The 51,140-nt window shown below is 71.0% G+C and carries 70 protein-coding genes; 3 read left to right on the top strand and 67 right to left on the bottom strand.

What is annotated here, in order from left to right:
• Positions 1-421: 421 nt before the first annotated feature.
• From PV734_RS45295 to PV734_RS45105, 39 genes are all read right to left on the bottom strand, one after another.
• Positions 422-1,054, bottom strand: coding sequence for a hypothetical protein (locus tag PV734_RS45295; protein WP_319295152.1), 633 nt, complete (start codon positions 1,052-1,054; stop codon positions 422-424).
• Positions 1,051-1,539, bottom strand: coding sequence for a hypothetical protein (locus PV734_RS45290; RefSeq protein WP_319295150.1), 489 nt, complete (start codon positions 1,537-1,539; stop codon positions 1,051-1,053). Before PV734_RS45290 ends, PV734_RS45295 begins: the two co-directional genes overlap by 4 nt.
• Complete coding sequence (locus PV734_RS45285; RefSeq protein WP_319295148.1) at positions 1,536-2,072, bottom strand: hypothetical protein; 537 nt, start codon at positions 2,070-2,072, stop codon at positions 1,536-1,538. The genes PV734_RS45290 and PV734_RS45285 overlap by 4 nt, the downstream gene beginning before the upstream one ends.
• Positions 2,069-2,302 carry a hypothetical protein gene (locus PV734_RS45280; protein ID WP_319295146.1) on the bottom strand — a complete coding sequence of 78 codons (234 nt, stop codon included), beginning with the start codon at positions 2,300-2,302 and terminating at the stop codon, positions 2,069-2,071. The genes PV734_RS45285 and PV734_RS45280 overlap by 4 nt, the downstream gene beginning before the upstream one ends.
• Positions 2,303-2,443: 141 nt before the next feature.
• Positions 2,444-3,676: a helix-turn-helix transcriptional regulator gene (locus tag PV734_RS45275; RefSeq protein WP_319295144.1), complete on the bottom strand. Its 1,233-nt coding sequence runs from the start codon at positions 3,674-3,676 to the stop codon at positions 2,444-2,446.
• Between the two features lie 190 nt (positions 3,677-3,866).
• Entirely contained in the window at positions 3,867-4,556 is a 690-nt protein-coding gene (locus PV734_RS45270) for a collagen-like protein (protein ID WP_319295142.1), read from the bottom strand.
• Positions 4,553-4,885, bottom strand: a complete 333-nt coding sequence (locus tag PV734_RS45265; RefSeq protein ID WP_319295140.1) for a hypothetical protein — start codon at positions 4,883-4,885, stop codon at positions 4,553-4,555. Before PV734_RS45265 ends, PV734_RS45270 begins: the two co-directional genes overlap by 4 nt.
• A 51-nt stretch (positions 4,886-4,936) precedes the next feature.
• On the bottom strand, positions 4,937-5,254 hold the full coding sequence (locus PV734_RS45260; protein ID WP_319295138.1) for a hypothetical protein: 318 nt from the start codon (positions 5,252-5,254) through the stop codon (positions 4,937-4,939).
• 59 nt (positions 5,255-5,313) lie between these two features.
• Positions 5,314-6,129 carry a CHAP domain-containing protein gene (locus PV734_RS45255; RefSeq protein WP_319295136.1) on the bottom strand — a complete coding sequence of 272 codons (816 nt, stop codon included), beginning with the start codon at positions 6,127-6,129 and terminating at the stop codon, positions 5,314-5,316.
• The gene (locus PV734_RS45250) at positions 6,126-6,395 is read right to left on the bottom strand and encodes a hypothetical protein (RefSeq protein ID WP_319295134.1); all 270 of its coding nucleotides are present in this window, start codon (positions 6,393-6,395) and stop codon (positions 6,126-6,128) included. The genes PV734_RS45255 and PV734_RS45250 overlap by 4 nt, the downstream gene beginning before the upstream one ends.
• 85 nt (positions 6,396-6,480) lie before the next feature.
• Entirely contained in the window at positions 6,481-7,278 is a 798-nt protein-coding gene (locus PV734_RS45245) for a hypothetical protein (RefSeq protein WP_319295132.1), read from the bottom strand.
• Positions 7,279-7,287: 9 nt separating this feature from the next.
• Complete coding sequence (locus tag PV734_RS45240) at positions 7,288-8,805, bottom strand: glycosyl hydrolase family 28-related protein (RefSeq protein ID WP_319295130.1); 1,518 nt, start codon at positions 8,803-8,805, stop codon at positions 7,288-7,290.
• A 2-nt stretch (positions 8,806-8,807) separates the two neighbouring features.
• A complete protein-coding gene (locus PV734_RS45235; protein ID WP_319295127.1) occupies positions 8,808-9,749 on the bottom strand; it encodes a hypothetical protein in 942 nt (313 codons plus the stop codon).
• Between the two features lie 16 nt (positions 9,750-9,765).
• Positions 9,766-10,923, bottom strand: a complete 1,158-nt coding sequence (locus tag PV734_RS45230; protein WP_319295125.1) for a siphovirus ReqiPepy6 Gp37-like family protein — start codon at positions 10,921-10,923, stop codon at positions 9,766-9,768.
• Between the two features lie 21 nt (positions 10,924-10,944).
• Positions 10,945-11,907, bottom strand: a complete 963-nt coding sequence (locus PV734_RS45225) for a phage tail protein (RefSeq protein WP_319295123.1) — start codon at positions 11,905-11,907, stop codon at positions 10,945-10,947.
• Complete coding sequence (locus PV734_RS45220) at positions 11,908-16,239, bottom strand: phage tail tape measure protein (RefSeq protein ID WP_319295121.1); 4,332 nt, start codon at positions 16,237-16,239, stop codon at positions 11,908-11,910.
• Positions 16,240-16,715: 476 nt separating this feature from the next.
• Complete coding sequence (locus PV734_RS45215; RefSeq protein ID WP_319295119.1) at positions 16,716-17,048, bottom strand: hypothetical protein; 333 nt, start codon at positions 17,046-17,048, stop codon at positions 16,716-16,718.
• Positions 17,049-17,150: 102 nt separating this feature from the next.
• Entirely contained in the window at positions 17,151-17,804 is a 654-nt protein-coding gene (locus tag PV734_RS45210; RefSeq protein ID WP_319295118.1) for a phage tail protein, read from the bottom strand.
• Between the two features lie 75 nt (positions 17,805-17,879).
• The gene (locus PV734_RS45205) at positions 17,880-18,287 is read right to left on the bottom strand and encodes a hypothetical protein (RefSeq protein WP_319295116.1); all 408 of its coding nucleotides are present in this window, start codon (positions 18,285-18,287) and stop codon (positions 17,880-17,882) included.
• On the bottom strand, positions 18,287-18,565 hold the full coding sequence (locus PV734_RS45200; protein WP_319295114.1) for a hypothetical protein: 279 nt from the start codon (positions 18,563-18,565) through the stop codon (positions 18,287-18,289). Before PV734_RS45200 ends, PV734_RS45205 begins: the two co-directional genes overlap by 1 nt.
• Before the next feature lie 4 nt (positions 18,566-18,569).
• Entirely contained in the window at positions 18,570-18,929 is a 360-nt protein-coding gene (locus tag PV734_RS45195; protein ID WP_319295112.1) for a hypothetical protein, read from the bottom strand.
• Positions 18,926-19,372, bottom strand: a complete 447-nt coding sequence (locus PV734_RS45190; protein WP_319295110.1) for a hypothetical protein — start codon at positions 19,370-19,372, stop codon at positions 18,926-18,928. The genes PV734_RS45195 and PV734_RS45190 overlap by 4 nt, the downstream gene beginning before the upstream one ends.
• 5 nt (positions 19,373-19,377) lie before the next feature.
• Positions 19,378-19,704, bottom strand: coding sequence for a hypothetical protein (locus tag PV734_RS45185; RefSeq protein ID WP_319295108.1), 327 nt, complete (start codon positions 19,702-19,704; stop codon positions 19,378-19,380).
• Positions 19,704-20,753 (bottom strand): major capsid protein, encoded by a 1,050-nt coding sequence (locus PV734_RS45180; protein ID WP_319295106.1) that lies wholly within the window; start codon positions 20,751-20,753, stop codon positions 19,704-19,706. Before PV734_RS45180 ends, PV734_RS45185 begins: the two co-directional genes overlap by 1 nt.
• A gap of 16 nt (positions 20,754-20,769) precedes the next feature.
• Complete coding sequence (locus PV734_RS45175) at positions 20,770-21,165, bottom strand: head decoration protein (protein WP_319295104.1); 396 nt, start codon at positions 21,163-21,165, stop codon at positions 20,770-20,772.
• Positions 21,166-21,184: 19 nt separating this feature from the next.
• Positions 21,185-21,928: a hypothetical protein gene (locus PV734_RS45170; RefSeq protein ID WP_319295102.1), complete on the bottom strand. Its 744-nt coding sequence runs from the start codon at positions 21,926-21,928 to the stop codon at positions 21,185-21,187.
• A 58-nt stretch (positions 21,929-21,986) separates the two neighbouring features.
• The gene (locus PV734_RS45165) at positions 21,987-22,787 is read right to left on the bottom strand and encodes a hypothetical protein (RefSeq protein WP_319295100.1); all 801 of its coding nucleotides are present in this window, start codon (positions 22,785-22,787) and stop codon (positions 21,987-21,989) included.
• Entirely contained in the window at positions 22,780-24,207 is a 1,428-nt protein-coding gene (locus tag PV734_RS45160) for a phage portal protein (RefSeq protein WP_319295098.1), read from the bottom strand. The genes PV734_RS45165 and PV734_RS45160 overlap by 8 nt, the downstream gene beginning before the upstream one ends.
• Positions 24,208-24,223: 16 nt before the next feature.
• Positions 24,224-25,882, bottom strand: coding sequence for a terminase (locus tag PV734_RS45155; protein ID WP_319295096.1), 1,659 nt, complete (start codon positions 25,880-25,882; stop codon positions 24,224-24,226).
• 13 nt (positions 25,883-25,895) lie between these two features.
• A complete protein-coding gene (locus PV734_RS45150) occupies positions 25,896-26,384 on the bottom strand; it encodes a hypothetical protein (RefSeq protein WP_319295094.1) in 489 nt (162 codons plus the stop codon).
• Between the two features lie 49 nt (positions 26,385-26,433).
• On the bottom strand, positions 26,434-27,027 hold the full coding sequence (locus PV734_RS45145; protein WP_319295092.1) for a DNA primase: 594 nt from the start codon (positions 27,025-27,027) through the stop codon (positions 26,434-26,436).
• A 921-nt stretch (positions 27,028-27,948) separates the two neighbouring features.
• Positions 27,949-28,251: an HNH endonuclease gene (locus PV734_RS45140; RefSeq protein WP_319295091.1), complete on the bottom strand. Its 303-nt coding sequence runs from the start codon at positions 28,249-28,251 to the stop codon at positions 27,949-27,951.
• On the bottom strand, positions 28,248-28,493 hold the full coding sequence (locus PV734_RS45135) for a hypothetical protein (RefSeq protein ID WP_319295089.1): 246 nt from the start codon (positions 28,491-28,493) through the stop codon (positions 28,248-28,250). Before PV734_RS45135 ends, PV734_RS45140 begins: the two co-directional genes overlap by 4 nt.
• A gap of 535 nt (positions 28,494-29,028) precedes the next feature.
• A complete protein-coding gene (locus PV734_RS45130) occupies positions 29,029-29,205 on the bottom strand; it encodes a hypothetical protein (RefSeq protein ID WP_319295087.1) in 177 nt (58 codons plus the stop codon).
• Positions 29,206-29,217: 12 nt separating this feature from the next.
• Positions 29,218-29,685: a hypothetical protein gene (locus PV734_RS45125; RefSeq protein WP_319295085.1), complete on the bottom strand. Its 468-nt coding sequence runs from the start codon at positions 29,683-29,685 to the stop codon at positions 29,218-29,220.
• A gap of 9 nt (positions 29,686-29,694) precedes the next feature.
• Positions 29,695-29,955, bottom strand: coding sequence for a hypothetical protein (locus tag PV734_RS45120; RefSeq protein ID WP_319295082.1), 261 nt, complete (start codon positions 29,953-29,955; stop codon positions 29,695-29,697).
• Positions 29,952-32,060, bottom strand: a complete 2,109-nt coding sequence (locus tag PV734_RS45115; RefSeq protein WP_319295080.1) for a hypothetical protein — start codon at positions 32,058-32,060, stop codon at positions 29,952-29,954. Before PV734_RS45115 ends, PV734_RS45120 begins: the two co-directional genes overlap by 4 nt.
• Positions 32,061-32,069: 9 nt before the next feature.
• Positions 32,070-33,551, bottom strand: coding sequence for a hypothetical protein (locus tag PV734_RS45110; protein WP_319295078.1), 1,482 nt, complete (start codon positions 33,549-33,551; stop codon positions 32,070-32,072).
• A gap of 124 nt (positions 33,552-33,675) precedes the next feature.
• On the bottom strand, positions 33,676-34,977 hold the full coding sequence (locus tag PV734_RS45105; RefSeq protein WP_415924382.1) for a DUF2637 domain-containing protein: 1,302 nt from the start codon (positions 34,975-34,977) through the stop codon (positions 33,676-33,678).
• A 211-nt stretch (positions 34,978-35,188) separates the two neighbouring features.
• On the opposite strand from PV734_RS45105, the gene PV734_RS45100 reads away from it, so the two are divergent.
• Positions 35,189-35,389, top strand: coding sequence for a helix-turn-helix transcriptional regulator (locus PV734_RS45100; protein WP_319295076.1), 201 nt, complete (start codon positions 35,189-35,191; stop codon positions 35,387-35,389).
• 78 nt (positions 35,390-35,467) lie between these two features.
• On the opposite strand, the gene PV734_RS45095 is transcribed toward PV734_RS45100, so the two are convergent.
• The 27 genes from PV734_RS45095 to PV734_RS44965 all read right to left on the bottom strand — a co-directional run bounded on the left by PV734_RS45095 (position 35,468) and on the right by PV734_RS44965 (position 48,930).
• Entirely contained in the window at positions 35,468-36,460 is a 993-nt protein-coding gene (locus PV734_RS45095; protein WP_319295074.1) for a hypothetical protein, read from the bottom strand.
• Between the two features lie 100 nt (positions 36,461-36,560).
• Complete coding sequence (locus PV734_RS45090) at positions 36,561-36,884, bottom strand: hypothetical protein (protein WP_319295072.1); 324 nt, start codon at positions 36,882-36,884, stop codon at positions 36,561-36,563.
• Entirely contained in the window at positions 36,881-37,243 is a 363-nt protein-coding gene (locus PV734_RS45085; protein WP_319295070.1) for a hypothetical protein, read from the bottom strand. Before PV734_RS45085 ends, PV734_RS45090 begins: the two co-directional genes overlap by 4 nt.
• A gap of 33 nt (positions 37,244-37,276) precedes the next feature.
• Positions 37,277-37,492 (bottom strand): hypothetical protein, encoded by a 216-nt coding sequence (locus PV734_RS45080; RefSeq protein ID WP_319295068.1) that lies wholly within the window; start codon positions 37,490-37,492, stop codon positions 37,277-37,279.
• Positions 37,489-38,079, bottom strand: a complete 591-nt coding sequence (locus PV734_RS45075) for a hypothetical protein (protein WP_319295066.1) — start codon at positions 38,077-38,079, stop codon at positions 37,489-37,491. Before PV734_RS45075 ends, PV734_RS45080 begins: the two co-directional genes overlap by 4 nt.
• Positions 38,076-38,219 carry a hypothetical protein gene (locus tag PV734_RS45070; protein WP_319295064.1) on the bottom strand — a complete coding sequence of 48 codons (144 nt, stop codon included), beginning with the start codon at positions 38,217-38,219 and terminating at the stop codon, positions 38,076-38,078. The genes PV734_RS45075 and PV734_RS45070 overlap by 4 nt, the downstream gene beginning before the upstream one ends.
• Positions 38,216-38,419 carry a hypothetical protein gene (locus PV734_RS45065; RefSeq protein ID WP_319295062.1) on the bottom strand — a complete coding sequence of 68 codons (204 nt, stop codon included), beginning with the start codon at positions 38,417-38,419 and terminating at the stop codon, positions 38,216-38,218. Before PV734_RS45065 ends, PV734_RS45070 begins: the two co-directional genes overlap by 4 nt.
• Complete coding sequence (locus PV734_RS45060; RefSeq protein WP_319295060.1) at positions 38,416-38,919, bottom strand: hypothetical protein; 504 nt, start codon at positions 38,917-38,919, stop codon at positions 38,416-38,418. Before PV734_RS45060 ends, PV734_RS45065 begins: the two co-directional genes overlap by 4 nt.
• Positions 38,916-39,845, bottom strand: a complete 930-nt coding sequence (locus PV734_RS45055; RefSeq protein WP_319295058.1) for a hypothetical protein — start codon at positions 39,843-39,845, stop codon at positions 38,916-38,918. Before PV734_RS45055 ends, PV734_RS45060 begins: the two co-directional genes overlap by 4 nt.
• 10 nt (positions 39,846-39,855) lie before the next feature.
• Positions 39,856-40,230 (bottom strand): hypothetical protein, encoded by a 375-nt coding sequence (locus tag PV734_RS45050; RefSeq protein WP_319295056.1) that lies wholly within the window; start codon positions 40,228-40,230, stop codon positions 39,856-39,858.
• The gene (locus PV734_RS45045) at positions 40,227-40,679 is read right to left on the bottom strand and encodes a hypothetical protein (protein WP_319295055.1); all 453 of its coding nucleotides are present in this window, start codon (positions 40,677-40,679) and stop codon (positions 40,227-40,229) included. Before PV734_RS45045 ends, PV734_RS45050 begins: the two co-directional genes overlap by 4 nt.
• A 6-nt stretch (positions 40,680-40,685) precedes the next feature.
• On the bottom strand, positions 40,686-40,958 hold the full coding sequence (locus tag PV734_RS45040; protein ID WP_319295053.1) for a hypothetical protein: 273 nt from the start codon (positions 40,956-40,958) through the stop codon (positions 40,686-40,688).
• Positions 40,955-41,161: a hypothetical protein gene (locus tag PV734_RS45035; RefSeq protein ID WP_319295051.1), complete on the bottom strand. Its 207-nt coding sequence runs from the start codon at positions 41,159-41,161 to the stop codon at positions 40,955-40,957. The genes PV734_RS45040 and PV734_RS45035 overlap by 4 nt, the downstream gene beginning before the upstream one ends.
• Entirely contained in the window at positions 41,158-41,790 is a 633-nt protein-coding gene (locus PV734_RS45030) for a hypothetical protein (protein ID WP_319295049.1), read from the bottom strand. The genes PV734_RS45035 and PV734_RS45030 overlap by 4 nt, the downstream gene beginning before the upstream one ends.
• Positions 41,787-42,260 (bottom strand): phiSA1p31-related protein, encoded by a 474-nt coding sequence (locus PV734_RS45025; RefSeq protein ID WP_319295047.1) that lies wholly within the window; start codon positions 42,258-42,260, stop codon positions 41,787-41,789. Before PV734_RS45025 ends, PV734_RS45030 begins: the two co-directional genes overlap by 4 nt.
• Positions 42,257-43,072 (bottom strand): exonuclease domain-containing protein, encoded by an 816-nt coding sequence (locus tag PV734_RS45020; protein WP_319295045.1) that lies wholly within the window; start codon positions 43,070-43,072, stop codon positions 42,257-42,259. Before PV734_RS45020 ends, PV734_RS45025 begins: the two co-directional genes overlap by 4 nt.
• On the bottom strand, positions 43,069-44,175 hold the full coding sequence (locus PV734_RS45015; RefSeq protein WP_319295043.1) for a hypothetical protein: 1,107 nt from the start codon (positions 44,173-44,175) through the stop codon (positions 43,069-43,071). Before PV734_RS45015 ends, PV734_RS45020 begins: the two co-directional genes overlap by 4 nt.
• 3 nt (positions 44,176-44,178) lie before the next feature.
• Entirely contained in the window at positions 44,179-45,006 is an 828-nt protein-coding gene (locus PV734_RS45010; protein ID WP_319295041.1) for a hypothetical protein, read from the bottom strand.
• Positions 45,003-45,254 (bottom strand): hypothetical protein, encoded by a 252-nt coding sequence (locus PV734_RS45005; RefSeq protein ID WP_319295040.1) that lies wholly within the window; start codon positions 45,252-45,254, stop codon positions 45,003-45,005. Before PV734_RS45005 ends, PV734_RS45010 begins: the two co-directional genes overlap by 4 nt.
• The gene (locus PV734_RS45000) at positions 45,251-46,141 is read right to left on the bottom strand and encodes a hypothetical protein (RefSeq protein WP_319295038.1); all 891 of its coding nucleotides are present in this window, start codon (positions 46,139-46,141) and stop codon (positions 45,251-45,253) included. The genes PV734_RS45005 and PV734_RS45000 overlap by 4 nt, the downstream gene beginning before the upstream one ends.
• Entirely contained in the window at positions 46,138-46,413 is a 276-nt protein-coding gene (locus PV734_RS44995; protein ID WP_319295036.1) for a hypothetical protein, read from the bottom strand. The genes PV734_RS45000 and PV734_RS44995 overlap by 4 nt, the downstream gene beginning before the upstream one ends.
• On the bottom strand, positions 46,410-46,889 hold the full coding sequence (locus tag PV734_RS44990) for a hypothetical protein (protein WP_319295034.1): 480 nt from the start codon (positions 46,887-46,889) through the stop codon (positions 46,410-46,412). The genes PV734_RS44995 and PV734_RS44990 overlap by 4 nt, the downstream gene beginning before the upstream one ends.
• Positions 46,886-47,284 carry a hypothetical protein gene (locus PV734_RS44985; RefSeq protein WP_319295032.1) on the bottom strand — a complete coding sequence of 133 codons (399 nt, stop codon included), beginning with the start codon at positions 47,282-47,284 and terminating at the stop codon, positions 46,886-46,888. The genes PV734_RS44990 and PV734_RS44985 overlap by 4 nt, the downstream gene beginning before the upstream one ends.
• A 79-nt stretch (positions 47,285-47,363) precedes the next feature.
• Entirely contained in the window at positions 47,364-47,864 is a 501-nt protein-coding gene (locus PV734_RS44980) for a hypothetical protein (RefSeq protein ID WP_319295030.1), read from the bottom strand.
• Positions 47,861-48,223, bottom strand: a complete 363-nt coding sequence (locus PV734_RS44975) for a hypothetical protein (RefSeq protein WP_319295028.1) — start codon at positions 48,221-48,223, stop codon at positions 47,861-47,863. The genes PV734_RS44980 and PV734_RS44975 overlap by 4 nt, the downstream gene beginning before the upstream one ends.
• A 97-nt stretch (positions 48,224-48,320) precedes the next feature.
• On the bottom strand, positions 48,321-48,521 hold the full coding sequence (locus PV734_RS44970; RefSeq protein WP_319295026.1) for a hypothetical protein: 201 nt from the start codon (positions 48,519-48,521) through the stop codon (positions 48,321-48,323).
• A 28-nt stretch (positions 48,522-48,549) separates the two neighbouring features.
• On the bottom strand, positions 48,550-48,930 hold the full coding sequence (locus tag PV734_RS44965) for a helix-turn-helix transcriptional regulator (protein ID WP_319295024.1): 381 nt from the start codon (positions 48,928-48,930) through the stop codon (positions 48,550-48,552).
• Positions 48,931-49,181: 251 nt separating this feature from the next.
• Between PV734_RS44965 and PV734_RS44960 the strand changes: the two genes are divergently transcribed.
• Together PV734_RS44960 and PV734_RS44955 are read left to right on the top strand one after the other, a co-directional pair.
• The gene (locus tag PV734_RS44960; RefSeq protein ID WP_319295022.1) at positions 49,182-49,556 is read left to right on the top strand and encodes a hypothetical protein; all 375 of its coding nucleotides are present in this window, start codon (positions 49,182-49,184) and stop codon (positions 49,554-49,556) included.
• Positions 49,557-49,752: 196 nt separating this feature from the next.
• Entirely contained in the window at positions 49,753-49,938 is a 186-nt protein-coding gene (locus PV734_RS44955; RefSeq protein WP_319295020.1) for a hypothetical protein, read from the top strand.
• A gap of 75 nt (positions 49,939-50,013) precedes the next feature.
• Here PV734_RS44955 and PV734_RS44950 read toward each other — a convergent pair whose 3' ends face one another.
• Positions 50,014-50,985 carry a tyrosine-type recombinase/integrase gene (locus tag PV734_RS44950; RefSeq protein WP_319295018.1) on the bottom strand — a complete coding sequence of 324 codons (972 nt, stop codon included), beginning with the start codon at positions 50,983-50,985 and terminating at the stop codon, positions 50,014-50,016.
• Positions 50,986-51,140: the final 155 nt, after the last annotated feature.

The raw sequence follows: 51,140 nt of genomic DNA, 5'->3' as shown, positions 1-51,140 counted from the left end.
TTGCGCCCCCGGCAGGACTCGAACCTGCGGCCAAGCGCTTAGAAGGTGTGCGAGGTTTAGCGATGTGCTTACCTGCGTCTTTGCAGGTCGCCCCGAACCAATCTAAAGCAAGGCGCTTGGCCCGAGATTCTTGGAACTTTGACGCGATCCGAGCGGCGCCGATAACGAGCCCGCCCCGGCCGCCACTGTACGGGCAGCCGGGGCGGGTCGGGCGCGACTCCGTGCTCTGGACGGAACGGTTCTCGCGCGTGAGGGTACCCATCGCGCCCGCTTGCGGGGGGCAGTCGGTTAACCATCGCTAACTGACCCTGGAGTAACTTGCCCCCGTAGGTGCATATGCCAAACACATAGACTGTAATCGAACGCGTGCGCGGGCCGCTCGCCGGGAGGGATCGGCGACACTACCGCCGAGCGGCCCTGTCTAGGGGAGACGCGCGAGTTCGCGCTGCAGGTCGACGAGCGTGCACCCGTCCAGCGAGCGCACGAGCTGCCCGGCGAGCACCCACCGCGCGGCCGGCGAGCCGAACGTGACGACGTCCTTCACCGCGGTACGCACCGGGCGCCCGAACGCCGAGGACGACCAGATACGCCCGTACACCGCGCACGCCTCGCTGTCTCGGACGCGTACCGCGATGCTGCTGTCGACCAGGTGCGGGCACATCTCGACCGCCTTGCCCGCGCAGGGCAGACACAGCGGCGGGTGCGTCGTCATGAGCCGCTCGGGCCACCCGTCCCAGTCGCCCCGGTTGTCCTCGACCACCCACAGCACGCCGCGGTCGTCGCGGTCGGCCGACCGCCCGCACACCTGGCACAAGAGGTACTGCATCGCGATGCGCTGCCGCTCCGGGTGCACGTCGCCGTACGCCGGGCGACCGGTGCCCTGCGCGAGGGCGCGGCCGTTCCACAACACGCCGTGTTGGTCGCGGTCCTCGGGCCCCTCGTCGGCGTACGCGATCCCGCCCCGCCCCGAGTAGATGACCGTTCGCCGGTGCGGCTGCTCGCCACTCCATGCCGCGATGAACGGGACGACGTCCGGCCGGGCAAGCGCCTTCACGAGGCACCCCCGACCGCGCGGCCCACACGGGCGAGGGCGAACTGCAGGCGGCCGGCCTCGCGAGAGTGATTGCGGTACTCGTCGACCTCGGCGACCGAGGCGACTTGCGACAGCTCGTCGAGCCCGACCGCGAGCAGCGCGCCGCCGCACTGTTCGAGCCCGCGCACCCATCGGGGGTGTTGGACCTTAAGCGCGTAGCCGGTCTCAAGGAACCACAGCAGCGCCACGCCCCCACCGAGGGTCAGCCGCGTGCCGACGTCGGGTACCGGCTCGCCGGCCGGTACGGCGCCGAGCGACTGCGCCACCTGTCGCATGGTCGCCTCGACGACGGCGGGGTCGGCGTCGTCGAACTGCGGCGCCGGGTAGGTGATCATCAGACAGGGGATCGGCTCGCCGTTGGGCGCCTGTTCGAGCCACGTGCGCACGTTGACCGACATCAGCGTCGCGAGGGGCACGGCCTCGGCGACCGGCGCCTCGGCGGTCATCGGCCGCCGTCCATGGCCATGCTTGCGCCCGCGGCCGCGAACGCCTCGTACAGCGCCATGCCGTCCGTGAGCGAGGCACCGGGCGGCACGATCCACGAGTGGGCGAGCAGGGTGTGCGGTGCGACCACCGCGGGCGGGGGCGCGAGCAGCAGCTCGCCCTCGGCGAGGACGGTCGCGCCCTCTTGGTCCCACGCCTCGACCGAGCCGGCGGGCACGAGAACCTCGACGTGCGAGTCAGTGTGCAGCACGGGCCCGATGACGGCGCCCGCGTTCCGCAGCGCCTGCACCGTGCGCCACCCGCGCGGGCGGTCCATGCGGACGACGTCCCATCCCTTGCCCGCGGGCAGCTCGGCGAGCTGCCCCTGATCCCACAGCGCGAGAGTGCTCGACAGGCTCGCCCCGGTGTCTCTCACCCAGTCGACGGGCGCGAACCCGTCGAACCCGGCGGCGGCGTCGGCGATGTGCGCCCGGCGGATCCTGTCCGGTGTGCTTCGTCCTGGTGCGCGCGGTGGCAGCGCCTCGTTTGTCGTCATGTCGTCTCGCTCCGCTCGTCCGGAGTAATCGGGGGGAACGACTCGGCGAGCAGCCGGCCGAGTTCGGCGTGCAGCAGCTCGGCGGCGGCGTTGGTCAGTACGAGGTCGCCCTCGCCGATCGGTTCGCCGTTCTTGCCCACGGTGAGCGGGAGCGCAACACGGCCGGCGGCCGTGCGCCGTAAGGGTCCGATGCGGTCGATGCGTACGCCCTGCGAGGGATTCGCGGTCACGCCGACACTCCCTCGCCGCACTCGCTGAGTCATCGTCATGCAACGGACCGTAGAAGGGAAACGGAGAGGCGACCCGGAAGAGAATTCCGGGTCGCCTCGTGTTCCGGGTGTCAACTGCGCCTATACGCGCAGCCGTTCGAGCTAAGCGAGCACCCCGACGTGCTCGGCGATGCGGTGCAGATCCTGCCGCATCTGCGGGCGCGACCGCTTCAAGAGGGACTGCACCGCCTCGCGCACGAGGGGGAAGTACCTGATCTCTTCCGGTGACGCTTCCATGATCTGTTTGAGCATGTACAGCGTGCCGAAGTCGTCGCCGGTCAGCCGGTGCGCGTGCATGACCTCGACGAGGTACCGCGTCGTGCGTTCGAGCGGCAGCACGCCGCCGGGCTCGGGCACGTCGACGTCGTCGGCGAGGCGCAACGCCTCGGCGGCGTCACCCTCTTCGGCCGCGAGGTGCACGCCGTGCATGTTCACGTTGGTCGGCCCGAACGAGGTGTGGAAGTCGTTCCGGTCGACGCCGAGGCGCTGCGCGACGCTGTTCGCCTGCGTCAACAGGTCCCATGCCGTCGGCGCCTTGCTGTCGCGTACGGCAGCGATGACCGCGGCGAGATGCAGCGCGCCGTACGCCGACAGGTGCTCGGGGGTCGCGTCGTCGCCCGGCCGGCAGTGGCCGATCGTGCTGCGCGCGAGATCGAGCGAGTCGGCGACCTCGCCACTCGACGTGAGGATGCCGCACACGTTCCATGCCGAGGCGGCGATCAGGGCGGGGTCGCCCGTGTCGTCGGCGATCTGCATCGCTCGGTCGGCAGCGCGCAACGACAGCTTGCGCTCGCCCACGCGCCGCAAGAACACCTGATGCAGGTGCAGCAGCGAGACGAGGGCGCGCGTCGCTTCGAGTTCTTCCTCGCCGCTCGCGCTGCGCAGCGTCGCGTACGCCTCGGCGAGCAGTCCGGGCAGCATGCCGCCGACGGGGGCGTACCGCTCGGTGTCGTTCTCGTAGATGCCCCACGTCTCGACGACGCGCTCGCCGAGCTGCTGCGCGGTGTACGGGTCGCCGGGCAGCCCGAGCCCGAGGTGCGACGGCGGAGCGTTCAGGGCCCGGCGGATCGCCGGCACCGAGGGGTGTTCGGGGCCCCCGACGAGGCTCAAGTCGATCGACGAGCCGACGAGGTCGGCGACGTTGTCGAGGTTGAGTTCGCGGGCGAGTCGGATGAGCATGGACAGGGAGTCGATACCGATCACGTTCCGCTCGACCTTGCTGAGCCAGTCCTCGGAACGGCCGACGAGACCGGCGAGGGCGGCCTGCGACTTACCGGCCTTGACGCGGTAATACTTGATCTTCTCCCCGGTCGTCAGTGCTGACGGATTGATCATGAATTCCCCTTGATGGGTGAGAGCACTCGTCAACCAGCGTACGACCGTGACGGGTTGAACCGCTTGGGTCATACTGGGAATCGCCCCTTCGGGGAGCACTCACCCGGCCCTCGCCGCTCCCCGCGGCGGGGGCCGAACGCACGAAAGCGCCCCTGCCCGGCCGCTAGGCCAGACAGGGGCGCAGTGCTGTTCACGCGATGCGGCGGCGCTCGGCAGGCAGCCCGAGCAGCAACTGTGACGAGGTCGGGCTCGGCGACGGGTCACTCGGCTGTGGTGCGCCGTCGCGCCTGCAGACGAGCGCGTCGGGATCCCATGACGGCGCCTGCAGGCTGTACCCGTCCGGGCATGTCTGCCCGTCGCGCCCGTCCGTGCCGTCCGCGCCGTCCTTTCCGTCCGCGCCCGGCGGCCCGGCGGGTCCTGCAGGGCCGACCGGTCCGGTCGGTCCGGGCGGGCCGGTCACCGTGGCGCCGGGGTCGCCCTGCGTCCCGGACGGTCCCGACGGTCCGGGCGCGGGTGTGATCGTGGGCGCCGCCTTGCCGGGCTCGCCCTGCGGTCCGCGGGGTCCTGCAGGACCGGGGATCGGTACGGGCACCTCGGCCCGCGAGGGCAGATCGTCGACGGCCCGTGCCGGATCCGGTGCGGCCGGCGTCTTTCCGTCGGCCGTGATCTGCGCCCGCAGCACCCGCACGTCGCCCGCGAGCGTCGACACGGCGTCGCCCCGCAGGTTCGCCTCGTCGGCGAGTGAATCGGCGCGGCTCGCCTCGGCATCGATCCGCAGCCACACGAGGACAACGGCCCCCGACAGCACGAGCAGTACGGCAGCGATCGCGAGCGAGCGCCACCGCTGCGCGAGGATCGGCTGAGCATGACGGCGCTTCACGTGGGTTGTCCTCCTAGCTCGACGATCCGGTCGCGCAGCCGCTCGTTCTCTGCTGTGAGCGTCGTGATCTGCCCCTGCAGCGCTGCCTTGTCGGCTCGCTCGGCCGCGAGTTCGGCGTACGCCGCGGCGAGCCGCACCTCGTTCTCGGCGAGCTGCGCCCGCACCTTGTCGCGCTCTTCCTGCAGGTTGTCGACGAGCGTCGAGTACCCGCCGAGCACCGCGCCGGACTGCGACGCGCGGTTCGCGCCTCGCTGCCCGATGATGGCGGCCGCGGCCGCTGCGAGCCCGACGACGATGGTTCCGACGGCGCCGAGCGTCGCAGCGTCCACGCGCTTCCTCCGGGTGTGCATGGGGGTGTGTCCGCGGCCGTAAGGCCGGTGTCACCCGCTGGTCGAGTCGCCGCCGAGGTATCGCGCGCCGTCGACCGGTTCGAGCGCCTGGAACTTCGGGTATGCCGGCGGCCGCGCCCACCCGAGGAACAGGCCGGCGAGGTTCTGCAGGGCCGTGCCCCGCGCCCGCTCGCCGGCCACTTCGAGCAGCCTGAACACGAGGTAGTACACGAGCGCGCACGCGACGGTCACGGCGCCCGTGACGGTCGCCGAGTCGATGGTGACGCCGGCGCGCACGGCGAGGGTGAGCAGCCACCCCGCGACGAGCGGCACACCCGTGCGCATGAAACTGACGAACAGACCGGTCATGGGCCGGCCCCCTTTCGATGGTTGGTGAGCCCGGCCGCGCGGCGGCGGCCGGGCGTCGGTCATGCGACGACGTCGAACCCGTGCTTCTGGCCGAGCCGCTTGAGCGTCGTCATGCCGGGCGTGCCGTCGGCGTCGCCGCCCGGCTCGGTCCCGTGGAACCCGCACCGTTCCTGCCACAGGCTGTATGCGGAGCGAGTGGCGGTGCCGGCGTGCCCGTCGGCGTACGCCTTGGCGAGCAGCCGCTCGGCGACGAGCGCGTTCTCGACGTAGATCGCCGGCTTGTACGAGACCGGCGTGCCCTTCTTCGGCGGGTCGACCTTGAACGCCTTCGCGAGCGCCTTGAGCGACACCTGCGGTCGCTTCGAGGTCGAGCTGCCGCTCGTGGTGGTCGTCTTCGGCGGCGTCTTGTACTTGGGGCGGCCGAACCCGGCGATGTCGTGCACGACCCTCGCGCGCCTTGCGCACACGTTGGCGGAGTTGCCCTCGATCGTGAACACGTACCGGAAGTCGGCCGAGACGCCCGTGACGATCCCGACGTGATCGATCTTGCCGATCTCGCTCGACCCGTCCCAGTCGAAAAAGATGATGTCGCCGCGGCGTATGCCGCTCGCCTTGATGCCGTTCGTCATGGCGTGCCACTGTCCGGCCGCCTTGAACCTCGCGGCGTGCGCCACGGTGTACGCGAAGTCGGTGCCGAACAGCACCGCGTCGCGCTCGTCGGCCTGCGTCGCCCAGTAGCTCACGGACGCGTCGCACCATGCGAAGTTGCCCGCGTAGTCGGGCCCGTTGCGCTCGCGGTACCACTGCTGAATCGCGTTCGGCTCGCCGGTCCCGATCCACTTCTCGGCGGCCGCGATCATCGCGTCGACGCTCATGCGGACTCGCCCCCCTTCGTGGTGTCGTCGGCCGGGGCGGCGTCGTCCTGGTCGACGACCTCGGCGTCGGCGACGGGCTCGGCGTCCTGGTCGACGAGCTGCTCGGGCGCGGAGTAAAACCCGGCCATGTCCGCCCGGCCGTACTGCGCGGCGAGCAGCGCCGACTCGTCCTCGACGGTCGGGCCGTTGCCGGTCCGCACGAGGTGCTGCGCCTGTTCGTGCTGATCGCCGAGCCGCTCGGGGATCGGCCGTGCTGTGTCACCCATGGGTGAGCCCCTTCTGTTCGGGCATGAGAAACGCCCCGGCCGGGTCGGCTCGGGGCGTGCGGAGTGCGGCGGTCGCGCCGCCTGATCAGTGGCTGTGGGGTATCTGCAGCGCCCGCCAAATGGCCTCGTTGGGCACGCCGGTGTACGCGCCGCCGGGCGACCCGCACGTGACGTGCCAGTTGCCCCACGCGGTGAGGTCGCCCGAGCCGATATCAGCGGTCGGGGTGTAGCTGCCTGCCCCGACGGCGACGAGGCGTTTTGCTGCGGCGAGGACTAGCGGGGAGGTGCGGCCGATCTTGAAGAAGTCGACGCCGGGGTACGGCGAGTACGCCGCGGCGGTGCCCGACGACGTCTTGATCAGGCTGCTGTCGTCGTGCCAGTTGACATCGGCCGTGACCATCGGCGAGGCGTACTTGGGGTACCCATAGCCGTACACGTTGGCGTCGGACCTGTTGCGTGTACGCAGGTACACGCCGTCGCCCTCGGATGATCCGGTGTTGTTGCTGTTGAACTCGATCGTCGAGATCTGAGTGTCGCTGTACCGGTAGACGAGACCGGTGTGATCCTGCCCGCTGGTACCGAGCATGACCTGCGCACCGACGGCCGGGTACCAACTCCACCGGTTCCATGACTGGTAGGTGGTGACGGCGACGTCGCACGCCGGGGTCTGCGGCATGATCGTGATGTCACCCGCGCGGTACGCGAGCCACAGCAGCCCGATCACGCACCACGACTGCCCGTCGTAGCTCGCCATGCCGGGCGTTTCCTTGGCGTACTTGTTGAGGTTCGTCCAAGTGCCGCCCGAGTAGTCCTCTTGGTACTTGATCGCGGCCTCTTGCATGCCGAGATCGATCAGGGTCTGCGGCGAGATCGCGGCAACCATGGAACCCCCTTATGACGGGTCGAGGATGCGCCAACCGACCGTTGACGTATCGCTGGCCGAGGTCGACTTGATGACGAACGAGGTGCCCGCCGTCCGGGCGTTGACGTACGGCGAGCCGACCGTGCCGCCGGGGGTCTGGATCGTGAGCTGCACGACGCTCGCCGCGGCGATCGCCGTCGTGTTCACGGTGACCGTGCCGGCCGCCAGCGTGGCCGTGCCCATGCGCGCCGCGGTGCCGCCGCTCGGCACGATCGTCTTGCCGGTCACGACGAGCGAGCCGTCGCCGGGGTCGAGGCGGTTGACCGTGCCGGTCAGTACGTTCGCCTTCACTGCGGTGAGACCGAGGACGGTTGCGATCGTGCCGGCGTCCGTGCGCAGGCACGTGGTCGCGCCCGAACCCGGTGAGACTTCGGTGACGCCGACCAGGACGACACCGGTCGCGCTGTTCGTGAGCCACACGGACGTGCCGTCGGATGCCTTCGTCACGAACCCGTTCACGGTGGCGCCCTTGCCCCCGTACACCGTGAGCCCGGTCGTGCACTGCTCGGCGCCGCAGCCGGTGAGAGCGACACCCGTGCAGGAATCGAGCCGGAACCCGGTCGGGGATCCCATGGCGGCGCAGGCGGTCAGGCTGGTGTACGCCATGCCGTCGAGCCAGTACGCGGCCCCGACGTTGCCCTCGGCCGAGCAGCCGATCAGGGACGTCGACGCGCCACCGAGGACGGTGTCTTGCGGCGCCTGCAGGTGGAACCCCACGCCGCCGCAGGTGCGGACCCGCACCCGGTGCAGGATGCTCGACGACAGCTCGTGGCAGAACACCCCGTCGCCGCCCATGGATTGAATCAGCACGTCTCGCAGCGTGATGTTCGCGGTCGACGGCGCCGCGAACCTCGTGAACCGCACGCCGCTGCCGAACCCCCGCCCCGGACCGGACAACTGCAGCCCCTGCAGCGTGACACCGCTGATGTCCGTACCGCTGATCAGGTCAAGGTTCTGGTTCGTCGCCTGCAGGATCGACACGCGGTCGCCCGCGCCGATCGCGTTGACGTTGCTCGCCCAGTTGAGCGCAGCACCCAGGGTGTATCGGCCGGCCGGGATGTACAGGGTGCCGCCGCCCGCCGTGCTCGCCGCGGCGATCGCTGCCTGAATCGCGGGGGCGTCGTCTGCGACGCCGTCGCCCTTCGCCCCAAAATCCCGGACGCTCAGCCAGTCCAGGGACGAGGCGGGTCCGCTGCTGCTTCCCGCGGTGAGGTTGTACGCCTCGACCCACGCGCGGGAGGTGCCGCCGGCGTCCGCCCACATCCCGATGATGTTGTCTGGACCGAGGAACCGCGGCAGGAACCCGAACTCGTCGGCCTTGACCGACGTCATCGGCGTGCCGCTCGCGTCCTGCAGGTCGGTGTACTGGTTCCCGGCGTCCGAGGCATCCCAGAACGTGACCACGGCGGACGCGGCCACCCCCCACAGCCCGTCGGCGGGTGCGACCACATAGTCGGCGATGCCTGCCCCGAACTCGTGACGAGCCATGCTCAGTCCACCACCCAACTGATACCGGAGCCCGGCAGCACGTAGTCGTCTTTGTCGATCGCCGGATGGTTCGCTAGCCACACCTGACCGGGCCGGTCCGAGGCGGCCGAGTAGATGATCGCCCGGCTCACGATCAGGCCGGTCGTGTAGGCGATCGCGTACTGATCGCGGTTCGGGTGCTGGTAGGTCGCCGGGATCGTGATCGGCAGGCGGGACTCGGTACCTGCGGCGAGGGTGCCGCCGGTCCGCTGGAACCCGCCGATGCGCAGGTGCACGGCACCGTTGCGCTTCTGCAGCACGCTGTCGGCGCTGTTCCGCCACCCGGTCGCCGTCGCACTGACGACCACCTGCCCCGAGTCGTCGAACAGCCCGGTCCAACTGCTACCGGTCCATACCCGCACGCGCTTGGTGTCCGTCTCGAAACACATCTCGCCCGGTGCCGGGTTCGGGTTCCTCGTCGTCGAGGTGCACGGCCGGATCCGGACACCGACGTACAGCTCGTTGCGGGCGACCGTGACCGACGCCGCCCCGGTCGGCACGCTCACCGTGGCGAGACTGATCTCGTACAGACCGGTGTCGCCGGTGCTCTGTGTCAGGGCGGGGGCGCTGCCGCCGGGGGTTCCGGCGTTGACGACGGCGCGCACAGTCCATGCGGCGCGGTCGAGCTGCAGCACCACGCGGTCGACGCGCGTTTTCCCGCTCGTGTTGGGGGTGACCGGCAGATTCACGGTCGCCGTGCCGGACGTCCAGGCGTGCCCGCGTACCGAGGCATAGACGCCCGATCGGACGTCCACGGACAGACCGATACCGGCAGCCACGACGGCCGTGTCGGCGGGGGCGCCGTACACGCCGTCGCCCGAGAACCTCGCGGCGATCTTCTCGTACTCGGTGTCGGTGACGGCGCGGGCGTTGTGAGCCGGTGACGGCCACGAGTCCTGAGCCACGCGTGCACCTCCTTCGCTATCGGGCTTCGAGCCGGCCGAGTCGCCGGCTGAGTGTGCGTATGGCCTTGACCATGGCGGGATCGGTGGTCGCGTCCGGCGAGCCGACCAGGGTCGTCACGTACTCGCCCGACTCGGGCGTCGCCTGCAGTTGGATCGAGCGCACGAGGTCGGCGACCTCGACGCCGTACGGGAGCGCCACGGTGACTTTGTCGCCGAGATCGAAGTCGCGGCCGGCCTTGAGATCGGGGGTGTCGACGGTGACCGTCGCGAGTTCGACGGGGGCAGCGCCGGCGGCGATCTCCCCGTTCCCGGCCTGCGTCAGTTCGCCGTCGGTGTCGGTCTGCGCCGAGCCGTCGACGTACTTCTCGACCCGCCACCACGAGCCGGCCGCCGCGGTGTCGGCGACCTGCACGTACGTGCGCCCCGTCGTCCCGATGTCAGGCTCGGTGCCCGCGATCAGCGCGTGCGTGACGGTCGGCGCGGACCGCTTCCACTGGATCGAGCGGAGGTTCCCGAGCCCGGTACTGAACCGCGCGGTCGAGGTCAGATCGCGCGGCCGGTAGCAGCCGAACAGGATCTGCCCGGCCGCCTGTTGGGTCCGGAACCCGATCGCCCCGCCATCGAGGGCGATGCGTCTGCAGACGTCGAGCAGCGGCTCGAACCGCGTACTCAAGGTCGTCGAGGTGCCGACGCTCGCGAGGGCGTCGAGGGCGAGGTGCGGTATGCGGCGCTCGGCCCGCGCGCCCGGACCGCAGTTCTCATTGACCAGGGTCCGGATGATCGTTTCCGCGTTGGTGCTGGTGAGCTGCCGGTATGTGTTGGCGAGCTGCGCCGTCCACGCGTTCGCCGGGGTCGGCCACGTGATGTACCCGGCCACCGTGGCGAGGTCGTCGGAGAAACTGACCGTGACCTTTCCCGCCGGCTCGTCGGTGACCGACCACGAGTAATCCGTCGGGATCTCCAGGGGCCCGGCCACCCACACAGCGCCGTCGCGGATGACGACCAACCGGTTTCCCGGCTGCAGTTGGGCCATGACCTCGGGTAGGGCGGGCATGTCGACGCTGCCCGAGCCGGGCTCGTTGAACCGTTTCGTGACGTCGAGGTTCGTCCACCCGTCGATCGGGTCGCCCTGCACGGCGAGGTTCTCGTCGGTGATGAGCAGTTGCACGGCCACGCGACCGCCGCCCCCTTTCGATCAGGCGGTCTCGTACCGCGGGTTGAACACGAGGTCGACGGCGCTGCCGGGCCCGGACCCGTTCAACTGGAACGTCACCGGGTTGTTGCCGGGGGCGAGCCCCCACAGAACCGCGCTCGGCCAGTTGAGCGCCCCAACCCAGTTGGAACCGTCCTGGTAGCGGACGGTCGGCGGGTCGGTGGAGATCGTGACCTGTTGCCCGGCGAGCAGCGCGCCGTGCCCGACCGCTGTCGGGTCGAGGGTGAACTGCTCGCCGGTTCCCTGGTTCGTGAACGTGATCAGGGACGCCGGGCCCGTGACCGTCCACTTCGGCCACACCACCACATCCCCCGGATTCCGGAGTGTGGTCGCCCCGAGCACCTGCGACGACGAGACCGTCGGGTAAGGGGTAAAGAAACTCGACAGTGCGCCGGTCTCCCGATGCACCGACACCTCGACGGGGTCGATCCAATACGGGTCCTCGCACCACAGCGTGATCGCTGCGGAGTCCGAGACGATCCCGGATCCCTTCGAGCCGCGCCCCTCGAACCCCTCTTGGTAGTACACGGCGATCCGGCGGCGCCCGCCGTCCGGCCGGGCGATCTCCAGCCATCCGGGGCCCTCGCGCAGGGTGCGCGTGAACGCCGTCGCGAGCGCCCGCCACCTGCCGACGAACTCGACGTGATCCTCGCCGTACACGTACAGCGGCCACACGATCGCCCGCGGCTGTGCCTGCGCGTAGCGCAGCCGTGCGCCGCCGCGCGGGTGCGCGTCGGTGGTCAGCGAGTACGACGTCGCGCCGAGCCCGGACACGCCGTCGGCGAGCGTGAACCAACCCGCGTCCTCGTCGGTGAGCGACCAGACCTTACCCGTCGGGTCGGTGTAGGTGGCGACCGCGAACCCGACCTCGGGAAGCGGGACCGGCGTACCGGTCCCGCCCCCGGTGTCGGGCGGGGTGATGACCGGCGCTGTGATGAGCGGCATTTAACGCGGCCTCCCTACCCGAGCGAGCGCATCCTGTCGCCGCTGCAGCAGCTCCAGATCGCGCACGGTCATGTCGAGCGTGCGCGGATAGAAGTTGTACGTATGGCCGGACTGACCGTCGGACGCCGACCCGGCCGCGCGTACCGCCTCGGCGGTCGGCATGACGGGCGGGATCGCTGCCCGGCCGAGCCGCTGAGCGCCCGCCCGCACGGTGTCGAGCGACTTGTCGGTGCCGACGACGATGCCGGCGCCGACCATGCGGCCGACGTACTCGGTTTCCTTGGCCGGTGAGTGGATCCTGAGCCGGTGCTCGATCGAGTCGACCAGGACGCCGCCGAGTTTCGTCATCTGCTGCTGCAGTGCTTTCTCTTGCGACTGCAGACCGACGAGGAACCCTTTACCGGCGTTGACGCCGCTGTCGTACATCGCGTCGGCCATGGTGTTGCCGTACGACGTGCTGAGCTTGGCGCCGGACGCCGCAAGGCTGTTGATCTTCTTCACGTCGCCTGCGGACGCCCCGGCGATGAGCCCGGCGAGCCCGCTGTCGGGGCCGGCGGCGATCATCTGCTGAATGACGGACTGCGTGACCCCCTTCTTCTGTGCCGTCGTGATCAGCGATTGGAAGTTCGAGAGCGTCGACTGCCGGGTCTGCATGCCCGCGATCAGGTCGCCGACCGTCGCGATCTTCCCGCCGTTGATGTTGGTCAGCCCGAGGTAATCCTGCGCGGTCCCCTTCTGGTCGGCCGCCGCCTGTTTCGCGGTGGCGATCTTCGAGGCGACCGCGTCGCGCTGCTTGGCGAGTGACTGCAGCCGGCTTGACGTCGCGAGCGCCTGCGCGGCGAGCGACCGGCCGGTCGTACCCGTCTTCTTCAGGTCGTCGGCGAGGCTCTTCGCCGCCGAGGCGATCGTGCTCGCCGAGCCGGTCAGACTCTTGGTGAACGAGCCGAGGTCGCCGGGCACTTCCTTGCGTGCCTTCGCGGCCGCCGAGGTCGTGCCCTTCGCGAACCCGCGCACACCGAGCCCGGCGACCATGCCGAGCGACGTGCGGTGGTCGAACACGGTCGAGTTGCCCGAGCCGAACCGGACGAGTTCGGGCCCCTGCTCGCCGACCCAGGCGAGTTCGCCCGCCTTCGGGCGGCCGCCCGAGGCGTACCCGCCGGCTCGGTTGTACGCCGAGGCGAGCGAGCCGTACCTCGACAGCGCGTACCGCATGCTCGCGTAGATGTTGGCGAGCGGGTCGTAAATGCCGCGCGACGTGAGCTTGCCCGCGTACGCGTTGAACGTCGACCCGATCACCTGCATGAGCCCGCGACTCGGGTCGCCGTTCTTGGCGTTGACGTCCCAATTGTTGATCGCCTTGGGGTTGCCCCCCGACTCTTGGTTCATGCGGCGCAGCACGGTCGGCAGCAGACTCGCCGGCTGCCCGACCATCTTGAGCGCCTGCAGGACTACCGACGACCACCGCTTGACCCCGGACCCGCCGACGTCGCCCCCGCCGAACGCGCTCGTCGCCGCCTTGACGACCTTGTCTTTCAGGCTCGACAGCATCTTGAGCGGCACTTTGCCGATCATCTGCGCGAACGGGTTCTGCCCGATCGCCCCGATCTTGTCGCGAACGAACCCGGTCGCCTTGTCCCACAGCTTTCCGGGGTGGGCGAGGAAGTCGACGCCGTCCATGACGGCGCCGCCGATCGCCTTCGCCTTCCCGCCGATCCAGCCGGCGACGTCGCCGACGATCCCGCCGCCGGCGAACTTCTGTACCGGCAGCTCGCCGGTCTGGTTCATGTAGTTCAGCGCGCCGAACCCGATCTTCCGGGCGCTGCTGCGCTTCACGACGAACTCGTCGGCCATCATCAGCGCCGGGATCGAGTCCTTGCCCGGAGTGCCACCGCGCGTACGGCCGCCCTCGGCGAGCAGCTTCGGCGCGGCCGGCAGCTTGCCCAGCCCAACGAACCCGGCGACGCCGTCCCAGACCTTTTTAATCCCATTTGAGTAGACCGACTGAATTACGAAATTCACCGGCTTTTTGGTGATCGACTCGATCTTGCCGAACGCCTTGCCGATCGCGTCCTTCGCCGTGCCGAACGCGTCGCCGACCAGGCGCACGCCGGTCTTGGCAGCGTCAAAGGCAGGCTTGAGCGCCTTGGACCACAGCCACGAGGCGGCCGAGCCGATCCCGTTGAACGCCGGCTGCAGCGCGTTTCGGTACAGCCACGAGCCCGCCGAGCCGACCGCGCGCATGCCGGTCGTGAAGTAGCCGAACACGACCTTCACGCCCGACCAGAACCACCCGGCGACCGTGACGATCCCGCGGAACGCGGGCTGCAGGGCGTTGCGGTACAGCCACACCCCGGCCGAGCCGACCGCGGAGAAACCGGCCTTGACGAGCCCGAAGTACAGTTTCGCGCCCGTCCACCACCACGAGAACAGCGTGACGATCCCGCGGACAGCCGGGCCGATCGCGTTGTTCCACAGCCACATCGCGCCGGCGGCGATCCCGTTGAACGCCGGCTGCAGTGCGTTGGTCCACAGCCACGTTCCGACGGCGGCGAGCAGCTTGAACGCGAGCACGTACGGCAGGATCAGGACCGTAAACACGACCGCGAACAGGAACTTCGCGCCGGTCGCGATCGCCGAGAACGTCGGCTGCAGCACGCCCGACCACAGCCACGAGGCGGCCGAGCCGATCGCCCGCAGCCCGGTCATGAAATAGCCGAACCCGACCTGCAGGGCGCCCCACAGGTAATCCCAACCGACCTTGATGCCGGCCCAAGCTGCCTGCACGATCCCGCGGAACGTGTCGCTCTTCTTGTACGCGACGACCACCGCGGCGGCGAGCGCGAGAATGCCGACGATGATCAACCCGACCGGGTTCGCCGACATGACCGCGTTGAACACGGCCTGCACGCCGGTCGCGATCCGGGTCACGGACGACCACAGCAGGATCGCGCCCCGGTAGACCGAGAACACCCCGGTGACGATTCCGGTCGTGATCGCCTGCGCCGACAGAACCGCGGTCAGACCGACCACCGCGACGCCGACGGGGATGAGCCACGCCCCGTACTTCTGCAGCCACCCCGCGGTTGCTGCGAACGCCGTGCCGACCGCCTGCGCGGCGGGCACGAGGTACGAGACGAGGGCGCCGCCGACCGTCCTCGTCGGCGGCAGTACGTACGTGACGAGGAACTTCCCGGTGTCCCGCAGGGCGGGCAGCGCGTACTTGCTCGCGAAGTTGGCGAGCCCCTGCAGCGCCTGCCGCTTGAACACCTCGATGTCGTTCGAGGCGGTGTTGTGGAGCTGCTTGCCCATGCGGTCCGCAGCGCCGCCGACCTTGCCGAGTCCGGCGGCCGCCTTGCTCGGGTCGAGCGCGAACAACGCGCGGCCGAGATCCTCGCTCTGCGTCCCGAACAGGGCGGTAGCGGCCTGCGCTTGCTTGACCGGGTCTTTGATCCCGCGCAGCCGGTCGAGGGTGAGCTGCAGCACGCCGTTCGCGCTCTTGCCACCCTTGGCGAACTTGCCCGCCATGTCGTCGGCGCTGAGCCCGAGCATCTTGAACCCGGCCGCGGTCGTCGTCGACCCGTCGACCGCCCGGATCGAGAATTCCTTGATCGAGTCCGCGACGAGGTCGCCGTCGCGGGCGCCCGCCTTGAGCCCCTGATTGATCAGCCCGATCGCGGTCGAGCCCGACAGCCCGGCTTTCTTCCACTGCACCGAGTACTCGTTGACCGTGTCGATCAGGTCGCCCGCCTGATCGGCGCCCGACTGGAACCCGGCCGTCAGCAGGTCGAACCCCTGCTTCGCGTTCTTGACGAGGCCCGTCGACATGAGCTTGCCGACAGCCTTGGTCGAGTCGGCGACGTCGGCGTCGAACACGTCCGCGAGGTTCAGCGCGTCCTTGCTGAGCCCGACGAGTTCTTTCCGCGGGCCGTTGATCGCCGCGACGCCGTTGCGCTGCAGAGACTTGAGCGACTCGTCGACCTGGTCGATCGACTCGCCGTAACCGGACGCGTAGACCTTGCCTGCAACCTTCCCGGCGCGGGCTGTCTCTTTCTCTGTGAGCCCGAGGGACGCGCCGAGTTTGGCCGTTGCCTTGTCCTGCTCGACCGCCTCGGCGAACCCGGCCGCGAACAGCGCACCGCCCGCGACCGCGACGCCCGCGACGCCTGCTTTCAACTTGCCGCCGAGCCCGCCGAGGAACCCGTCGCCGGCGTCCTCGCCCGCGGATGAGCCGACGCGCGCCGACTCGCCGCTGATCTGCTGATTGAGCAGCCGGCCGAACCCGCGCGCCTCGGGCACGACGGACACGTACCCGACGCCGACCTCGACCGGCATGCCGAATCACCCCGTTTCGGGCAGCACTTGCGATGTGATGTGGTCGTACGCAGCCCGCGCCTTTGCCCGGTCCCGCTCGGCCGCGGCTGCGGTTTCCTCGGGCGTCGGGTCGCCCGGCCGCCACCCCGGCTCGGGGTAGGGCATGGCCGGTTTCTTCGGGTCGCGGTTGGCGTTCACGAACGCCGTGAAGAGCAGCGCGAGCAGATCGCGCGTGTCGGCGGCCGCGTAGTCGAGCGACTGCCACGCATGCCCGTTGTGGGCGCGGGCGGTGGCACTGTCCGGCGGCAGCCCCTCGACCAGGACGCGCAGCAGCCGCAGCGTGATCTCGCCTCGCCAGTAGGCGGCGAGCGGCCCGCCCTTGCCGACGCTGCTGCCGTAGTACCGGATCAGGTCCGCCTCGACGGCCTCGGGCTGCTCGCCGAGGACGTCGACGGCGGTGTACGTGTAGACCTCGACGACGTCGTCGCCGTCGGGGCCTACCCCTTCGTAGGGCGCACCCGCTGCACCTTGTCCTGCGCCTCATTGCGGATGCCGACGTACAGCAACATCACGCTGTTGACGTCGCCGCCCGCCGCGAGGAACTCGGCGTACTGGTCGCCGAGCAGGATGCGGGCGCCGGCCTCGTCGCCCTTCGCCTCGTTGAGTTCCTGCTGCATGTCGTCGGGCGTGAAGATCGGGTGCGGGAACGAGAACACGGTCGGCTCGTCCTCGGGGCCGACCTCGAACTCGACGCGCTCGCCGCCGACCGCATCCGCGTAGGACCGGCGGACGGTCTCCAGCCGGTACCGCTTGCCGTTGGGCTTGCTCATGGTGGTGCCTCTCTCTCGGGTGAGCTGTGGGTGAGCGTTCGAGGGCGAGGGACGGTCGGGGCTCACCCAGAACCGCCGTCCCTCGCCCGGTCAGTGGGACCGTCAGCCGCCGGACGGGGCGAGCGCCCGCCAGCCGGGGCCGTCGATCCAGTTGCGGCACGAGGTGCCGACGGCGCTGTCGCGGTACGCGGTGAGCGTGACCGGGCGGGTCGTCGGGTCCGCCCGCGACCACGTCTCGTCGTCCTTGTCGGTGAGGCGAGCCCGCGGCATGTGCTTGACGACGTAGATCTCTCCGCCGTCGTCGCCGTAGTCGAGACCGATGAACAGCAGCCGGCGGAACGGGTTCCGCGGCGTCTTGGCTCGGTCCCACGTCCACGCGGTACCGAGGGCGGGCAGCGCGCCCGCGCCGGACAGCGGCAGTCCCTCGTACAGGGCGACGGTTGCCGCGTTCGTCTCCTGCGGCGAGAACGTCACGGTCAGCACGTCGGACTCGACGTCGCTGCGGGTCGGCTCGGAGGACTGCGACGAGGTGACGTCGGACATCGACACGTCGCTCGGGAACGAGACGCCGTCGTCGGTGGTGTAGCCGATCGGCACGTACCCGGCCGGGATCGTGACGAGGCTGCCGTCGGTGTCGAACGGGTTCGAGATCGCGGCGGTCGAGAGATCTGCCGCGAAGATCGCCTGTACGAGCTGCTTGCGGATGTACTCGGTGTGCAGCCCGGATTCGAGCGACACCGGGGTCGGTGTGGACATGCTGTGTCCCTCCATGGGAAACCCCCGGCCGGCTCACGGCTCGGGGGCGAGTGGTCAGGGTGGCGGGTGAGCCGATCAGGGGGCGGCGAGCGCCTTGCCGCGCAGGGACACCTCGACGGCGAACGAGGCGCGTTCCTGCCCGCTTTCAGGGTCCGGCGAGCTGTTCGGCCCGCCGACGTCGACGACGTCGTACGCAGCCACACCCCGCCACCCTGGGATCGCGAACACGAGCGCCCGCACGACCTTGACGAGGTCAGCGACGGCGCCCTCGTCCGGTCCCCAGCACTCGAAGTCGAGCCGCGGCCGGTCGGTGATCCGGTCGATCCGGCTGCCGCCGACACGCTCGATCCGGACGAACGAGGCCGGCCTCGTGATCGGCACGCGCGTGACGACCCGGACGCCGAGCCCGGCGGCGTCGAGCGCCGCCTGCAGGTACGTGCGCACGACCGCGACGGCGTCGGGGAACTCGACCGGTGCCGCCATCACTCGACCGCCCGCGCGGCGTCGAGGGCGCGCAGCAGCGCCCGCCGCGACACCTCGGGGTCATTGGTCGAGTAGTCGCCGATGACGGCGCCGCGTACGCGGTGGTCGCCGGTCTCGACGTCGACCCGGAACTGCCCGCCCGCCCCGTCGGCCCGCGCGGTCGCGCTTGCGTCATCTGCGATCGCCCGCAGCTTGCGTTCGATCAGTGCCCGCGTCTCTGGCGTGCGCAGGAACGAGGCGATGTTTCGCCGGTTGGGGACGAACCTGTTTCGGGCCATGCGATCACCCCTCGACCGTCTTGAGCCTGATCTCGTAGTGGTGCAGCTCGACCGGGGTGTACGCCGGTCCGGGCGGGCCGATCACCTCGAAGTCGAGCCCCTGCCAGTGCACGCGGTCGTTGCCGTACACCGTGAGCGGGCTGCCCGAGGTGTCGACCGGGTTGCAGACCATGAGCCATTCGCCGATCTGTGCCGACCGCTGGTCGTTGTCCTCGGCGCTCGTGTTCTGCTGCAGCCACGCGGCGACTTCGGCGTGCGTGACCGCGGCCGGCGACCAGTCGTCGACCTCGTTGCCGTACCGGTCCGCCTTAGTGCCGGGGTGCTCGACGTCGACGAGGTGCGGCAGCACGTCGTCGGGGATCACCACACACCGCCGGCCCACAGACCGGGCGACGGGTCGTGCGGTGAGCACGGGTACGGATCCCGCCGCCACCCCGGCAGCCCCTCGTCGCGGACACCGATCGTGTACGCGGCGTCGGCGTCCGGGTCGGTGACGTCCTCGGGTGCGAGCTGCGCTTTCTCGTCGTCGGTGAGGTACAGCCCGCCGTCCTCGCCGAGCGACTCGGAGTACTGGCCGATCGTGCGCTGCCGGTACCCGCCGGGGTTGGCCATGACCCGGCGCACGACCGACACGGCGATCGCCTTGAGCGTCGCCGGGTCGGGCTCGTACCCGGTCGGGATGTGCCGCCGCATGAGGGCGGACGCGTCGTCGAGGTACGCCTCGACCTGCGCCCGCCGCGGGCTGCCCTCGGCGAGGGTGACGGCGGCGCGCGCGGTGTAGTCGTCGACCGTAGCGAACGCCGCCACCGCCCCTACTCCTTCCGCTGCTCGGGCTCGACGAGTTCGGCCGCCTCGCACGCCGCGATGATGTCCTCGCGGCTCGCGTCGGCGGCGACCTCGACGTCGTGCTGCTCGGCGAACGCCCGCCATGCCTCGACGCCCGAGCCGCGGCCCGAGCGGGGCGGCGCCTCGTCCTCGGAGCCGCCGCCCTCGCCCGTGGGCGTGGGCACCTCGGGCGAGGAATCGGCGTCGGTCCACGCGTGCTCGCCGATCTGCTTCGCCACCTTGGGCGGCACTTCGCTGTCGGGCCCGTACGCGACGCCGTCGACGTGCACGTACGCGATCAGTCGGCGCGTCATCAGATCACCTTGGCCTTGAAGGTCAGGTTCGGCTCGCGCAGAACCGGCAGACCGACCGCGGCGGCGTGCGTCCACAGCCGGATCGGATCCTTGCTCTTGTACGTCGCGGCGACGATGCCGGGTTGCTCGCTCGCGACGAGCGCGTACTCGGATTCGAGCGCCTCGGCGGTCGTGCCGAGCAGCGTCGCGCCGAGGTCGGTCGGCTGCGACGCGGTCGTCGGTCCGGGCTCGGGCAGCAGCGCGATCGAGTCCGACGGCGTGATGCGGGTCGAGACACCCTCGACCTTGACGCGCGCGTCGTAGATCTCGAACGGCGGCAGGTCGAGCGCCTGCAGAACAGAGTTCACCTGTTCCGTGTTGAGCATCGGCGCCGTGCCCGCAGGGGCGAGCGGGTACACCTGCCTGATCACCTGCTGACACATACCGAAGTGCGTCACCACCCCGACGGGCGCGAGGGTCACGGCCGGCGACTCGCCGTTCGTGTCCTCGTAGGTGTTCACCCACGACCGCATGTCGGTGAGCGGCGTCGCGTTCGTGTGGTCGGTCCACAGCGTTGCGGCGACGACCGAGTGCGCGCCGATCCGTCCGAAGTCGACGGTCTGCTGCAGCTCGGTCACGGGCGCCTGCGCGTTGACGAGCGTCTGCCCGCGCACGACCTCGAACCGCGCGCCGATGTTGCGGGCGATGCGCTGCGCGTCACGGGCGATCAGCGCGAGCACGCGATCGTCGTTCGTGTCCAGCTTCCGCAGCCGCAGCCGGTCGTACTCGTTCAGCGGGATCTTTTCGCTGATGGGCGGCAGCTCGCCCATGACCTTGCCGATCCCCTCGCGGCGGCCGATCTTCGACTCGGCGTCCCACGAGCGGAACGAGGCGGTCTCGGCGAGCCCGCCGCCACCCTTCGTGTATTCGTACGCGATGTCGTCGACCTCGACGTTCGGCAGCCACCGCGACAGCGTGAAGCGGTTCACCTGCAGATCGGCGAGCGCGGCCCGAATGAGGCCGGTGAGTTCGGTCGGCTCGATGAACTCTGTGTCGAGAGTCCAGCTCATCTCAGATCATCCCCTCTCAGACGAACCGGATCGTGCCGGCGACGTCGGTGTGCCCGGCGGCGTCGACGTTGCCCAGCGGCAGGCGCGACTCGCGCACCTTGCCGTGCGTGAGCATCGCGGCCGACGGGTCGATGGTGTTGACGGTCGGCGCCTTGACCGCGGCGTACAGGAACCCGACGAGGGTCTGCCGCCCGTCCGCCGCCGCGTTGTCGTAGGGCCCGTACTTGCCGGGCGTCGCCGTGATGGCGCCGAGCGGGATACCCGACTTGAAATACCCGTCGGGGTAGTGGGTGCCCGCGGTGAACAGGCTTGTGTCGAGCGAGATCGTCTCGGTCGCGTCCGTGCCGTGCGCGGACCCGAGCCACGACTGATCGTCGGACCCGAACGACTCACTCGTCTGAGCGAGAATCATGGTCGATTCCTCCGTGTGGTCAGCTCTTGTCGGTGCCCTTGCCGAGCAGCTCGCGGTACAGATCGGCGCCGGCTGCGACGCCGCCGCCTCCCTTGCCACCGCTTCGGCTGCCCCGCCGGGTTCCCTGGTCGAATCCGCCGCCGCGGCGGCGACGGCGCGTGTCGCGCCCGCCCTCGCGGTCGTCGTCCTCGTCGTTCTCGTCCTTGTCGGACTTCTTCGGTGCGAGCCGCTTGACGAGTTCGGCGAGACCGTCCTCGTCGATCTCGCCGTCGTCGTCGACGTACCTGTGCAGGTTCACGTCGTCGGCGACGTCGCCCGCGTTCGGGATCACGCCCTTCGCGGCGGCGAGGAACGCCTGCCGCGCGAGCTTGGAACCGTTCTTCGTGCGTTCCTCGGCGAGCGCCTTCGCGACCGCCTCGGACACGGCCCGTTCCTGCTCGGGCATCCCTTCGCGCTTGATCTTCGCGAGTTCCTTCGCCGCGGTGGCGTTGTCCTTCGCGCGGTTCTCGTGCTTGCGCGCGAGCCCCTTGTACTTCTCTGCCTCGGCCTTCCAGTCGGTGCCGTCGCCGTCCTTGTCGGACCCGGCGCCGTCGCCGTCCTGGTCGCCGTCCTGGTCGCCGTCGTTGTCGCCGTCGCCCTGGTCGCCGTCGCCGTCGCCGCCGTCCGCGTAGAGGAACGGCGAGAACGGCGTGAGCGGGTACGGGTGCGACCAGCCGGCCGCCGACTCGATACCGGGCAGTGAGGGCAGAGTGCGCGTGCGCATGGTGGTGTCTCCCGTGTCGGGTTGGGGTGAGCGGGGGTGCGCCGTGTCGGCGCTCCGGTCACGACGGGATGTCGTCGGGACCGGTGAACTCGTGTCGCTTCACGGCGAGCAGCGGCCCGTACTCGCCGTGCTCGCGCGTGATGATGACGTCGCGGTAATCGGGGGCGCGGCCGCCCGCGTCGGACTGCCCGACGCCCTTCGCGACGGCGTCGTGCGCCTCGCGCAGCGTCGCCTCGTCGAGGACGTGCCCCGGATCCTTGCTGCCGGCGAGCGGCTCGACCTTGCAGTCGCAGCCGGGGTGTATCGGCATGAGGTTCTCGACGCGGTACCGCTGCGTCGAGGCGAGCACGCATAGCGCGCAGTTCTTCGAGCCGGTCAGCCGGCGCCGGAAGAACCGCGCGCCGCCCCGCTGCATGGACTGCTGCGCGGCGTTCGTGCGGGCGAGCTGCAGATCGGTCTCGGTGATCGACAGCAGCCGCGTACGGCCCTCTGTGACCGCCTGCGCGTATGCCTTGCCCTTGCTGAGCGCCGTCCACGTGGTGACGAACGGGCGCGTGTACACCTCGGCCGGGTCGACGCCGCGCAGCGCCTCGGGGAGCTGCACGCCCGCCGGCGCCGCGGCGGTGCCGAGCATGTCGGCGATCGTCGCGGACAGGTACGCGTCCGTGATTTGCCCCATCTGCGCCTGTGCGGCGAGGACGGTCGGCAGCACCTGCTCGACGAACGCCGCGGCGTCGCCGTCGCGGTACCCGCCGAGGCTGTCGAACGCGTCGAGGACGAACGAGATCACGCGCGAGCGCAGCGACGTCGACAGGGCGTCGTACCGCTCGGTGAGCGCCGCCTGCAGCGCCTCACCCACCGGTCGCCCCCTCGTCGACGTTGCCCGCTGTCGGCGCCGGGGCGGCGGGCAGCAGCGATGCGGCGAGCAGCTTCGCCGCCGCGGCGCCCGCAGTGATCCGGCGCACGCGCTGCGGCGACTCGCCGAGATCCTCGGCGATGACGTCGAGCGGGTACCCGATGCTCGCCAACTTCGTTGCGGCGTCCGCCTGCACGGCCGGGCTGAGGTACTGCGGGTTCGCCCAACGCACCGTTGCCTCGGTGTAGTCCTCGGGCACACCCGCCTGCGCGGCTGCGAGGCTCATCACGTCTTCGAGCCCCTCGCCGAACGACGCGATGTGCTCGCGCACCTTCGCGACGTGCATGAGGTCGAGCGCGGACACGGTGTCGGCGCTGATGTTGATCAGGTCGCTCGCGTAGTAGTACGCCGGGGTCTGCGACACGATCAGCATGTCGCGCACGTCGGACTCGTGCTCTTTCAGGAACCCGCTCAAGTCGGTCGCGTCGAGCTGCCCGAACTGCGCGTTCTCCCCCTCGGACACCCACACCGTGTTCGGTCCGGGCGTGAACGGCTGCTCGACTGTTATGAGCCCGGTCTCTTGGTTCCGCCGCTTCGCGAACTTGTGCCCCTTGACCCACTTCTGCCGGAACCCTGAGTACCGGCTCGCCGCCATGCGGTTCAACAGGCCCATGTTCACCCGGTCCTGCGCGTCCATGACGCACGCGAACTCGGGCTCGGGGTCCTCGCCGAGGTCGGGCGCGCGGGCGAACTCGATCAGCGGCATGCGGCCGAGGTCGTGCGGCTCGCCGTCGTCCTGGTCGCCGACGTACACCCACGAGTCGGGCCCCCACGGCAGCCGGCTGCCGCACCGCTCGGCCGTCCGGTACGGGAACGACCGGTCGTCGTAGTACACCCGCGCATAGCCGTACCCGTCGATGTCGTTCGCGTACGCCTTGAGTCCGACGAGCGGCTCGCCGGTCTCCGGGTCGTACTCGACGATGCACTCGCTCGGGTGCTCGGGAGTGATCAGCGGGCTCGGCCGCTTGTTGTCCTCGACGAGCCGCGGGTGCGGGCCGACGAGCATGTACCCGACCGACTGCGCCATGCCGCAGCGCCACACGAGCGTTTGTCGACTGTCGAGGCGGTTCGCCTGCCACCACCGCGACGCTTTGTCGTCCGGCGTGCCGTCGGGCCCGGTGACGCCGAGCGCGAGCAGCCGGTGCACGGTGGCGTTCGCGATCAGCCCGCAGAAGTTCGTACGCGCCTTGCGCTGAAAGTCGATGAATGCCGCCTCGGCGTTCTTCGGCAGCTCGGGGAGCGGCGGCCGCCCGCGGTAGTACTGCCACCACCCGTCGAGCACACCCGCGCGCTTGCGCATCCGGCGCCCGAGGCGCAGCAGCATGAAATCGGGGTTGTCGAGATCAGGTGTCTCGTCGAGCACGGTCGCCCCCTCTCTGTCAGAACGTGCCGCCGAACATTTCCTCTTCCTCGACCCCGACGCCCTTCGCGATGGCGTCGAGGCGGCACTGCCACGCGAGCACCGCGGCGACCGCGGCGTCGATCTTCTTCGGGCTGTCGGGGTGTGCCTTGGCGATCTGCAGGCCCGAACGACCGGGTCGTCGGCGGGCGTTGCACATGTGCCGTACGAGCGCCGACGAGCCGTCGTGCGACAGCTCGCCCTCGGTCAGTGCGGTGTGGAACTTCTCCAGTGCCCGCACGATCAGCACGCTGCGGCCGCCGGTCATCCACCACTCGACCGGATGGTTCCGGGTCGCCTGCACCTTGAGCCGCGGGCCGTACGCCGCTTCCCAATCGGCGACGTGCGATTCCCACTTGGCGGGGTCGGCGTAGAACCCGACGACGTCGTACCGCTCGAACGTCTCGACGACGGTCGCGAGCACCTCGACGACCGGTACCTGCCAGCCCTCGCCGGCCTTGCCGTCGGGTTGCTCCCACACGCCGATCGTGAACAGGTGCCCGTCGGACAGTCGGCAGCCGATCAGCGCGGTCGCGTCGGTCACCTTGCGGTTCCGCTTCCGCGAGCCATCGAACCCGAGCACGATGCGGTCGCCGTCCTCGACCGTCTTGCCGAGGTCGGACGAGGCACGCACCTCGGGCTCGCTGAGCCACGAGTCGGCGGCGTGGGTGATCTGGTTCAGGAAGTCGGCCCGCAGGTCTTGCGGGTCGTTCGAGGTGTCCCAGAAATCCGCGGTGATCCGCTCGATCGGCGACCAGCCGGGCGAGCACGGCGGGTCGTGCAGTACGCACCCGTCGGGGTGATCGCTGCTGTCGCCGTACGCGAGCCGCAGCCCGGCGACGAGCGAGCGCTCGTCGGTCATGTCGGTCTCGGGCGGCGCCTCGCGGTGGTCGACGAGGATGCCCCGCGCCCGCGACCGGCCGTCGAGGATCGCCTGATAGTCGGCCGCCGACTGCTCGGCGACGGACCCCTCGCCCGGCGTGAACGCGTTCGGCGTCTCGACGATCGAGCCGCCGATCTTCGTCGCGTTGAACCGCATGGTCTTCGCGAGCCGGACGCCGCCGTTCGACTCGCGCCATTCCTCGGTTTGGTCGAGCGACGCGAAGCACGCCGGGTCGCCCTTGACCGAGGTCGCCGACGAGGTGATCGGGGAGATTTCGCCACGCGGCAGATAGATCACGGTGTCGAGCACTTCGAGCCCGTACTCGGCCGCGAGCGATCCGCCGCGCGCCATCTCCAGCAACGGCAACCACGTGTTGTCGGTCTGCTGCTCGGTCACGGCGGCGATGCGTACGAGGGGCGTGCGCAGCGAGTGCCACGGCCGGCCGATCGGCTCGCCGCTCGCGTCGAACCCGTCGGCGACGACGTCGGCGCACGCCTCGGCGAGCGCGATCGCCCCGACGAACGGACTCTTCCCCCAGCCTCGCGGCCGCGACAGCAGCGCCCGGTGCATGACCCGCTTGCCGGTCACGGGGTGCACCTCATAGAACCTGCACAGGAACTCGGCCTGTTCGCGGGTCGGCAGGAACGGCTCGCCGTCGTCGCGGCCGGGCTGCGCAAGGTTCTCGATCATCCAGTCGAGGACGTACCAACCGAGGGTCGGCCGCTCGCCCTCGTACTCGGGCCCACGCCACGGCATGACGAACCCCCGACTACGTGCCCTTGCCCTCGCCCGCCTTGCCGCCGGGCATCATCCGAAGCTGCCCGTACCGCTCGCGCGCCGAGGGACCACCCGACCGCCCGCTGCCGCCGTCGGCGCCGTCCGCCTCGGCGAACACCATGCGCAGCCGCGCCCGGTCCGCGGGCGTCGCCCCGAACGCTGCGACGCGCAGCCGCAGCTCGCCCGCCGCCGTCAGATCGCCCCGCCACAGCCGGGCGTGAATCAGGGCGGTGTCGAGTAGGTACTGCCAGTCGGCCGAGCCGAGGTGCTCGGCCTGCGGCGAGTCGATCCACATCTGCCACCACTCGCGGGTGCGCTCGGGCCACACGAACTCGACGAGGTCGCCGTCGCGCTCGATCCGGAAGTCGGGCAGCTCGGGCGCCTCGGCGTGCTCGAACCTGAGCACGGTCTGCGGGATCGCGTCCTTGTTGCGCCGTGCCCGCCGGCTCGGGTCCTTCGGCGCCGGCCCGGTGCCTCCCATGGCTGTACCTCCCGTGTCGGGTGCGCTGCGGCACACCCGTGTCGGGGCGCTACAGCAGCGAGTCGATTACGTGCTGCAGGTCGCCGAGGCGGCGCGGCGTGTCGCCGAACGTCCGCCCCGTGACCGCGATGTACCGGCCGGTCGCGTACACCTCGACCGAGCCGTCGTCGAGCTGCAGCCGACGCCCCGCGTCGCCCGGCAGCCGGCCGTGCCCCCATACGTGCAGACCGTCGCCGCCCTGCGACACCTCGACCCACGTCGAGCCGCCGACTGCGTCGAGGATGTTGCGCGCCCAACCCGCGACGGTGCCCTCGTCGTCGAGGCAGTGATCGAGGTCGAGGCAGACGACGCCGTCGCCGTCGAGGACGAACCCGAGCCCGGCGCCCGCCGTCGAGCGGGCGGCGTCGCTGTACCGCGACCACGTCTCGGGGGCCGTGCTGCTCGCGACCTCGCCGCCGACCGAGACCGGAACCTTCCGCGAGGTGCGGCGTACCCACCGCGGCCGGCTGGTCAGCTCGGCCGGGATCGTGCGGGCCGCGCGGTGAGCGGCAGCTCGGCATGCCGGCTTGCAGAACCGCGCGTGCCGCCGGGCCGTGATCGGCATCGGCTCGGCGCAGTGCTCGCAGCATCGGCTCGTCGTCATGTGTCCAGTCTACAGCCGCGTACGCTTTTAGTGCTCTGACCTGCATGTATCAGGTTCGTATCGAGAGTGCGGCAGGCTGAGAGGCGATCTGCGGCCCCTCAGCCGCACGCCATCAAATCAGCCTGCCGCATCCCTGCTCGCCCGCCAGCGAGCCGCCCGCGCCCCGCAGCGCGGCCGTTTTCCCCGGACCCGTACAGAAGGTCAGCCACAGCACCTCCCGAGCCCCAAACGGGGCGGGGAGGGGAGTCACCCCCCAGGGTCGGGGGTAGCGATCTTCGTTTCGGTCCGGTCGTCCGTGATCACGTCGACCTCGCTGCAGCGGTACGTCGACGTCGAGTCCGTGAGCCTGTGACCTGCGGAAACGCAGCCACATGTACAAACGTGCAGGTCAGAGCGTTGCGACGGTGTGCGCGAGCCTGCAGTTTCGGCTCGGCGGTCAATCTGCGGTGCCTGTACGGCAGTTGCAAGCGTCTGACCTGCGGTTTTGTGCAACCTCTCGCAAACGTGCAGGTCACAGCGTTGCGGGCTCACGTGGTGCGTGCGCCTCGTCGTACGTGCTCGGCGTGCTGTCGTCGTGCTCGCACCTGCGGTTGAACGATGCATAAACGTGCAGGTCAGAGCGCTGTGATCGTGGTGCAGGCTGCGCGATTTGGTCGTCGGTCCGGTAGTTGTGTCCTCGGTCCTCAAATCGTGCGCCGCGTACGAGAGTTGCGAGGCTCTGACCTGCAGCTTTGTGCATGTCCGTCGAGCCTCGGCTGTGCGCTGCCGACCTCGGCCGAGCAGCGCCTCGGGCTCACCTCGTACCGCACCGCTCTGACCTGCAGCGATGCACGCACCTGCGTAAACGTGCAGGTCAGTGGGGTGCAACTCGGGGCGGGGGGTGTCGACTTGGGGGCGGGGGGTGTAGTTGCGGCCGGGGGGTCAGATCAGGCCGGGGTGTCGCTCGGCCGGGCGGCGCATGCGTACGGCCCACCGGGCGTCGTTGCCCTGTCTGCTGCTCTTGGCAGCGTGGCAGTCCTCGCACAGCGCCTGCAGCATCTCGGGGCGGTGGTCGTGCCGGTCGCCGATGTGGTCGACCTGATTCGCCGGGCGGCCGCACACACGGCCGTCGATCCGGTTGCGGCACCGGTACTCGTCGCGGGCGAGGACGTACGGGCGTACGTGCGTGTACCAGTCGGGCGGCAGCTCGGCCCGCCGGTTGCTGCCGGCCCATCCGCCGCTCATGCGTCGTCGTCCTCGTCGTCCTGGTCGCGGTCGTCCTCGTACGGCTCGGCTCGCTCGGTGCTGCTGTCGAGCACAACGTCGGGCGTGAACCCGAACGTCGTTCCGGCGTTGGTCGGCTCGGGCGAGCGCAGTGCGTCGAGCATGCGGAGTGCCGCGTTCTCGACGTCGTCGAGCTGCTTGCGGCTGTACCCCTTGGCCGAGATTTCGATCTCGTTCCGTCCGTCGGTGAGGTGTACGCGCATGGGCGGTGTCCTCCCCGGTAGTTGGTCCGTGCAGTGCAGGGGCGCAGCCAGCGACCCGCCCTTGTTCGGGGTGTGTTCCTGCGCTGCACGGCGTGTGTGGGGAAACGCGAACGCCCCCGCTGTGAGGCGAGGGCGTCGGGTGGATTCGGTGTCCGGGCATGGCGGACTTGCCGACAAGAGTGCGACAGGTGATCGTCAGAGTCAAGTTCGGGCGGCGTGCTGAGAGTGAGATCGTCTCGTGCGCTCGCCCGCTACTACCTGTAGGGGATCTCTCTACCTCCACCCCCCCATATATGGGAGGGGAGGGGAACGCGCGCGCGCGAGTCCCCCGGCTGTCCCCCAGGGACATAACGCGTTGACCTGCGACGACGTCTGAGAACGGCGAACGATTCGCGTGCGATTCGTCGACGATTCGCGATCGATTCGTACGCGATTCTCGTGCAGAACCGCGTCAACAGCCCACACGGGCACCGGACATAGGAGCGCCCCGTACCGCGGTGGGCGGTACGGGGCGCAGGTGTGGGCGGCCGGGGCGCTACTCGGTGTCGGCGACGGCGACGACGAGCTGCTGCAGCTTGCCGCCGAACGACAGCCGGCCCGTGGGGACGTCGGCACCGTTCGCCCCGGCGGCGAACGCGTCGGCGACGAACGCCGCGATCTCGTCGAGGGTCATGTGCTTGCCCGCGGGCGCGTGCTCGATCTTCTTCGGCATGGTTCCTCCGTGCTACTTCCGCGGGCCGTTCTGCGACTTCCAGCCTGCCAGGAAACCGCGGTTGTGGGTGATGTACGTCGGCGCCTCGCGCACCGCCCGGCGGCCGGTCGGCAGCGCCCACACGAGCCCGCACACCGCGGCGGCCGCGAGGAACTGCACGAGGCTGTCGACGAGGATTTGCAGCGCCTGCATGCCGAAGTACGCGCCCACGCCCGCCCCGGCGGCGAACACGCCCTTTGCGGCGGTGCGTTGCGCCTGCGGGTCGAGTCCGGGTGTTGCCGGGGGTGCAACGGGCACGGCGGGCTCGTACTCGGGCCCGTACTGCGGGTGCAGCATGCCGTCGATCCGCACGTACCCGATCACCCGCATGCCGGGCGGCGGGGCGGGCGCGAGGTACTGCTCGGCGGCGGGCACGATGCGGGTCGGGGTCACAGTCCGGGCGAGGGGCGCCGGTCGTACAGCGGGGCGTTCGGGATGCATGGCGGGGTCCTAGCTCGCGGTGTTGGGGCGGTGTCGCTCGATGTGGCGGCCGAGGTCGAGCAGCAGCAGACCGAGCCGGTCGACGCCGAGCCCGGCGAGCAGCACGACGACCAGGTGCAGCAGCGGCAGGTCGAGGCGCGGGCCGTCGACAGTGTCGAGGTGCAGCAGCACGACGACGATCGGCCCGAAGGGGGCCGCGGTCCGCACGACGTCGCCGGCTGCCCGTACGGCTCGGGCGGTGCGGCGGCGGGCGGGCGAGGGGCGGGTCATGACGAGGTGCCTCCGTCCGGGCGCACGGCGTATCGGCCGTACTTGGCCTTGTGCACGCGCGGGTCGGCGCCGAGCCATCGGCCGATCGTGGCGGCGTGCGGCGGGTCGACGTCGGGGTACAGGCGGGTGATGAACTCGCGGATCGCCTCGGGCCCGATCCCGGCCGGGCCGGACTTGAGCACGATCTCGTACACGAGCGCCTTGCGCGGGTCGCCGCCGGTCGGCTGCGTCTCGTCGAGGGCGGCGGGTGGCGTGTACGTGAGTCCGCTCGCCTCGAAGATCGCGCGCGCCTCGGCCTCGATGTCGGGGTCGTGGTTGGTCGCCTCGTCGATCTCGCCTCGGATGCGCCGCACCGTGGCATCGGCGTCGGCGATCGCGTCCTCGCCGGGCGCTGCCGGGGCGGGCGTCGAGGGTGCGGGGTCGTCCCATCCTGCTGTCGGGTCGGTCCATCCCTCACGGGGCGGCCGTTCGGTAGCCGGCGGGTCGGCGACGAGGGTTGCGGCGGGCTGCGCGCTGCCGTTGAACAGGTGGTCGGTGTTCTCCCACCTGCGGGCGTACGCCTCGCCCGCAGCGAGGCGGGACAGCTCGTCGAGTTCGGGCCGGTACTCGGCGGTCGCGACGACGATTTTCGCGATCTCGCTCGGGGTCATGCGGTACACGACCAGGGCGCGGGCCGGATCGTCGAGCACCTTGATCGCACCGGTTCCCGCGACGGGCATGTCTTCCGGCGAGATCTTGTCGCCCCACCCCATCAGGTAGGCGATCTCTCGCTCGTCCGACTTCATCGCGATCTTGAGACCGGACTGCACGACGAGCTGCGGCTCTTCGAGCACATCCTGCGTCGCCCGCAGCGCCGAGGCGATCACGTTGCACGCCACGGCGCGCGCGAGTTCGACGACCTGCAGCAGCACGTCGCCCGCCTTGCGCAGGATCGGGTGCCTGCGCGCCTTTGCCGAGTACAGCTCGGCGACCTCGTCGGCGTTCGCCACGATGCCGGGCACGGCCGGGCTCACGGGGATCTTGTCGTCGTCCGCCTCGATCTGCAGGTCGGCGTATCCCGGCTTGCGCGCCTTCGCGATGCGCAGCAGCGCCTCGGCCATGGCGAGCACTTTCTCGGGGGTGTCCGCGACCCAGTCGATCGGCGAGCGGCCGGGCCGTCCGGCCTTGTCCCATGCGCGCAGCCACGGCAGCGCGAGCGAGCCGCCGTTGAGGTCGATCACCCACACGAGAACGTCGATCATGCGCAGTTGTCCGGCGATCGCGACGTTCATGAGGTTCGATTTGCCGCTGCCCTTGCGCCCGGTGAAGATCGCCGTCAACTGCCGGATGCACGGCGCGGCCTCGCTGCCGTCCTTGTGGCGGCCGAGCTGCAGCCCGTCGTTCATGGACCGGGGCGAGTAGTCGTCGGGGTACATGGTCGGGCCGGCCGCGACCTGGTTCTCGGTCTCGATGTTCGCGAGGAACGAGCCGCGGTCGGCGCCCTCGGTGATCTCGACCGAGCAGCCGTTCGGCAGGCGGGCGTCGCCGGCGAGCCCGTCTTGATGCCGCTGGACGTCACGCCATGTGTACCCGCCTTCGGGCAACCGCCCTTCGAGGGTCATGCCGCCGCTCGGCCACATCTCGACGCCGACGACGAGTACGCCCTCGATGCCGCACACGCGGGAGAACCGAGACGACCACTGTTCGGCGAGCGCCCGGTACCCGCGCATGATCCCGGCGTGCGCGGCCGCCGTGTTCTCGGCCGCGGCCGCCGCCTCGGCCCGCCGCCGCGCGGCCCGGTTGCCCGCCATGGCGGCGCCGAGCCCGACCGCGCCCGCGGCGAGGGTGGCAAGACAGTTGACCGTCCACGGGCCCGAGTTGAGCGCCCACGAGCACCATGCCCCCGCGCCGACCCATGCGGCGGCGCGGAGTACGAGGCTGCCGCGCCCGGCGCCGGACTGCCGACCCGCGATGTGCGAGCCGACGAGCCCGGCGCCGGCGACGCCGACACCCCACCACAGGGACGCGCCGGCCGCGTTCGCCGCGTACGAGGCGGCGAGCGCGGAACCGGCGGCGCTGAGCGGGGCAGTGAACGGACCGTGCCCCGACTCCCAATCGATCTCCACTGTCGCCCCTCAGAGACTCGTGTCGGCGTTCGCGCGCACGTCCCAATTGCGCTCGCCCGTGCGCTGGTTCTGCAGGCGCTCGATGTCGACGTGATGCAGCTTGCGGAACGCGCCGGGCAGCTCGCGGGCGAGTTCGCTCGCCTTCATCTGCAGGCGGTAGATGCCCTGCATGATCTCGATGATCCGAGGGTCGAGCGGCTGCTCGGCGTGGGCGCGGGCCGTCGAGATCTTCATCGCGTTCGCGATGTGTTCGAGGGCGTCGGGCAGCGCCGCGAAGTCGCGGCCGACCTGCATCATGCCGTCGGGCGTGTAGGTCGTGGCGACGCGTTCGAGTTCCATTGCGCCTGCAAGGAAGTGGTGTCCGCCGGACATGTGTCCTCCGTAGGTCGAGGGGGAACCGCCGGCGGTCGCCGGGCGGCGTACGAACGTGGCGACGGGCGGCGGCGCCGAGGCGACCGTCGGGCCCGTCATGGTCGGACCGCCCGCGGTACGGCGAGCGGCACGACGCTGTCGGCGGCGCTGCCATACGGCGCGCAGCGTGTCGAGGCCGGCTCGCCAACTGCGTTGCCACATCGCGGCAGCGATCCCGCCGAGCCCGGCAAGCGCCCCATCCCACAGCGCGCCGGCCGCGCGGCCGACTCGGCGAGCTGCTGCTCGGCGGGCGCGCTCGGTACCGCGCCACATCGCGCGGGCGGGGCGGGCAGTCCTGCGCCCGGCGCGGCCGATGCCGCGGGCGGCGGCAGCAACGCCTCGCGCCGTGCCTCGGATCGCGCGCCCCGTACCGGCCATGCCGCGGCGGGCGGCGCTCGCGGCGGGGCGCAGCATGCCGAGCCGGCTGCGGGTGAGGGGCGTGCGCTTCCTGGTCGACGACGTCGAGGGCGAGCCGTTCGCGTTGCCGGGGCGCCGATGACGACCGCCCGCGCCCGTGGGCGTGGGCATGCGGGGCGTTTTGAGCCGCCCCGCCCCGCGGCCGCCCAGCGAGCCGAGGGCGCCCCGTGGGGTGCGCCCCGCCCCGCCCCGCGATCCGGAGCCCGCCCCGTGGGCGCCGCCCCGGCGAGACGATCCGCCCCGCCCCGAGGCGCCCCGCCCCGTCGTGCCGCCGGACGCCCCGCCCCGAGCACGCCCTCGGCCCGCGCCGGACGCCCCGCCCCGAGTGCGCCCCGCCCCGGTCGTGGTGCGAGCGCGGACAGTGCGGCGGCGCTGCAGGACGCTGCCCGCCGCGAGGGCGACAGCCGTACCCGCGGCGGCCGCGAGCCCCATCGGGCCGGCTGCCTGATACGCGGCGGTCGCCATCACGGCGGTTCCGTTTCCGGCGCCGATGACGAGCGGTTCGATCGGTACACCGCGGCGGCGCGGGGCGCGCTGCCTCGGCTCGGTCTCGGCCGGCTCGGCAGCCGGTGCGGGCGTGGGTACGGGCGGCGCGGCGGCCGCCGGGTCGGGCGGTGCGGGCGCGGCCGCGGCGGGCGCGGGCGGTGCTGCGGTGTCTGACACCGGGGTTGCTCCTTCACTGCGACTGCGGTCGTGGTGATCGAGGGGTGTGCCTGCGGGCGGGTTGTGGCGGGTGAGAGGGGGGTGAGGGTGAACCGTGACTGCAGTTGCAGTCACAGTCAGACCGTCATGTGCCGGTCAGCGCGCGGACGTTGTCCGAGCCGCGTTCGGCGAGCTTCGGCTCTTTCCGCTCGATCTCGTCGCGCAGCTTCTGCGCGTGCCGTCGGGACGTATAGGGGTAGCCATCGAGGCTCTTGAGCAACGCGACGATCCGGCCCTCGCCGGGCCGTGCGTCGAGTTCGTCGTACAGCGCCCGGATCTTCCGCTTCACCGCGTCGCGGGTCGGCGGCCGCTGCTCGTCGCGCGGCGCCTCGTCCTCGTCGGCGGGGCGCTCCGGGGCGCCCTCGTCGTGCGGGGCGCCCTCGTCGGGGGCGCCCTGGTCGCCGCCCTCGTCTGCCTGCGGGGCGCCCTCGGCGTCGGGGGCGTCGCCCTGCGGGGCGCCCTCGGGTTCCGGGGCGGGGCGCCCGAGGGCGCCCTCGTTCTGCGGGGCGCCCTCGGCCGGGGCGCCCTCGTCGTCGGGGGCGGGGCGCTGCGGGGCGCCCTGCTCGGGGGCGGCCGGGGGCGAGGGCGGCAGCACCGGGGCGCCCTGCAGCGAGCGGGGCGCCGGGGCGCCCTCGCCCCACGCCGTGTCGTACCCGCCGACGAGCGGGGCGGGCGCGGTGTCGAGCACGCCCTCGACCGGGGCGAGGGGGCGCCCATACCGGGTGAGCCGCAGCGCGAGCACGGCCTCGAACGGTGCCTTCGAGCGCCACCTGCGCCCGTACCGGTGCCGCAGCCGAGCGCGCTCGGTCAGCCGCTCTTGTTCGAGGGCGATCACCTGCTCGTACGACCGCAGTTCCCACAGCTTCATACGCCGCCACAGACGGAACGTCGAGATCGGGTCGAGCAGCCACCGCGACAGGCGTACCGACTCCATGTGCTTCGCGGCGCTGATGTCCGCGGCGATCCCGATCGCGTGCCGCGCCGCCTCGACGACGACCACGAACAGGACCGGGATCACGGCGTGCATGCCGACGCCGATCGGGTCGGGCCACGCGGCAGCGCCGTTGAACGCGATCGTCGCGACTGTCAGCAGCCACGCGGTTTGGCGCAGCAGCCCGAGCGGCATACGCAGCCATGTGAGCAGCATGTCGAGGGCGAGCAGCACCAGAATCCCGGCGTCGAGACCGATCGGGAAGAGCAGCGCGAACGCCCCGAAGTGCTTCGCTTCCGCGAGGGCGCGAACCGCGGCGTACGAGCCGATGAACCCAATCAGGGCGATCACGGCAGCGCCGAGGGCAACGCCGGCGATGAGCCTGCGCTGCAGGGTGGTGAGCTGCGGTCGGTCACGCTCGGGTTCGGTGTGACGCTCGCCGTTACTATCAGCCACGGATCGGCCCTCTGCTTGACGGTTGGGGGCACGGTCCGCCCCGACCATGTGGCGTTCGCGGCGCCGGCCGGGGCTTTCCGGTTGTGCAGGTTCGAAGGTAGGTGAACCTGCTTTACAGTGTCAACAAGGTTAGGGCAGGATGAGCGCCATGCCAGAGCGGGAAGAGCCGCGGACAGGGGACGCGGGCGAGGGGGAACCGAGGTTGGGGAACATGTCGCAAGTCGCCGCCGAACTCGGCGTATCGCGGCAGACCGTGCACAACTGGCGACGCGCGCACGACGACTTCCCGCAGCCGCGCCGCCGACCCGGCAGCACCCGTGACGAGTGGGACCTCGACGAGGTACGCCGCTACTGGGATACCCGCGACCTGCGCCCCGGCGCCCGGACCGACCTTCGCGACGACGAGCAGTAGCCGACCGCCTGCCAACGACCGGGCCCCCGACCGCGACGAGATCGCGACCGGGGGCCCTGTTGCGTTCGCGGTGAGCAGCTACGCGACCGCCTGCCGTGCACGAGCTGCTGCCCGCTGCCGCGCCCGCGCCTCGGCCCGCTTCCGGCGCCGCTCGGCTGCGTCGAGGGCGACCTGCAGCGCGGCGAGCTGCTCGGGGCGCGACCAGGTACGGCGGCCGCCGTCGAGCCCGACCGGCGCCGAGCACTCCGGACCGGCGCAGGTGACGACGTCGTCGAGCCCGCCCCCGCTGTGCATGGTCAAGTCGCCACCGCAGTAAGGGCACGGCCGACCGTCCATCACGACCGAGTACCGCTCGCCGACCCCGCCGATCGTCCGCTCGATCCGGCGCGCAGCCTCGCGGGCGACGAGCGCGATCCGGGCACGGTGCAGGCTGCTGATCGGCTTACAGGCGCCGGTGTGCCCCTCGATCCGGGCGAGCAGCCACTCGGCGGCACGTACCGCCGACCGGTCGCCCATGGTGAACGACCAGCGGTACGGGCTCGCGGCATCCTCGGCGGCGAGCCGGTCACGGCGGCCGCGGTCGGCAGCCGCGACTTGTGCCTCGCGCAGCGTGGCGTACCCGGAGTGCTTCACGGCCGGCATGGGCGCGAGGGGCGCGACCTGCACCTCGGCGGCGATCTCGTCGGCGAGCGAGCACAGCGCGACCTCGACGGCACGGCACGCGTCGACGACGTACAAGCGCAGCGGCACCGGTCGCTCGCCGAGCCCGAGCCCGTCGCGGTCGGCGCGCGGGATGTGGGCACGCCCCTCGCCGACGTAGTCGCAGTGCAGGCACTCGTACTGCGGCCGGCCGTGCTCGTCGGTGTGGGTGACGAGGTGCTGAGCGTGCTTGAGGGCGAGCACCATCTCGTCGCGGTCGTGGTCGTCGAGAGTGCGCAGGTACTCGCCCTTGCCCATGGCGGGCGGCCACGTGCCGGGGGTCGAGGTGTCGATCAGGTCGCGCATGCTGGTCCAGTGGTCGAGAACGATCTGCAGGTCGTCGGCGGTGCCGCGGCGGGCGGTGTGCTGCATGGTGAGCGCTCCTGTGGTGCAGGTGGGGCGTAGGCTGATCACACCGCGAAGGGGAACGGGGCGCCCGGTGCTTGCCGGCTTGGGGCGCCCCTCCGTCGTGTCAGGCGGCCGTACGGCGCCGCTTCTCCCGAGCCCGTCGACGAGCCGCGCGCAGCTCGCCGCGCGAGAACACGCCGTGACGCTCGTTCGGCTGCGAGGGCGGCCGGCAGTCGACGGGGCTGAACTCGACCCATCCCTGCGCGTCCCATACGTAGTTCCGGTACCGGTGCATCCCGCGGTGCCCGCGGCGGTAGGCGCAGCGCCAGTGCCGGTATCCGCCGCCTGCCTCGTCGGTGCGCGGGCAGTGGTTGCAGTACCCGCGGATGCGGGCGAGGGCGTCGTGCACGCGGTCGTGCCACACCTTCCGATAGATGCGCAGCCTCATGAGCCGTTCCTCTCTCGCTGGTTGTCGGCGGCGGGCTCGGTGCTCGGCATGAACCGGGCGATCTGCCGCATTGCGCGAGCCTCGACGAGATCCCACGCGCGAGCGGCGTCGGCGAGGATGCTGCGCCGCAGCCGCATGACGTCGTGGTGCGCGTTGACCGCCTCGGGCAGCGACGTCGCCTCGGGCAGATCGAGGCGGCGCTCGATCCGGCCCACGGCGGCACGGTCGAGGATCGCGTCGAGTTCGGCGAACTGCCGTGCGTCGAAGTGCGGGTGCCGGTGCCGCCACGCGCGAACCTCGTCGAGTGCGGCGATCAGGTAGCCGGCGGCCGGGGTGGCGGCGGTGGTCGGGTTGTCCACGGAGTTCCTCACAGTCTGTGGATGGCGGGCGGGCTACAGGGGCGGTAGGTCGTGCAGCTTGCGACCCTCGCCGGACGGCTTGCGCTTGCGGGTGACGGGCGTCGCGTACGCGTCGAGCGGGTCGTCGCGCTGCGGCGGTCCGTGCAGCGCGACGAACGCGGCGGCGAGCTGCTCGTCGCTGAGTCCTTCCAGTTGCTCGATGTCGTCCTCGTCGAGGTCGGCAAAGTCGTCGTGGTCGTGCGGGGTCATGCCGCCTCGCCGGCACCGGTGTTGAGCCACGGCGCGAGGGCGCCGAGCACGGTGTCGATCCGGGCGTCGGTGCGGTCCGCGATGCACCTGCACTGCGCGGTGCGCTCGCACTTCGGGCACCGAACGGGGCGGCGCAGCGCGTGTTCGAGAACCCGGCGTACGACCAGCGGGGCGGCGACCACCTTATCGCCCACGCCCGTGGGCGTGGGCACGACGAGCTGCTGTTCGTCCTGGTCGACGAGCACGATCTCGGTCGCGCCCTGGTGCCCATGGATGAACTCGACGGAGACGCGGCCGCGGTCCCAGAACACGGCGCTCGGGTGCTCGCCGCGCCACCGGATGTTCGCGGTTCCGTCCGGCCACAGCACGCCGTCGGCGACGTTCCCGTCGCCGCTCACTCCGCTCACGTCGTGGTGTCGGCGAACGGTGAAGCGGAGCGGCACGAGCTGCTGATCGGGCCGTACGACACGGCGCCCGGTGAGTTCGAGGGTGGCCTCGTCGAGCAGCGCTCGCGCGGCCTCGTCGTCGACGACACGGCGGGCGAACGCGAGCAGTGCCTCGACGGCGGTCATCTTGGTGTCGGTCATCGCTGTACTTCCTTGTCGGTCGGCGGGGCGTACTTGTCGAGGACGGCGGACGCGACGGCAGCCACGAGGAACACGGCGGCGCACGCGGCCGTGACCATGGCGGCGATACCGAGGTATCCGACGGCGGCGGGCTCGGTCATTCGGCGCACACCCCCTGTCGGTAGCGGAAGTTCACGCCGTAGCCGTGCTCGTGGTCGATCTCGGCGACGGCGGCCGTAAGTGCGGCGAAGTGTCGGGCGGCGTCGGGGTCTGGCCCGACGCGCCGCTGCTCGCGGGCCGTCCGGGCGCCGCCGAACGTGCCGTCGGGCACGGTCTCGGCGAGCAGCGGTTTCCCCCTCATACGGTTGCCTCGCTCTCTTGGGGTACGACGCGAGCGGCCTCGCGCGCTGCCCGCATCGCTTCGCGGGCTCGCCGGTACTCGTCGTTCGGGCAGCCGGCCGGGATCGGGTCCGAGCCCGCCATGAGTTCCGGCCACGCGACCGGCTCGTAACCGCCGCGGCGCACGCCCTCGCGTTCGGCGCGCAGCGCTGCCCGGTAGCCGGGGATGTTGTCGGGGTCGAGGTGCGGGTGCGCGTTCGGCTCGAAGGTGCCGACGTGCCGGTCGAGCCGGCGGCGTGCCTCGGTGCGCCACCGGGCGGCGATGTCCTTCGGCATGACCGGCCACGCCGACTCGGCGTAGTGCTCGCCGATCGCCCGGCCGGCGAAGTCGAGGGGGACGTCGCGCAGGATCGCCGCCCACATCGTGAGCTGCGCAGCCTGTTCGGTCTCGTTCACCCTCACGACGCGGTCGTCAACGAGGGCGACTTGCGACAACAGGTCGAGGGTCTCGTCAAGGGTCACGACGCGGTACCTCCGTTCATGCGCTCGCGCAGCCGGTCGAGTCCGGCGCGCTGCTGCTGTGACTTGGTCATGGGCTGCTGTGCGAAGGGGACGACGACCCCGCCCGGACCCTGCGCAGCCTCGGTGCGCTCGTTCTCGGCCCACTGCTGCCAGCGGCCGCCGAACCCGGCGGCGCGCACCTGGTCGTCGAGCATCCGCTGCCGGAACTTGCGGGTGACGACGTCGAGTTGCTGCGGGGTGAGCTGCTCGCGGCCGGTGTCGGCGCGGGCGAGCTGCGCGGCCTGCACGTCCTCGTCGCTCGGCTGCCAGTCGGCGGCGATCTGAGAGAGAGCTGCCCGGCCTCGCGCACCACCTGCAGGCGCCTCTCTACCTGCACCCCCCTCATGGGAGGGGCGGGGAGGGGAGGGGTTCACGCCCGCGCGAGTCCCCGTGCTGTCCCCAGGGGACGCAGCGCCGTGACCTGTGTAGTCGTCATTTTCCGGCATGCGATCCGTCGACGAATCGTCGACGAATCCGCCGCCGTTCTCATCCCAGTCGCCGCCGAACCGGCCCCGGTAGGCGCCCGGATCCTGTCCGGCCCGCTGCTTCCGCTTCTTCTCCGCGGCCCGCTCGCGCTTCGCGAGGACGTCACGCCGCGAAGGGTTGTAGATCAGATAGTCATGGATCACGTAGTCACCTGCAGCCGGCTGCAGGCACTTCGGGTGCGAGCAGTCGTGCCCCGCGGTGTGCCACAGCCCGACGGCGACGAGCTTCGTGATCTGTGGCTTCGAGCCGTACATCTTCGCGATGTCGCCGGACACGATGCCGTCGGTCAAGTGTCGGGCTGCATACGCACCCGTACGCGCCCACAGTCCGATCGCTGCGTTTCCGGCGGCGACGAACTTCGGGTGGCTGTCGGCGTTGTCGTCAACGACAAACCATGGCATCGGGGTTCTCCTATCCGAGGGTGAGCTGTCCCTCGGGAACCGAGGTCGTACGGGGGCGGCGCCCACCACGCCCGCGCCCGTGGGCGTGGGCGCCAGTGCCGGGGGGCGCCGTGCACTGATGGTCGATCACGTGCGGGCGGGTGCACTCCGCCTTGCGTCGGTGGCAGTCGGCCCACTGCAGATCGGGCACGCCCGCCGCGGTGCGCACACACCAGTCGAGCCGGTTCGGCTCGCGCAGCTTCGCGGCCGCCGCCGCGGTCAGCTCGTCGGCGTCGGCGGTCACATAGAGCGCCGCCCGGTTGCCGACGAGCTGCCGCAGTACGGTGCGGCCGCAGCGGCAGCGCACCCGGCGTGCGCCGCCACTGCTGCTCGGGGGTCGTGTCACCCGAACTGCTCGACCCGACCGCCGCGGCGTTCCTTGGCTGCGCGCTTGCGTTCCTCGTCCGCCTCGAACTCTTCCTCGGTCGGGTGCGCGGCGAGCAGCCGGTCGACCATGGCGTCGACGTCCTGCGAGCCGGGCCCGATCTCGTCGAGAGTGCCGTTCATCTTGCGCTGCCGGTACATGGCGCGCATGACCTCGCGAAGCTGCCTGATCTGGTCGCCCTCGGTGGCGACCTCGGCGAGCTTGACCCTGAGTTTCACCTGCGGGTCTTTGTCCTCGCCGGCGGCGTGACCGGTGTACGTCGTGCTCGCGAACTCGACGACGGCGACGATCCGGGCGCCGGGCGCCTCGAACAGTCCGCGGCGCAGGATCGCGGGAATCGCCTGCTGCAGCATCGCGGCGGCGCCGTCGAGCTTCACCTCGACCTCGGCGTCTTTGTCCAACTTGGGCATGGTGGTTCACTTCCTCTTTTTGTTCATGGACCGCTTGAGCGCCTCGTACTGGCGTGCAGCCTCTTGTCTGACCTCGGGGATCGGGCACTCGTCTCGGCGGTGCCGGCTGTAGCGGACGGCGAGCAGCTCGACCTCGGCGTATCCGACGGCGTCCTCGGCGTGCCCGCACGGGCACGAGTAGTCGCCCGAGGCGAGGCTCTTCGCCTTGCTGCTGTCGAGGCGGACCCGTATCCCGTAGCCGGGATGCGGGTTGCCGATCGTCGGCCCGATCCCGTTCACGGCTGCTCGCCGCCGAGGGCGTCGACCTCGTCGTCGTCGAGCAGACCGCAGCCGCGCCAGTGCTCGACGAGGTCGCCCTGATTGGGTACCGGCTGGACCGGCCGCGAGGTCGCCGTGATGATCTCGTCGGCGGACCGGCGGCGAGGCTTCACGGCCGTGCCGGGGATCGTCGGGGCGCCGGGCGCGACGCTGCTGCGCCTCACGCGGCCGCGCCCATCACATACCGCTGCACGTACGCGTCGGGCCAATCCGCCTTGCCGAGGGCGTCGCGCTGCGCCTGCGGCATCGTGAAACGCGGCAGCCCGCACCAGTCGTAGCCGGCCGCGCGCAGCCACCATGCGTCGGCCTGGTCGGCGCCCTTGTCGTTCTCGAACTGCGCGCCGTCGGCGAGGAACGCGGCCGCCGTCATGTCCTCTTTCGAGGCGCCGCCGTTGTCGGCCGCGTACTTCTTCAGCGTCGCCGGGCTCACGTACGCCCACGGCACGTCGGCGTCGAGCAGCAGTGCTTGCACGACGCCGTGCAGGGCGGCGATCGGCTTGAGTGACTTCGGGTGCATGCGGGTCGGCAGATCTTCGATCACGGCGAGGTGCGGCCGGTGCTCGGCGACCTCGGCGATCAGGGCGCCGCGGATGTGCAGCAGCCGGCGCGGGCCGTCCTTCTGCCGGGTCCGGATCCGGAACGTCGAGCCGTCCGGGCGGCACACGCCGGTCGAGGTGATCGACAGGTCGAGCCCCATCACGCGGAACTCGTCGGGGCTGCCGGTGCGGTGGTCGTCGAGCAGCAGCTCGTCGCCCACGGCGATCAGGCCGGGGATCGTGATCGTGTCCGTCATGCCGCACCGCCCGAGCGCGGGCTGATCGGTCCGTACAGGACTCGAACCAGCGACAGCGGCATGACCTCGCCGTCGTCCTCGGCCCGCAGCAGCGGCTCGCCGAACTGCCCAGTCGAGCCGTGCCACTTCCACTCGCGCTCGAACCCGTCGCCCCACAGCAGCGACAGATCGAACGAGTCGCCGCGCGGGTCGCGCCACACGCCGCGGTCGCGGTCGAGGCGGCCGCCGCGCGGGTCGGCCGGCTCGTCCTCGCGCGGCCGGTCGTGCTGCTCGGCCGGCTCCGGGGTGCAGACGAGCGGGCCGTGTTCGGCGTCGAGCCGCTCGGCGATCCCGCGCAGCAGCTCGGCGGCGAGCGCCTTGCACACGCCCGAGGTGCGCACGGTGTACGAGCCGTCGCGCTCGACCGCGACCACGATCGCGGCGTTGCCGTTGCGGTCGACGTCGAACCCGATGATGTTCCGGTCGGTCATGCGAGTGCCCCCTCGGCGGTCGGCTCGACCCACGGGCGCAGCGGCCACGCGCCGTCGACGACGGCGTTCGGGTCGGTCTTGCGGAAGTGCTTTTCGAGCCCGGCCGCCTGCTCGGCCGCCCACTCGATCTGTGCGGCGTGCAGCTCGGCGAGCGTGAGGTCGCGGAACGGGATGAACGACACCCGGCGCTCGGCGCGCACGTGCTCGGGCCAGTCGACGCGCCGCATGTGCGCGAGCGTCGAGATCCGGCGGGCGATCTGCGCGGCGGCGATCGCGTCGTACGAGCAGCCGTGCGCCGCCTCGTCGTCCCACGGCACGCCGTAGAACTGCGCGAGCGTGATGAGCTGCCGGGCGCCCTGCGTCTCGCTCACGCGCTTGCGGTACGGCACGGCCCGCTGATCGAGCACCCGCGTGTCGATCACGTGCAGCGGGACGTCGCCGAGCCGGTCGTGCAGCGTCGGCAGCTCGTACCGGCGGCACTCGCGGTCGAGCAGCGTGAGGTCGTACGACACGTTGTGCCCGACGATCGCCGCCCCGCCCATGGCGACCTGCGCGGCGAGTTCGGCCGCGACCTCGCTAACGACCTGCACGGCCGGGGCGCCGTGCTCGCGGGCGTGCTCGGTGCTGATCTTGTGGACGTCGAACGCCTCGGCGGGAATCTCGACGCCGGGGTCGGCGAGCCACTCGCCCCCCTCGGGCTCGAAGCTGCCGCCGCGGGCGTGTACGGCGGCAGTCACGATCCGGTCGTTCTCGACGTCGACGCCGGTCGTCTCAAGGTCGAACGCGGCCCATCGGCCGAGGTACCACGTCATCGGCGTGCCCCCGATCCGGGCTGCGCCGCCGTCGGCCACGCGGACCGGGCGGGCTCGGCCGGCGGTTCCTCGGCGCCGGGCTCGTCACCCTCGCCGAGCACCTCGACGTCGTACACGCCGTCGTCGTCGGGGCCGAGTTCGTCGCCCCCGTCGTCGTCCTGGTCGCCGACCTCGCCGGTCTGCGGGTCGATCCCCTTGTCGATGTCCTCGGCGATCCGCATGAGGTCTTTCGACAGCTCGTCGGACCCATCGCGGGCGACGTGCCCGGCACGGTTCGCCCGGTGCCACACGTCGCGAACGTCGGCGGCCGTACGGCACGCGCGGGCGTCGGCGAGGTAGTCGGGCAGCTCGGCGGGCGCGGCCTCGATCGCGGGCCGGTTGAGGCTTGCCGGATCGAGGGCGGCCGCCGTGCTGATCGGACCCGTAAGGGCGTGCCTCAACTTCGGCAGCGACGGCACGATCATGATCACTTGGAACTGCTTGGTCTTGCCCTTCCGCAGTGCCTTGCGCTGCTCGATCCACATGCGGACGGGCATCATGCCCTTGCCGCCCGTCGCCTGCAGCACGGTGTCGAGCCCGCCGGCGAGCGCGTCGGCCGCGTAATACGACTTCGTCTCGATCCGCCACACGCCGAGGTCGGGCAGGTCGGGCAGGAACACGCCGACGCGGGACGTCGGGCGGCACACCTCGTCGGCGGGACGCTCGTGCCAGTCGTCGCCGTACCGCGCGAGGCAGATACACGCGTCGCCCGACAGTCGCTCGGTCACGCCGTCGCAGCGCCGCGAGCAGCCGCCGCCCGTCCACATCTCGTACGACTGATCGAGCGGGTCGCCGGCGGGCAGGATCGCCCGCAGCTCGCTCGCCTCGGTGATGACCCGCCACTGCGCAACAGGCTGCCCCTGCGGCGTCCACTGCTCGACCCGGCCGCCGTACAGCTCGGCCGCGGCCGCGACGTACTCGCGCGAGTGCGAGCTGAGAATGAACGTCTTGGACTTGACCGGGATCGGCCGCCCGTTCGGCTTCGGGTTGGGCCGGCTGTAGCCGGTGCGGATACGGCCGAGTTCGGCCGCCTGCCGCTTCATGGTCATGATGCGCGATCCCATGGGTCACGCTGCCTTTCGGTTGGATGCGCCCGGCGCCCACGGCGGATCGATCGCCGGGTACGCGCTCGGGGCGTCGTGCAGATAGCGGGAGGTTTCGAGGGCGCCGAGGAACGCCCGGAACTGCGCCCGACCGGACGGCACTTCAATGAACCGGCGACTACGCGGCCGCAGGTTCAGCAGCGCCGTACGGTGCACCCGCGGCGCCGGCTCGCTGCTGTCGTCCGGCAGCAGCCACTCGGGGGCGTGCCGCAGGGCGGCGAGCTGCAGCGGCTGATCGTCATAGACCGTGCTCGCCGGCTTCTTGGCGCTCGTCTTGTAGTCGATGAGCCAGAGCTGCCGCCGCCGGAACCGGCCGGTCGGCAGCCACAGCCACAGATCGCCCGTACCGGCGTAACCGCGCTTGCGGTGCATCACGGTCGTCTCGACCGCCTCGACGTCGTGCTCGAAGTCGACGCGCCACAGCCGGAACCACGCGGCGAGCTGCACCGCGAACGGCTCGACCTCGGGGTCGTACGGGAAGGGGGTATTCAGCACGAGCGACACGGCCCGCAGGTGCACGCGCGTGCCGAGGTCGCGAGCCTGGTCGGTGTACTCCCTCGACACAGCGACGAGTTCACGGCGCAGCGCGGTCGGCTCGGTACGCGCCCGGCGGGCGGTCGCGATCGGGTCGGCGATGACCGCGTCGGCAGTGAGACCGGCCGCCCACGGCACGAGCGCCGGTTTCGCGATGCTGCCGAGCGCGTTCGTGACGCTGATCAGGTCCGGCCCCCCGGCGGGGTCGGTGTAGTACCGACCCCGCTCGGTGTCGTGGGCCCACTTCGGGTCGGTCACCGCAGATCACCCGCCCAAGCAACCTGCAGACCGGCCGGGCGCACGGTGCACAGGCACGGCAGGAACTCGGGGTACTCGCAGGGCAGCGCGTGCCGGTGAGTGGACTCGCCCTGTCGCGGCACGCTGCCGCGGGTGTCCTTCTCACGCGTGAGCGCGTCGCCCTCGATCTGATCGAGCAGCCGGTCGGCCGCCGGCGCCCCGTACCCGACACGCATGAGGGCGGCGTGCACCTCGTCGCGGGCGGTCACTCGGCACCCCCCGCACGGTGCGCACGGATCCGGGCATCGTGGCGTTCCCGTTCGAGCCGGGCGACGTCGGCGGCCATGTCGAGCGCCTCGTCGAGCCCGTACGCGAATGCCTCGGCTCGCCCGACGTCGGCGACGTACTGCCACCCGTCCGGGTCGAGCCACGCCCGCAGACCGGACACCGCGCCGTCGGTGACTGCCCACCGGTCCGAGCCGGCCGACTCACGCTGCACGACGACCTCGCCGTACCCGCCGCCGAGCCCCTCGGGCAGCGGCACGCGGAACTCGACGGCGAGGTCGAGCTGCGCCGCGAGGTGCTTCACGTACTGCGCGAGCACCCACGGTTCGGCGCCGTCGAGGTCCCACCGGTCCGGGTTGGTCATGGTGGCGAGCACGTCGTCGGCGAGCTGCCGGTACGACTGCGCGTCGAGAACGAGGCTCGACGGGTTCAGATCGTCGCCGAGCAGCTCGCGGCGGGTGCGCGCGACCGCCTCGTCGATCGCCGCCTTACGCCCAAGCTGTCCGGCGATCACGGCGAAAAGCATGTGCTGCAGCGCCTCTTGCGCGTCGCGGGCGCGAGCCCCCGCGCGGTCGGCTGCCCAGCCTCGACCCTGCGCGCGCTGGTAGGCCATGCGCCACGCGCGCCGGTACCGGTCGCGTTCGGTGCGCAGCCGCTGCACCTCGGGGTCGCTGTTGAGGATCTCGGCGCGCTGTGCGTCGAGCAGCGCGTCGGCGGCGTCGCGGTGTTCTTCCGAGCAGTACGCGACCGGCCGCCCGTCGCAGTAGTCGCGATCGACCCGCCCGTACATGTCGCGCGGGGCGTTCTTGCTGTACCAGCCAGTGAACTGCGTCTCGTGGCAGTACCCGCACTTGCTGATGTAGTTGGTCATGCGGTCTCACCCGCCTCGCGGTCGGCGTTCAGCAGCTCGACGAGGTACTCGACGAGCGGCGGGTCGACCGCGATGATCGGCTCGGGACAGCAGCCGAACGCCGACGGGTCTTCCGACTCGATGTGGTCCTCGTCGGTGCACACGGGGCCGATCGCGTTCGGTCCCTCGGGACTGTTGCCGAGGAACGTCGCGCGCCACTCGGGCCGGTCGCTGCCGGTCGTCCGCTGCAGGAACTCGGCGGCGGTACGGCGGGCGTCGTCGAGGCGGCTCACGCTGCCTCACCCACCTTGGCGAGCTGCGGAATCCCGCGCTCGGTACGGAACTCGGCGATCGCCGCCTCGCAGCACACGGGCTCGCCCTCGACGCTGTGCGCGTCCTGGTTCGTCGAGCTGTCGAGCGCCTCGTCGGCGGTCAGCACCTCCCACCGCAGCCGGCAGTGCGAGCACGTGTGCGTCTCGGTGCACTGCACGGTGACCTCGTCGACCTGCGGGCGCTTCCGCAGCTCGGCCGCGATGTCCTCGCAGCGACGGCGGTAGTCGCCCTCGACGTCGCTACTCGCGAGGCTGTCACTCATGGACAGGAACCCCCCGAAGCTGCCGAGGCGGCGGGGCAGCACTGCGACCGTGATCGGCCCGCTCGGGGCGACGAACTCGGCGAGGTCGTCGAGCCCGGTGAGCCCGAGGTCGGCGGGGCGGCGCGGCTTGAGAGTGACCATCACGCGCCACTCGTCGCGATACGTCTGCTTCACGCGGCCGCACCCCTCTCGGCGTGCTGCTGCGAGGCGGTCGCCCGACGGTCCGCGAGAGAGCGCAACTGCCCGGCGAGGCTGAGCACGAGCAGCCGCTCGGCGAGGCGCCCGCACTGCCGGCCGTAGACCGGCAGCTTCGTGCGCACCTCGGCGACGAGGTCATCGACGAGCCCCTCGAACGGCAGATCTTGCGGCCGCTCGATCAGGTGCGGGTCACGGGCCTGCATGTCGACGAGCCCGTCGAACCGGTCGAGAAACCGGTCGGTGAGCAGCGCCTCGACGACGTCGGTCACGACGCGCTGCACGAACGGCTCGACGTCGAGCGTCACGCCCGTGGGGATCGGCTCGGTCGTGATGCGGTACGGCCCGTCAACGGGCGTATTGGGCGCGGTCATCGGGAACCCCCGGCAGAAGAAGCGAGCAGCAGAGCGATCGCGGCGAGCGCGATGATCACGGCGGAAATGACGTTGCCGGTCACGAGCGGACCGCCGTCCGGTCGCCGAGCCGGCCGTGCAGCTCGCCGTACAGGCCGGGCACGCCGACCCCGACGAGGCGGGCACGGACACCGCCGTACGTGCAGCGGACGACCATCGCGACGCCGGTCGAGTCGCCGCGGGCGTCGCCGGCGCCGAGGGCGTGCATCCACTGCTTCCAGTCGGCGAGCGACTGCGGGTGTACGACGAACGTCACCTCGCCGCCGGCCGCGGACACGGCCGGCTCGCCGGGCATCCCGTCGACCTGCGCCCGCGCGGTGTCGGCGGCACGCTTGGCCTTGCTGCACTCGGCGAGGGCGGCGACGGCGGCCGGGCTCGGCGCGGGCCGGTTGCGGCCGGGCCTCGCGAACGGGTCGGCGAGGGTGAGCAGCCGGGCGTCGTCGAGCGCCTGCGCGGCGTCGAGGGCGGGGTCGCCCGAGGTGCCGTGCACGATCGCCGCGGCGATGATGCGGGCCGCTCGCTCGACGGTCGAGGTCGTCATGCCGACACCTCGTCCTCGGCGCCGCGGAACTGCGCGGGCACGAACTCGTCGTGCACGAGGGCGACGTGTACGCGGATCCGGACGGTCGAGCCGTCGGCCCGCTGCGGCGTCTCGGTGCGCAGCGACCACAGCGACGCGCCGTCGAGGGCGGGCGCCCGGTTGACGTCGCCGCCGAGGGCGAACACCCACGCCGCGAAGTCCTCGCCGCCCGCGACGATGACGTGTACGCCGTCCTCGCGGACCAGCGGCGACCGCACGGTCGGCAACATCAGGTAGTCGATCGCCGCCTCGACCGCCGCGAGCTGCGGGTCGATCTTCGGGGCGAGCGCCGTACGCAGGGGGATAGGCTGTGCGCTCAAGGCACGTGCCTCGCTTTCTGTGTTGAGTGGGGAGCGAGCCGACAGGGGTCGTTCCGGATGCCGGTCCGGGCCGGCCCCGACTCGCGTCCGGGGTCTGTCAGGCGGCGGCCGAGCCGGGGCGGTACCCCGCGAGCTGCTGCTGCGCCTCGGCCCGCTTCTTCGCCTTCGTGGCCTCGCTCTTGGCGCGGCGGGCGGCCGCCGACTTGAGGGCGAGCGCGGTGTAATGGGCGCTGCGCAGCGACTCGGCGATCTGTTCGATCTGCTGCTCGGTCGCGTCCGGGTGCTTCTCTCGCGCCATGTCGACGAACCGCGTGTGGTGCGACGCCCTACGGGCGGCGGCGGTACGGGCCGACCTGTTCGAGGTGTTCGCCCAGCTCATGTGAGCCGCGAACCTCATCTGCTGCGACCGCTCGCTCGTGTTCACGTCGTTCTGCCCCTTCCTCGGGATGACTGCCCACGCCCATGGGCGTGGGCAGTGGGTCGTAAAAAAGAGCGTCGCGGCGTACGTCGAGCGCCTCGCATATGCGGTCGGCAACGTCCTCGGTGACCGAAGGGCGTTCACCCGACAGCAGTGCGCCGATCTTGCTCTTCGAGACGCCGACGGCGTCGGCGAGCTTCCGGATATCCACCGAGCTACCGCCCGGCGCCCAGGTCATCAGCCCGCGCAGTACGTCACTGTCGGTCAGATAGAGCCGGGCATGGGTCATGTGTGCGCCTCCGCTTAGCTGCCCACGATCGTGGACAGCCCCAGTAGAGCACATCGTTCGAACGGTGTCCACGATCGTGGGCACCTTATGAGGGGGTTAAGAATCAGCCGAGCATGCGCCCCGGCCCTCCACAACTGCCCTCGATCGTGGACAATGACGCACAGGCAAAAATGGTTGTACGGCCTGACCTGCGAATTTGCTTATTCGCCCGGTTTTGGGCGTGGACACATTGAGACTGGAGAGGCGGAGGGATGCCAGAGCAGCGGAACGCGCTCACGGAACTCGTGAAGGCGCATGTCGGCGCGGGGCGGCGCATGTCCACACGAGAGCTTGCGGCCGTTGCTGTGGACCCGGACACCGGTTGGTCGCCGAGTAAGAGCCTTGCCGCGAAGATCATCGGCGACCAGGGGTACGACGTCACGCCTCAACTCGTGGGCGCGCTCGCTGTCGGGCTCGGGCTCGACCGGGCGATCGTGGCGGCCGCGGCGCACCTGCAGGTGATCGGTTACACCGAGGTCGAGTTGGCGAGCGGGGCGCCGGCCGTCCTGCTCCGCATCATCGGCGATGCGGACGGACCCACCGATAAGGCGCAAGCGGTAGCCGAACGCTGGGATGCCGAAAAGTAAGCGGTCACTCGATCGGGTGACGCTTCGGTGAAGCGGTGTTTAGCCTGCCGCTTTCTGGTCACGAGATCACCCGCTGTTGCTGGTGATACGCCCTGTGTTTACGGCTCGCGTCGTCGTAGAGTGATCGAACCTCGCGCGTGTCGAACGCCGGTTCGATTAGTGTGCGCTGAATCGAACGGCGGGAACAGGGGGTCAAGTGACAGATGTGCGAGTGGAACAGGTCGAACTCGACCGAGGCCTGCCGATGATGTATCGGGACTTCGGGAGGTACGTCCGGCTCGCTCACGATCCCCAGCAGATCGACGAGGCTTCGGCGCTCGCACTCCTGTGCCTACGCATGCCGCAGCTCGTCGGGAACCTCACCGTGCAGCGAGAGTCGTAACCCCCCACACGGCTGCACACGTACGCCCCGGCATCCGGCTCGCCGACGAGCCGGGCACCGGGGCGCAGTTCTTGCTCAGACGATCCGGTCCGCCGGACTGAGGCGAGCGTGAGCCGCGCGGGCGCGCTCGGAGCCGGCCGACGCCGCATACCGTGACAGCATCTGCCGCGAACTCCACCCGGTGATGCGCATCAGGTCGTCCTCGTTCCCGCCGTTCACCTTCCACAGGTGCGCGAACGTGTGCCGGAACTGATGGGGGTGGATCGGATCGATCCCGGCCTCGGCACACCGCCGCTTGAGCATGGTCCCCACGCCCCAGATGGTGAGCCGGTTCCCCTTCCCGCGGTCGGCCCACCACAGCCACATCTCCTCGTGGAGCGCCTTGCCCTTGTGCTTCGCGGCCGCCCGCAGGTACCGGTCGAGGGCGGTCGCGGTCGCTCGGCCGAACGGCACGGATCGCCACTTGTCTTTCTTGCCGAGGACGCGCAGCACCATCAGGTCGAGGTCGAGGTCGGCGACCCTGCGGTCGGTGAGTTCGGACAGCCGCACGCCCGTGTCGAGGAACAGCAGCAGGATCGCCGTGTCTCGCCGGTCGGCGTACGTCTTGCCCCTGCACGTCTTGAACAGCTTCACGAGGTCGGCCTCGGGGATGACGGGCACCTCGGTCTCGGTGACCGTCGGGGGCTTCATCGTCCGCATGGGGGTGCGGTCGATCTCTTCCTCGTCAAGTAGCCAGTTGAAGAAGGTTTTCAGCGCCCGGAAGTGCTGGTGTGCGTTCGACGCCGACGTTCGCTTGATCGTGGCGGCGATGTACGCCTGCACGTGCTCGCGGTGCACCTCGTCGAGGTCGGTCGGCGCAGGCCGGCCAGGGGTGCCGTCGTCGTCGGCAACCGGGTGATACCCGTCTTCCTCGTCGAGCAGGAACCACGCGAACGAATTGACCGCGTGTGAGTAGATCCGAATCGTGTTGTCGCTCTTGTTCTCCGACTTGAGGGCGCGCAGCCATGACGCAGCCATGGGCCCGATGTTGTAGCGCTCATCTGCCATGAGAACACCCTGTGCCCACGATCGTGGACAGTCAAGGCGCTTGGCCCGAAAGCGATGTGCGTAGGTCGGGAAAAGAAAAAGACCAGCGTTTCCGCTGGTCAGAGGGTGTTTGCGCCCCCGGCAGGACTCGAACCTGCGGCCAAGCGCTTAGAAGG

Source organism: Streptomyces sp. AK08-02, from assembly GCF_033795085.1.
GTDB classification, from domain to species: domain Bacteria; phylum Actinomycetota; class Actinomycetes; order Streptomycetales; family Streptomycetaceae; genus Streptomyces; species Streptomyces echiniscabiei.
Note: the sequence above shows the minus strand (reverse complement) of the source record. Positions and strands in the feature narration are given on the sequence as shown.

What these genes read in the sequence shown, in the direction of transcription:
- PV734_RS45170 (WP_319295102.1), bottom strand. Translation starts at nt 21,928, where the DNA reads ATGCGCACGCGCACTCTGCCCTCACTGCCCGGTATCGAGTCGGCGGCC.
- PV734_RS45145 (WP_319295092.1), bottom strand. Translation starts at nt 27,027, where the DNA reads ATGACGACGAGCCGATGCTGCGAGCACTGCGCCGAGCCGATGCCGATC.
- PV734_RS44985 (WP_319295032.1), bottom strand. Translation starts at nt 47,284, where the DNA reads ATGACCGCGCCCAATACGCCCGTTGACGGGCCGTACCGCATCACGACC.
- PV734_RS45025 (WP_319295047.1), bottom strand. Translation starts at nt 42,260, where the DNA reads ATGACCGACCGGAACATCATCGGGTTCGACGTCGACCGCAACGGCAAC.
- PV734_RS45015 (WP_319295043.1), bottom strand. Translation starts at nt 44,175, where the DNA reads ATGGGATCGCGCATCATGACCATGAAGCGGCAGGCGGCCGAACTCGGC.
- PV734_RS45125 (WP_319295085.1), bottom strand. Translation starts at nt 29,685, where the DNA reads ATGCATCCCGAACGCCCCGCTGTACGACCGGCGCCCCTCGCCCGGACT.
- PV734_RS45220 (WP_319295121.1), bottom strand. Translation starts at nt 16,239, where the DNA reads ATGCCGGTCGAGGTCGGCGTCGGGTACGTGTCCGTCGTGCCCGAGGCG.
- PV734_RS44950 (WP_319295018.1), bottom strand. Translation starts at nt 50,985, where the DNA reads ATGGCAGATGAGCGCTACAACATCGGGCCCATGGCTGCGTCATGGCTG.
- PV734_RS45130 (WP_319295087.1), bottom strand. Translation starts at nt 29,205, where the DNA reads ATGCCGAAGAAGATCGAGCACGCGCCCGCGGGCAAGCACATGACCCTC.
- PV734_RS45030 (WP_319295049.1), bottom strand. Translation starts at nt 41,790, where the DNA reads ATGACGGACACGATCACGATCCCCGGCCTGATCGCCGTGGGCGACGAG.
- PV734_RS45120 (WP_319295082.1), bottom strand. Translation starts at nt 29,955, where the DNA reads ATGACCCGCCCCTCGCCCGCCCGCCGCCGCACCGCCCGAGCCGTACGG.
- PV734_RS45100 (WP_319295076.1), top strand. Translation starts at nt 35,189, where the DNA reads ATGTCGCAAGTCGCCGCCGAACTCGGCGTATCGCGGCAGACCGTGCAC.
- PV734_RS45080 (WP_319295068.1), bottom strand. Translation starts at nt 37,492, where the DNA reads ATGACCCCGCACGACCACGACGACTTTGCCGACCTCGACGAGGACGAC.
- PV734_RS45215 (WP_319295119.1), bottom strand. Translation starts at nt 17,048, where the DNA reads ATGAGCAAGCCCAACGGCAAGCGGTACCGGCTGGAGACCGTCCGCCGG.
- PV734_RS44965 (WP_319295024.1), bottom strand. Translation starts at nt 48,930, where the DNA reads ATGACCCATGCCCGGCTCTATCTGACCGACAGTGACGTACTGCGCGGG.
- PV734_RS45275 (WP_319295144.1), bottom strand. Translation starts at nt 3,676, where the DNA reads ATGATCAATCCGTCAGCACTGACGACCGGGGAGAAGATCAAGTATTAC.
- PV734_RS45245 (WP_319295132.1), bottom strand. Translation starts at nt 7,278, where the DNA reads ATGGTTGCCGCGATCTCGCCGCAGACCCTGATCGATCTCGGCATGCAA.
- PV734_RS45290 (WP_319295150.1), bottom strand. Translation starts at nt 1,539, where the DNA reads ATGACCGCCGAGGCGCCGGTCGCCGAGGCCGTGCCCCTCGCGACGCTG.
- PV734_RS45000 (WP_319295038.1), bottom strand. Translation starts at nt 46,141, where the DNA reads ATGACCAACTACATCAGCAAGTGCGGGTACTGCCACGAGACGCAGTTC.
- PV734_RS45185 (WP_319295108.1), bottom strand. Translation starts at nt 19,704, where the DNA reads ATGACGCGCCGACTGATCGCGTACGTGCACGTCGACGGCGTCGCGTAC.
- PV734_RS45140 (WP_319295091.1), bottom strand. Translation starts at nt 28,251, where the DNA reads ATGAGCGGCGGATGGGCCGGCAGCAACCGGCGGGCCGAGCTGCCGCCC.
- PV734_RS45065 (WP_319295062.1), bottom strand. Translation starts at nt 38,419, where the DNA reads ATGAGGGGGAAACCGCTGCTCGCCGAGACCGTGCCCGACGGCACGTTC.
- PV734_RS45180 (WP_319295106.1), bottom strand. Translation starts at nt 20,753, where the DNA reads ATGAGCTGGACTCTCGACACAGAGTTCATCGAGCCGACCGAACTCACC.
- PV734_RS44960 (WP_319295022.1), top strand. Translation starts at nt 49,182, where the DNA reads ATGCCAGAGCAGCGGAACGCGCTCACGGAACTCGTGAAGGCGCATGTC.
- PV734_RS45075 (WP_319295066.1), bottom strand. Translation starts at nt 38,079, where the DNA reads ATGACCGACACCAAGATGACCGCCGTCGAGGCACTGCTCGCGTTCGCC.
- PV734_RS45285 (WP_319295148.1), bottom strand. Translation starts at nt 2,072, where the DNA reads ATGACGACAAACGAGGCGCTGCCACCGCGCGCACCAGGACGAAGCACA.
- PV734_RS44980 (WP_319295030.1), bottom strand. Translation starts at nt 47,864, where the DNA reads ATGACGACCTCGACCGTCGAGCGAGCGGCCCGCATCATCGCCGCGGCG.
- PV734_RS45210 (WP_319295118.1), bottom strand. Translation starts at nt 17,804, where the DNA reads ATGTCCACACCGACCCCGGTGTCGCTCGAATCCGGGCTGCACACCGAG.
- PV734_RS45155 (WP_319295096.1), bottom strand. Translation starts at nt 25,882, where the DNA reads ATGCCGTGGCGTGGGCCCGAGTACGAGGGCGAGCGGCCGACCCTCGGT.
- PV734_RS45045 (WP_319295055.1), bottom strand. Translation starts at nt 40,679, where the DNA reads ATGCCCAAGTTGGACAAAGACGCCGAGGTCGAGGTGAAGCTCGACGGC.
- PV734_RS44970 (WP_319295026.1), bottom strand. Translation starts at nt 48,521, where the DNA reads ATGGCGCGAGAGAAGCACCCGGACGCGACCGAGCAGCAGATCGAACAG.
- PV734_RS45200 (WP_319295114.1), bottom strand. Translation starts at nt 18,565, where the DNA reads ATGGCCCGAAACAGGTTCGTCCCCAACCGGCGAAACATCGCCTCGTTC.
- PV734_RS45240 (WP_319295130.1), bottom strand. Translation starts at nt 8,805, where the DNA reads ATGGCTCGTCACGAGTTCGGGGCAGGCATCGCCGACTATGTGGTCGCA.
- PV734_RS45055 (WP_319295058.1), bottom strand. Translation starts at nt 39,845, where the DNA reads ATGCCATGGTTTGTCGTTGACGACAACGCCGACAGCCACCCGAAGTTC.
- PV734_RS45250 (WP_319295134.1), bottom strand. Translation starts at nt 6,395, where the DNA reads ATGGGTGACACAGCACGGCCGATCCCCGAGCGGCTCGGCGATCAGCAC.
- PV734_RS45020 (WP_319295045.1), bottom strand. Translation starts at nt 43,072, where the DNA reads ATGACGTGGTACCTCGGCCGATGGGCCGCGTTCGACCTTGAGACGACC.
- PV734_RS45135 (WP_319295089.1), bottom strand. Translation starts at nt 28,493, where the DNA reads ATGCGCGTACACCTCACCGACGGACGGAACGAGATCGAAATCTCGGCC.
- PV734_RS45225 (WP_319295123.1), bottom strand. Translation starts at nt 11,907, where the DNA reads ATGCCGCTCATCACAGCGCCGGTCATCACCCCGCCCGACACCGGGGGC.
- PV734_RS45090 (WP_319295072.1), bottom strand. Translation starts at nt 36,884, where the DNA reads ATGAGGCTGCGCATCTATCGGAAGGTGTGGCACGACCGCGTGCACGAC.
- PV734_RS45175 (WP_319295104.1), bottom strand. Translation starts at nt 21,165, where the DNA reads ATGATTCTCGCTCAGACGAGTGAGTCGTTCGGGTCCGACGATCAGTCG.
- PV734_RS45150 (WP_319295094.1), bottom strand. Translation starts at nt 26,384, where the DNA reads ATGGGAGGCACCGGGCCGGCGCCGAAGGACCCGAGCCGGCGGGCACGG.
- PV734_RS45255 (WP_319295136.1), bottom strand. Translation starts at nt 6,129, where the DNA reads ATGAGCGTCGACGCGATGATCGCGGCCGCCGAGAAGTGGATCGGGACC.
- PV734_RS45095 (WP_319295074.1), bottom strand. Translation starts at nt 36,460, where the DNA reads ATGCAGCACACCGCCCGCCGCGGCACCGCCGACGACCTGCAGATCGTT.
- PV734_RS45260 (WP_319295138.1), bottom strand. Translation starts at nt 5,254, where the DNA reads ATGACCGGTCTGTTCGTCAGTTTCATGCGCACGGGTGTGCCGCTCGTC.
- PV734_RS45070 (WP_319295064.1), bottom strand. Translation starts at nt 38,219, where the DNA reads ATGACCGAGCCCGCCGCCGTCGGATACCTCGGTATCGCCGCCATGGTC.
- PV734_RS45205 (WP_319295116.1), bottom strand. Translation starts at nt 18,287, where the DNA reads ATGGCGGCACCGGTCGAGTTCCCCGACGCCGTCGCGGTCGTGCGCACG.